48 protein-coding genes (1 of these 48 cut by a window edge) are annotated in these 56,225 nt (G+C 68.2%); 24 read left to right on the top strand and 24 right to left on the bottom strand.

Going from position 1 to position 56,225, the window contains the following annotated elements; genetic code table 11:
• The first annotated feature begins 26 nt into the window (after positions 1-26).
• The 5 genes from AC3IS2_RS12670 (at position 27) to aguB (ending at position 7,301) form a co-directional block, all read left to right on the top strand.
• Complete coding sequence (locus AC3IS2_RS12670; RefSeq protein ID WP_489198139.1) at positions 27-1,178, top strand: outer membrane beta-barrel protein; 1,152 nt, start codon at positions 27-29, stop codon at positions 1,176-1,178.
• Between the two features lie 263 nt (positions 1,179-1,441).
• The gene (locus AC3IS2_RS12665; RefSeq protein ID WP_489198138.1) at positions 1,442-2,629 is read left to right on the top strand and encodes a capsular polysaccharide export protein, LipB/KpsS family; all 1,188 of its coding nucleotides are present in this window, start codon (positions 1,442-1,444) and stop codon (positions 2,627-2,629) included.
• A gap of 193 nt (positions 2,630-2,822) precedes the next feature.
• A complete protein-coding gene (locus AC3IS2_RS12660; RefSeq protein ID WP_489198137.1) occupies positions 2,823-5,237 on the top strand; it encodes a TonB-dependent receptor domain-containing protein in 2,415 nt (804 codons plus the stop codon).
• 195 nt (positions 5,238-5,432) lie between these two features.
• Complete coding sequence (locus tag AC3IS2_RS12655; protein WP_489198136.1) at positions 5,433-6,434, top strand: agmatine deiminase family protein; 1,002 nt, start codon at positions 5,433-5,435, stop codon at positions 6,432-6,434.
• Positions 6,435-7,301: an N-carbamoylputrescine amidase gene (gene aguB, locus AC3IS2_RS12650; protein ID WP_489198135.1), complete on the top strand. Its 867-nt coding sequence runs from the start codon at positions 6,435-6,437 to the stop codon at positions 7,299-7,301.
• Positions 7,302-7,308: 7 nt separating this feature from the next.
• Here aguB and AC3IS2_RS12645 read toward each other — a convergent pair whose 3' ends face one another.
• The 6 genes from AC3IS2_RS12645 to AC3IS2_RS12620 all read right to left on the bottom strand — a co-directional run bounded on the left by AC3IS2_RS12645 (position 7,309) and on the right by AC3IS2_RS12620 (position 12,692).
• Positions 7,309-8,271, bottom strand: a complete 963-nt coding sequence (locus AC3IS2_RS12645; RefSeq protein WP_489198134.1) for a right-handed parallel beta-helix repeat-containing protein — start codon at positions 8,269-8,271, stop codon at positions 7,309-7,311.
• Entirely contained in the window at positions 8,271-9,089 is an 819-nt protein-coding gene (locus AC3IS2_RS12640) for a phosphatase PAP2 family protein (protein WP_489198133.1), read from the bottom strand. The genes AC3IS2_RS12645 and AC3IS2_RS12640 overlap by 1 nt, the downstream gene beginning before the upstream one ends.
• Positions 9,089-9,601 (bottom strand): hypothetical protein, encoded by a 513-nt coding sequence (locus AC3IS2_RS12635; RefSeq protein ID WP_489198132.1) that lies wholly within the window; start codon positions 9,599-9,601, stop codon positions 9,089-9,091. The genes AC3IS2_RS12640 and AC3IS2_RS12635 overlap by 1 nt, the downstream gene beginning before the upstream one ends.
• A 72-nt stretch (positions 9,602-9,673) precedes the next feature.
• Entirely contained in the window at positions 9,674-9,979 is a 306-nt protein-coding gene (locus AC3IS2_RS12630; protein WP_489198131.1) for a ribonuclease, read from the bottom strand.
• A gap of 281 nt (positions 9,980-10,260) precedes the next feature.
• The gene (locus AC3IS2_RS12625; RefSeq protein ID WP_489198130.1) at positions 10,261-11,313 is read right to left on the bottom strand and encodes a 1,9-bis(guanidino)-5-aza-nonane synthase; all 1,053 of its coding nucleotides are present in this window, start codon (positions 11,311-11,313) and stop codon (positions 10,261-10,263) included.
• A 116-nt stretch (positions 11,314-11,429) separates the two neighbouring features.
• Entirely contained in the window at positions 11,430-12,692 is a 1,263-nt protein-coding gene (locus AC3IS2_RS12620; protein ID WP_489198129.1) for a type III PLP-dependent enzyme, read from the bottom strand.
• A gap of 284 nt (positions 12,693-12,976) precedes the next feature.
• Here AC3IS2_RS12620 and phnC point away from each other — a divergent pair, with 284 nt between their 5' ends.
• From phnC to AC3IS2_RS12600, 4 genes are all read left to right on the top strand, one after another.
• The gene (gene phnC / locus AC3IS2_RS12615; protein WP_489198128.1) at positions 12,977-13,774 is read left to right on the top strand and encodes a phosphonate ABC transporter ATP-binding protein; all 798 of its coding nucleotides are present in this window, start codon (positions 12,977-12,979) and stop codon (positions 13,772-13,774) included.
• On the top strand, positions 13,771-14,778 hold the full coding sequence (phnD, locus tag AC3IS2_RS12610; protein ID WP_489198127.1) for a phosphate/phosphite/phosphonate ABC transporter substrate-binding protein: 1,008 nt from the start codon (positions 13,771-13,773) through the stop codon (positions 14,776-14,778). The genes phnC and phnD overlap by 4 nt, the downstream gene beginning before the upstream one ends.
• Entirely contained in the window at positions 14,775-15,584 is an 810-nt protein-coding gene (gene phnE, locus AC3IS2_RS12605; RefSeq protein WP_489198126.1) for a phosphonate ABC transporter, permease protein PhnE, read from the top strand. The genes phnD and phnE overlap by 4 nt, the downstream gene beginning before the upstream one ends.
• Positions 15,585-15,663: 79 nt before the next feature.
• On the top strand, positions 15,664-16,734 hold the full coding sequence (locus tag AC3IS2_RS12600) for a substrate-binding domain-containing protein (RefSeq protein ID WP_489198125.1): 1,071 nt from the start codon (positions 15,664-15,666) through the stop codon (positions 16,732-16,734).
• Between the two features lie 69 nt (positions 16,735-16,803).
• Here AC3IS2_RS12600 and AC3IS2_RS12595 read toward each other — a convergent pair whose 3' ends face one another.
• The 4 genes from AC3IS2_RS12595 to AC3IS2_RS12580 all read right to left on the bottom strand — a co-directional run bounded on the left by AC3IS2_RS12595 (position 16,804) and on the right by AC3IS2_RS12580 (position 20,369).
• Complete coding sequence (locus AC3IS2_RS12595; RefSeq protein WP_489198124.1) at positions 16,804-17,679, bottom strand: WcbI family polysaccharide biosynthesis putative acetyltransferase; 876 nt, start codon at positions 17,677-17,679, stop codon at positions 16,804-16,806.
• Positions 17,676-18,734: a GSCFA domain-containing protein gene (locus AC3IS2_RS12590; RefSeq protein ID WP_489198123.1), complete on the bottom strand. Its 1,059-nt coding sequence runs from the start codon at positions 18,732-18,734 to the stop codon at positions 17,676-17,678. Before AC3IS2_RS12590 ends, AC3IS2_RS12595 begins: the two co-directional genes overlap by 4 nt.
• Before the next feature lie 11 nt (positions 18,735-18,745).
• Positions 18,746-19,831: a glycosyltransferase family 4 protein gene (locus AC3IS2_RS12585; protein ID WP_489198122.1), complete on the bottom strand. Its 1,086-nt coding sequence runs from the start codon at positions 19,829-19,831 to the stop codon at positions 18,746-18,748.
• A 76-nt stretch (positions 19,832-19,907) separates the two neighbouring features.
• On the bottom strand, positions 19,908-20,369 hold the full coding sequence (locus AC3IS2_RS12580; RefSeq protein WP_489198121.1) for an Lrp/AsnC ligand binding domain-containing protein: 462 nt from the start codon (positions 20,367-20,369) through the stop codon (positions 19,908-19,910).
• Positions 20,370-20,488: 119 nt separating this feature from the next.
• On the opposite strand from AC3IS2_RS12580, the gene putA reads away from it, so the two are divergent.
• Complete coding sequence (gene putA / locus AC3IS2_RS12575) at positions 20,489-23,605, top strand: bifunctional proline dehydrogenase/L-glutamate gamma-semialdehyde dehydrogenase PutA (RefSeq protein ID WP_489198120.1); 3,117 nt, start codon at positions 20,489-20,491, stop codon at positions 23,603-23,605.
• 99 nt (positions 23,606-23,704) lie between these two features.
• Positions 23,705-24,940: a tetratricopeptide repeat protein gene (locus AC3IS2_RS12570; RefSeq protein WP_489198119.1), complete on the top strand. Its 1,236-nt coding sequence runs from the start codon at positions 23,705-23,707 to the stop codon at positions 24,938-24,940.
• Between the two features lie 20 nt (positions 24,941-24,960).
• On the opposite strand, the gene AC3IS2_RS12565 is transcribed toward AC3IS2_RS12570, so the two are convergent.
• From AC3IS2_RS12565 to AC3IS2_RS12550, 4 genes are all read right to left on the bottom strand, one after another.
• Positions 24,961-25,962 carry a class I SAM-dependent methyltransferase gene (locus AC3IS2_RS12565; RefSeq protein ID WP_489198118.1) on the bottom strand — a complete coding sequence of 334 codons (1,002 nt, stop codon included), beginning with the start codon at positions 25,960-25,962 and terminating at the stop codon, positions 24,961-24,963.
• Positions 25,963-26,071: 109 nt separating this feature from the next.
• Complete coding sequence (locus AC3IS2_RS12560) at positions 26,072-26,986, bottom strand: hydroxymethylglutaryl-CoA lyase (protein ID WP_489198117.1); 915 nt, start codon at positions 26,984-26,986, stop codon at positions 26,072-26,074.
• Positions 26,986-28,659, bottom strand: coding sequence for an ArnT family glycosyltransferase (locus tag AC3IS2_RS12555; protein WP_489198116.1), 1,674 nt, complete (start codon positions 28,657-28,659; stop codon positions 26,986-26,988). Before AC3IS2_RS12555 ends, AC3IS2_RS12560 begins: the two co-directional genes overlap by 1 nt.
• Before the next feature lie 39 nt (positions 28,660-28,698).
• Positions 28,699-28,980, bottom strand: coding sequence for a DUF2867 domain-containing protein (locus tag AC3IS2_RS12550; RefSeq protein ID WP_489198115.1), 282 nt, complete (start codon positions 28,978-28,980; stop codon positions 28,699-28,701).
• Positions 28,981-29,097: 117 nt separating this feature from the next.
• Here AC3IS2_RS12550 and AC3IS2_RS12545 point away from each other — a divergent pair, with 117 nt between their 5' ends.
• The gene (locus AC3IS2_RS12545) at positions 29,098-29,835 is read left to right on the top strand and encodes a glycosyltransferase family 2 protein (protein WP_489198114.1); all 738 of its coding nucleotides are present in this window, start codon (positions 29,098-29,100) and stop codon (positions 29,833-29,835) included.
• Positions 29,836-29,916: 81 nt separating this feature from the next.
• Positions 29,917-30,342: a hypothetical protein gene (locus AC3IS2_RS12540; RefSeq protein ID WP_489198113.1), complete on the top strand. Its 426-nt coding sequence runs from the start codon at positions 29,917-29,919 to the stop codon at positions 30,340-30,342.
• A gap of 4 nt (positions 30,343-30,346) precedes the next feature.
• Here AC3IS2_RS12540 and AC3IS2_RS12535 read toward each other — a convergent pair whose 3' ends face one another.
• Positions 30,347-30,757, bottom strand: a complete 411-nt coding sequence (locus AC3IS2_RS12535; RefSeq protein WP_489198112.1) for an AprI/Inh family metalloprotease inhibitor — start codon at positions 30,755-30,757, stop codon at positions 30,347-30,349.
• Between the two features lie 172 nt (positions 30,758-30,929).
• Here AC3IS2_RS12535 and AC3IS2_RS12530 point away from each other — a divergent pair, with 172 nt between their 5' ends.
• Positions 30,930-32,621, top strand: a complete 1,692-nt coding sequence (locus tag AC3IS2_RS12530) for a type I secretion system permease/ATPase (RefSeq protein ID WP_489198111.1) — start codon at positions 30,930-30,932, stop codon at positions 32,619-32,621.
• Entirely contained in the window at positions 32,618-33,958 is a 1,341-nt protein-coding gene (locus AC3IS2_RS12525) for an HlyD family type I secretion periplasmic adaptor subunit (RefSeq protein WP_489198110.1), read from the top strand. Before AC3IS2_RS12530 ends, AC3IS2_RS12525 begins: the two co-directional genes overlap by 4 nt.
• Positions 33,959-34,117: 159 nt before the next feature.
• Here the strand turns inward: AC3IS2_RS12525 and AC3IS2_RS12520 are convergent, their stop codons facing one another.
• The 3 genes from AC3IS2_RS12520 to trhA all read right to left on the bottom strand — a co-directional run bounded on the left by AC3IS2_RS12520 (position 34,118) and on the right by trhA (position 35,898).
• On the bottom strand, positions 34,118-34,486 hold the full coding sequence (locus AC3IS2_RS12520) for a hypothetical protein (RefSeq protein ID WP_489198109.1): 369 nt from the start codon (positions 34,484-34,486) through the stop codon (positions 34,118-34,120).
• A complete protein-coding gene (gene phaR, locus AC3IS2_RS12515) occupies positions 34,483-35,115 on the bottom strand; it encodes a polyhydroxyalkanoate synthesis repressor PhaR (protein WP_489198108.1) in 633 nt (210 codons plus the stop codon). Before phaR ends, AC3IS2_RS12520 begins: the two co-directional genes overlap by 4 nt.
• A gap of 72 nt (positions 35,116-35,187) precedes the next feature.
• Complete coding sequence (trhA, locus tag AC3IS2_RS12510; RefSeq protein WP_489200152.1) at positions 35,188-35,898, bottom strand: PAQR family membrane homeostasis protein TrhA; 711 nt, start codon at positions 35,896-35,898, stop codon at positions 35,188-35,190.
• A 148-nt stretch (positions 35,899-36,046) separates the two neighbouring features.
• On the opposite strand from trhA, the gene AC3IS2_RS12505 reads away from it, so the two are divergent.
• On the top strand, positions 36,047-37,222 hold the full coding sequence (locus tag AC3IS2_RS12505; protein ID WP_489198107.1) for an acetyl-CoA C-acetyltransferase: 1,176 nt from the start codon (positions 36,047-36,049) through the stop codon (positions 37,220-37,222).
• Positions 37,223-37,306: 84 nt separating this feature from the next.
• Here the strand turns inward: AC3IS2_RS12505 and dapD are convergent, their stop codons facing one another.
• Genes dapD through argB form a run of 3 tightly spaced genes read right to left on the bottom strand, consistent with a single transcriptional unit; the run spans position 37,307 to position 39,797 of the window.
• Positions 37,307-38,176 carry a 2,3,4,5-tetrahydropyridine-2,6-dicarboxylate N-succinyltransferase gene (dapD, locus tag AC3IS2_RS12500; protein ID WP_489198106.1) on the bottom strand — a complete coding sequence of 290 codons (870 nt, stop codon included), beginning with the start codon at positions 38,174-38,176 and terminating at the stop codon, positions 37,307-37,309.
• Complete coding sequence (locus AC3IS2_RS12495) at positions 38,173-38,871, bottom strand: pyrimidine 5'-nucleotidase (RefSeq protein WP_489198105.1); 699 nt, start codon at positions 38,869-38,871, stop codon at positions 38,173-38,175. Before AC3IS2_RS12495 ends, dapD begins: the two co-directional genes overlap by 4 nt.
• Positions 38,868-39,797: an acetylglutamate kinase gene (gene argB, locus AC3IS2_RS12490; protein ID WP_489198104.1), complete on the bottom strand. Its 930-nt coding sequence runs from the start codon at positions 39,795-39,797 to the stop codon at positions 38,868-38,870. The genes AC3IS2_RS12495 and argB overlap by 4 nt, the downstream gene beginning before the upstream one ends.
• Positions 39,798-39,871: 74 nt before the next feature.
• Here argB and AC3IS2_RS12485 point away from each other — a divergent pair, with 74 nt between their 5' ends.
• The gene (locus AC3IS2_RS12485) at positions 39,872-40,069 is read left to right on the top strand and encodes a hypothetical protein (RefSeq protein ID WP_489198103.1); all 198 of its coding nucleotides are present in this window, start codon (positions 39,872-39,874) and stop codon (positions 40,067-40,069) included.
• A 2-nt stretch (positions 40,070-40,071) separates the two neighbouring features.
• On the opposite strand, the gene AC3IS2_RS12480 is transcribed toward AC3IS2_RS12485, so the two are convergent.
• Positions 40,072-40,899 carry a sulfotransferase family protein gene (locus tag AC3IS2_RS12480; protein ID WP_489198102.1) on the bottom strand — a complete coding sequence of 276 codons (828 nt, stop codon included), beginning with the start codon at positions 40,897-40,899 and terminating at the stop codon, positions 40,072-40,074.
• Between the two features lie 64 nt (positions 40,900-40,963).
• Positions 40,964-43,636, bottom strand: a complete 2,673-nt coding sequence (locus tag AC3IS2_RS12475; RefSeq protein WP_489198101.1) for a DUF4214 domain-containing protein — start codon at positions 43,634-43,636, stop codon at positions 40,964-40,966.
• Between the two features lie 157 nt (positions 43,637-43,793).
• On the opposite strand from AC3IS2_RS12475, the gene AC3IS2_RS12470 reads away from it, so the two are divergent.
• The 3 genes from AC3IS2_RS12470 to AC3IS2_RS12460 all read left to right on the top strand — a co-directional run bounded on the left by AC3IS2_RS12470 (position 43,794) and on the right by AC3IS2_RS12460 (position 47,976).
• The gene (locus AC3IS2_RS12470) at positions 43,794-46,007 is read left to right on the top strand and encodes an AGE family epimerase/isomerase (RefSeq protein WP_489198100.1); all 2,214 of its coding nucleotides are present in this window, start codon (positions 43,794-43,796) and stop codon (positions 46,005-46,007) included.
• 105 nt (positions 46,008-46,112) lie between these two features.
• The gene (locus tag AC3IS2_RS12465; RefSeq protein ID WP_489198099.1) at positions 46,113-46,832 is read left to right on the top strand and encodes a class I SAM-dependent methyltransferase; all 720 of its coding nucleotides are present in this window, start codon (positions 46,113-46,115) and stop codon (positions 46,830-46,832) included.
• Positions 46,833-46,875: 43 nt separating this feature from the next.
• On the top strand, positions 46,876-47,976 hold the full coding sequence (locus AC3IS2_RS12460) for a methyltransferase domain-containing protein (RefSeq protein WP_489198098.1): 1,101 nt from the start codon (positions 46,876-46,878) through the stop codon (positions 47,974-47,976).
• A 53-nt stretch (positions 47,977-48,029) separates the two neighbouring features.
• Here the strand turns inward: AC3IS2_RS12460 and AC3IS2_RS12455 are convergent, their stop codons facing one another.
• Complete coding sequence (locus AC3IS2_RS12455; protein ID WP_489198097.1) at positions 48,030-50,435, bottom strand: glycosyltransferase family 4 protein; 2,406 nt, start codon at positions 50,433-50,435, stop codon at positions 48,030-48,032.
• Positions 50,436-50,587: 152 nt separating this feature from the next.
• On the opposite strand from AC3IS2_RS12455, the gene AC3IS2_RS12450 reads away from it, so the two are divergent.
• The 4 genes from AC3IS2_RS12450 to AC3IS2_RS12435 all read left to right on the top strand — a co-directional run.
• On the top strand, positions 50,588-53,086 hold the full coding sequence (locus AC3IS2_RS12450) for a glycosyltransferase family 2 protein (RefSeq protein ID WP_489198096.1): 2,499 nt from the start codon (positions 50,588-50,590) through the stop codon (positions 53,084-53,086).
• The gene (gene rfbD / locus AC3IS2_RS12445; protein ID WP_489198095.1) at positions 53,083-53,982 is read left to right on the top strand and encodes a dTDP-4-dehydrorhamnose reductase; all 900 of its coding nucleotides are present in this window, start codon (positions 53,083-53,085) and stop codon (positions 53,980-53,982) included. The genes AC3IS2_RS12450 and rfbD overlap by 4 nt, the downstream gene beginning before the upstream one ends.
• Positions 53,979-54,842, top strand: coding sequence for a glucose-1-phosphate thymidylyltransferase RfbA (rfbA, locus tag AC3IS2_RS12440; RefSeq protein ID WP_489198094.1), 864 nt, complete (start codon positions 53,979-53,981; stop codon positions 54,840-54,842). The genes rfbD and rfbA overlap by 4 nt, the downstream gene beginning before the upstream one ends.
• A gap of 675 nt (positions 54,843-55,517) precedes the next feature.
• Positions 55,518-56,225, top strand: partial view of a hypothetical protein gene (locus tag AC3IS2_RS12435; RefSeq protein ID WP_489198093.1) — the beginning only. Its footprint extends 750 nt past the window's final position; the window shows 708 of its 1,458 coding nt (coding positions 1-708); it begins with the start codon at positions 55,518-55,520; the stop codon falls past the right edge of the window.

The raw sequence follows: 56,225 nt of genomic DNA, 5'->3' as shown, positions 1-56,225 counted from the left end.
GAAATAACTGAAATTGTGAGGACACAATGAAGCTGAAACTTCTCGCCAGTGTCGCCGCAGCCGGGCTGTTCGCGGCCGGCGCGGCGTCGGCTGAGCCGGATGGCTGGTACGGCGCGATCGACGCCGGCTATCACATCATCGACGACATCAACACCGAGTCGTCGACCAACAGCTCCAACTGGAACTGGGAAGTGAACGACGGCTGGGCCGCCTTCGCCCGCCTCGGCTATCGCTTCAACCCGAACTGGCGCGTCGAGCTCGAAGGCGGCTACCGCTCGGGCGACGTCGGCACCGTGCGCGCCGTCTCGGGCGCTCAGGGCCTGTGCAACGTCACCCCGGCGACCGGCCCGTGCCACTCGCCCGACGGCGACATCACCGCGACCACCCTGATGGCCAACGTCATCTATGACTTCGGCTACTCGGCCTGGGGCTTCCGTCCCTTCGTCGGCCTCGGCGTCGGCGCCAACCACGTCAACACCGACGTCGTGGGCCGCCTGCGTCAGACCCCGGCCGTGGCCTTCGGCGCTGACGACAGCTCGACCAAGTTCGCCGCTCAGGCGATCGCCGGTCTGGCCTGGGCCGTCGGCGACCGCGCCAACATCGACCTGACCTACCGCTACCTGACGGGCGACGCCGAGTTCCAGACCTTCACGAACTCGACGACCAACACCTTCGGCGAAATGGCCGGCGACTACGACCAGAGCCACACCGTGACCCTGGGCCTGCGCTACGCCTTCGGCGCCGAGCCGGCTGCTCCCCCGCCGCCGCCGCCGCCCCCGCCGCCGCCCCCGCCGCCTCCCCCGCCGCCCCCGCCGCCGCCTCCGCCGCCTCCGGCCAAGCCGGCTGCGCGTCAGTTCGTGGTCTACTTCGACTGGGATCGCTCGGACCTGACGGCGGAAGCTCGTTCGGTGGTGACGCAAGCCGCCAACTACGCCAAGTCGGGCGCTCCGACCCGCGTCCTGATCGTCGGCTACACCGACACCTCGGGCTCGGCCGCCTATAACCTCGGCCTGTCGAACCGTCGTTCGCGCACCGTCGCCGACGCCCTGGTCGCCCAAGGCGTCAACGGCGGCGTCATCGCCCTCGACGGCAAGGGTGAGACCAACCTGGCCAAGACCACCGCTGACGGCGTGCGCGAGCCGCTCAACCGTCGCGCCACCATCGACATCAACTTCTAAGGTTCGGGACCCCGAAGCGACCGCACGGTCATGCTTCGGGGTCTGACGACCTCAGATGTCGAAAGACCCGGCCGCCGGTCTCGCTCAGAGCCGGCGGCCTTCTCTTTGGGACGAAAGCAGAACCGTATCCTTCGCCGACACGCGCCTTGTCATTGCATGGCGCTTGGCACTAGGAAGGGGCTGTTCCTTGGAAAGATACTCAGCGTTTGCTCGCGCCATTTGATCCTGATCAGCCGAACGCAATACCGCTGGTGCAGGCGGATTTGCGCGGCCGCCGCTTTTTGATCGTCACGGCCCCGTTCGGCGGGTTCGGGCGTCTGCTGGCGCAAGCCGTCGCCGCGCGCGGCGGCGAAGCCATGCGCATGATCTTCAACGCCGGCGATCTGGCGACCTGGCGTCGCCCAGGCGGCGTCCTGTTCCGCGACGACGTCCGGCGCTGGCCCGCCCGGGTGCGCGAACTGGCGCACGAGTTCACCGACATCGTCGTGTTCGGCGAGGGCGGTCCCTATAATCAGGGCGTGCTGTCCCAGGCGGACAGTCTGAACGCCCGCGTCTGGGTGCTCGAGAACGGTTACTTCCGTCCCGACTGGATCACGCTGGAGCAAAACGGCGTCAACGGCTCCAGCGGCCTGCCGCGCTCCGCCGCCGACTACGCCGTGCCGGGGCCGGAGCTGCCGGTGACGCGTCCTGTCGGCAAGATCCTGCCGCACCACGTCTTCAACATCAGCTTCTATCATGCGGTCCAGCCGCTGGGCTGGGCGGTCTTCCCGCGTTATCGCCACCCCTATACGGTTTCGCCGTGGCGGCAGTTCTTCGGCCATATCCGCCGCTATTTCGGCCTGGCGACGCGACCCAAGCGGTCCTGCGACACGGATGTGATCCGGGCGCGCGGCCCCTTCTTCATCGCCTGCCTGCAGCGCGAGGGCGACGCCCAGCTGCTGCGTTATTCCTCCTACGCCGACAACACCGCCTTCCTGGCCGAGGTGATGGGCAGCTTCGCGCGTCACGCGCCCAAGGACAGCCGTCTGGTGGTCAAGAACCATCCGCTGGATCCGGGCCTGTCGGACCTGGAGCACATGACCCGCTGCCTCGCCGTGGAGCGTGGCCTGGCCGACCGGGTCGATTTCATCGACGGCGGCAACCTGGCCCAGCTGTGCCGCGCCTCGCAGGGCATGGTGGTCAACAATTCCAGCGCGGCCCTGTCGGCGCTCGGGTTCCGCACCCCGGTCAAGGTGCTGGGCGACGCCTTCTTCGATTTCGAGGGGCTGACCGACCAGCAGCCGCTGGACGGCTTCTGGGGCGCGCCGGTCGCCGCCGATCCCAAGCTGTTCACGGCCTTCCGCGCCCATGTGATCGCGCGCAGCCAGATCAACGGCAACTATCATGAGCCGCGCGCCATGCGCCCGACGGCCGGTCTGATCGCCGACGCCTTCGCTCTTCGCGCCGACTGACCGGCGGCTTCTGGCGGGTGGCGGGAATCGTCCACAGGGGTGTGACGTTATAGTCACCCGCGGCGGCTGTCATATCACTGTCACACGACTGTCGTCCAAACTTCCTGCAGCGGCCTTAAGGCCCAGCCCATCTAGACAGGCGCCACGCCTGCCGCGCATGGCGCTACGCCTTCATCACTGGGGATACAGACAGATGACCAACCGCAAGCAGCTGTTCTGGGCGACGACCGCCCTGATGAGCGGCGTTCTCATGGCCGGCGCCGCCTCGGCCCAGTCCACCGCCAGCCAGATGGCCGACGAGCGCGCCACCAACCTCGGCGAAGTCGTCGTGACCGGCTCGCGCGGCCCGCGCGCCATTGAAGGCGTGGTTGCGGAAACCAATCCGAAGTCGCGCGCTTCCATCACCGAAGCCTTCATCGGCACCCAGGCCGCCGGCCAGACGATTCTGAACTCGATCAACCTGCTGCCGGGCGTCAACTTCACCAACAACGACGCCTTCGGCTCGGCCGGCGGCGACCTGACCATCCGGGGCTTCGACGCGGCGCGCATCTCGCTGACGCAAGACGGCATCCCGATGAATGACACGGGCAACTACGCCATCTATTCCAACCAGCAGCTGGATCCGGAACTGATCTCGCGCGCCTCGGTCAACCTCGGCACGACCGACGTCGACAGCCCCACCGCTTCGGCCACCGGCGGCACCGTCAACTACGTCACGCGTCGTCCGGCCAAGGACTTCGGCGTCATCCTGCAGCCCTCGATGGGCGAGTACGGCTACAAGCGCATCTTCGCCCTGCTGGACACGGGTGAAGTCGGCCCCTGGGGCACCTCGGCCTGGTTCTCGGCGTCGAAGACCGTGTACGACCACTTCGTGGGCGCCGGCGGCGTCGACAAGATGCAGCTGAACGGCCGCATCTATCAGCCGCTGGGCGACAACGGCGACTTCATGTCGGTCACCGCGCACTACAACGAGAACCGCAACGAGTTCATGCCGCGCGTCCGTCTGGCCGACTTTGAAAAGGGCAACGCCTACGACCGCGACGACTACAACACGATCAAGTCGCAAGCCACGGCGATCAACCCGTCGAACACGGGCAACATCCGCGGCCAGTCGCGCTTCACGCTGACCGACACGCTGAAGCTGACGGTCGACCCCTCGTTCCAGTACACCCTGGCGCACGGCGGCGGCACGCAGCTGATGAGCGAGACCGACGCCCAGCTGCGCGGCAACTCGACGGCCGCCGGCGTGGACCTGAACGGCGACGGCGTGATCAACGGCGCCACCAGCGTGACCCTGTTCCGTCCGAACATCACCAATACGCACCGCTACGCCGTCACCAGCTCGCTGATCTGGGACATCGCCGAAGATCACCAGGTCCGTGCGGCCTACACCTTCGACTGGGGTCGTCACCGCCAGACCGGCCAGTTCGGCTTCATCGACGCCAACGGCTTCCCGGAAGATCCCTTCGCCGGTCGTAACGGCCGCCCGGTCAAGCTGCCCGACGGCACCATCCTGCGTCGCCGCGACCGCCTGTCCTACGCCATGCTGAACCAGATCTCGGCCGAGTATCGCGGTTCGTTCTTCAATGACTCGGTTGACGTGACGCTGGGCGCCCGCGCTCCGTTCTTCGATCGCGAGCTGAACAACTACTGCTACCAGCGCGACACCTTCAACGCCTACTGCACCACCCAGGTCGGCACGCCGGTCCCGGGCACCGATCTGGTGACTTTCCCGACCTCTTCGATGAACCCGAATCCTCGGCCGTCGTCGGGCAACCCCAATCCGCTGCCGTTCGCGTATGGCAAGCCGCGCTCGTTCGACAAGCAGTACGACGCCTTCCTGCCGAACGCCGGTGTGACCTGGAAGTTCGCTGACAGCCAGTCGATCTACGCTTCGTACGCCGAGGGCTTGTCGGCCCCGCGCACCGACGACCTCTATGACGTCGTCGACGTGAACCCGGAACCGGAAACCACCAACTCCTACGACCTCGGCTATCGCTATCAGTCGGGTACGGTGCTGGCCTCGGTGGCCGCATGGCGGACGGACTTCTCGAACCGCATCGTGCGCACCTTCGATGAAGCGGCGGGCCTGGCTCTGACCCGCAACGTCGGCGATGTGACCCTGCAGGGCGTCGACGGTCAGATCGGCTGGTCGCCGATCGAGAACCTGAACCTGACGGGCTCGTTCACCTACACCAGCGCCGAAGTCCAGAACGACCTGCCGAACGGCCTCGACCCCATCACCGGCAAGCCGATCTTCATCCCGACCGCTGGCAAGCAACTGGTCGAGACTCCGGAATGGCAGTTCGGCGGCCGCGTGGCCTACACGATCGGTCAGTTCGATCTGGGCCTGCAGGGCAAGTATGTCGGTTCGCGCTTCTCGAACGACATCAACACCGAGGAAGCGCCTGAGTACACGACGTTCGACCTGGACGTTCGTTACAACCTGGCTTCGATCGGCGCCGGCGGCTCCTACGTCCAGCTGAACGTCATCAACCTCTTCGGCGAAGAGTATCTGGCGGACATCTCGACCTCGACCACGGGCACGGCCCAGTTCCAGCTGGGCGCCCCGCGCACGGCCATGGTCACCCTGCGCGCTTCCTTCTAAGAAGCGTCAGAACCAAGACAGGGAAGGGCGGTCCGGAAACGGACCGCCCTTTCTTTTTGGGCCTACCGCGCTTCGCGCTGCTTGAGGCCGGTTTGGGAGGCTCGGGTGCGCCGCCTTGCCCGCAAACATTGAACCGGGGGGCGTCTCGGCCTATCTGGCGCGGCTACGTCTTCTGTATCTGGATCGACTTCGCCCATGACCCACCCCATCCCCGCCGAATGGTCGCCGCACCGTGCGATGTGGGTCGGCTGGCCCAGCCATGCCGAGCTGTGGGGCGAGGACTTCGCCCAGGCCCAGGACGAAGTCGAGGCCCTGGTCCGCGCCCTGGCCGGTCCGGGCCGCGAGCAGGTCAAGCTGATGGTCGGTCATGACGACGCGCTGGCCGGCGCACGTGCGCGCCTGGACGGCGTGGCCGGCGTCGAGGTCGTGGCCGGTCGCTTCGGCGACATCTGGCTGCGTGACACCGGCCCGATCTTCAGCAAGGGGTCGGCCGTGGCCAACGCCTTCAGCTTCAACGGCTGGGGCGGCAAGTACGACTATCCCCACGACGATGAGGTGGCCGACCAGATCGCCGAGTTCTCCGGCGTCCCGGTGACGCGCCATGACTTCATTCTGGAAGGCGGCGCCCTGGACCACGACGGCGAGGGCACGGTCCTGACCACCCGCCAGTGCCTGCTGAACAAGAACCGCAACACCGGCTGGACCGCCGAGGCCGCCGAGGCCGCCCTGGCCGAGGCCGTCGGCGCCAAGGTCGTGGTCTGGCTGGGCGACGGCCTGCTGAACGACCACACCGACGGCCACGTCGACAACCTGGCCCGCTTCGTCGCGCCGGGCGTGGTGGCCTGCCCCATCGCCTTCGGCCGCAAGGACCCGAACGCCGAGGTCTATGACGAGACCGCCCGCCTGCTGTCGGAAACGACCGACGCCATGGGCCGCAGGCTGAAGGTGCTGCGCATCCCGTCGCCGGGCCTGGTGCTGGACGCCGACGAGCGCCCGATCCCGGCCAGCCACATGAACTTCCTGATCGCCGACGGCGCCATCGTCGTGCCGACCTATGGCGACGACACGGCCGCCCGTCTGGCCGGCGAGGCCCTGGCCACGGTCTTTACCGACCGCGAGATCGTGCTGTCGCCGTCGAACGCCGTCCTGACCGGCGGCGGATCCTTCCACTGCATCTCGCAACAGGAGCCCGCATAAATGGCCCGCACCGTCACGGTCGCCGCCCTGCAGACCTCGTACGGCGAGGACATGCAGGCCAATATCGACAAGACCATCGGCCTGATCCGTCAGGCGGCGGCCAAGGGCGCGCAGGTCATCCTGCCGTCGGAGCTGTTCCAGGGCCCCTACTTCTGCGTCACGCAGGAGGAGCATTGGTTCGCCACGGCCTATCCGTGGCGCGAGCATCCGGCCGTGGTCCAGCTGCAGCCGGTGGCGAAAGAACTGGGCGTGGTCATCCCCGTCTCGATCTTCGAGAAGGAGGGGCCGCACTACTTCAACTCGATGGTCATGCTGGACGCTGACGGCGAGGCCCTGGGCGTCTACCGCAAGAGCCATATCCCCGACGGCCCCGGCTATCAGGAGAAGTACTATTTCCGTCCCGGCGACACGGGCTTCAAGGTCTGGAGCACCCGCTTCGGCCGCATCGGCGTCGGCATCTGCTGGGACCAGTGGTACCCCGAGAGCGCGCGCGCGATGGCGCTACAGGGCGCCGACATCCTGATGTACCCGACCGCCATCGGCTCGGAGCCGCATGACGAGACTCTGGACACCGCCGTGCCGTGGCAACGCGCGATGCAGGGTCACGCCGTGTCCAACGCCATGCCGGTCGTGGCCGCCAACCGCATCGGCCACGAGACGGTGACGGAAGCCGGCCAGACCTTCTACGGCCACTCCTTCATCGCCGACCATCGCGGCGATCTGGTCGAGCGCCTGACGGGCGAGGAGGGCGTGCTGGTCCACACCTTCGACCTGGACTTCCTCGACAAGTATCGCGCCGCCTGGGGCTTCTTCCGCGACCGTCGCCCGGAACTGTACGGCGCCCTGGCGACAGGCCGTCCGGTCTAAGAGGCGATCAGCGACGGATGTTCCGCGCCACGACATTGCCCGTGGCGTGGTCGCCGTCGTCGGCGCTGCTGCCCCAGGGATAGCCCCTGTCCGCGCTGCAATAGGACCGACGCCCCTCGCGCGCGCCGACGACGACCAGTCGGGGGCGCAGCCGGGACGCCCCGCTGAAGACATTGTCCGTGATCGTATTGTCCGACGGCGTCTGATGCCGGATCACGCCGCGCTCGCCGCAGTTGCGATAGAGGAAGATCCCGGGACGCCCGCCCAGAGTGAAGCGGTTGCCGACGATCCGATTGCGGGCCGAGCCGTCGACGGCGATCGCCTCGCGCCCGGTCGTGACGGCGATGGTGTTGTTCTCGATCCGGTTGTGCGCGCTCTCGGCGTCCAGATAGACGGCGGTCGCGACGCTGGCGCCGGTCAGGGTCGAGTGCGTCAGGCTGAGCCGCGTCACGCCCGGCCCGACATAGAGGGGGATGGAGCCGGTCCCCATGATGGTGATCCGCTCCAGTGCGATGTGCGAGGGCGCCGCGCCCTGGGTCGTCGTCACATGGTCGGCGGTGCGCGACGAGGCGCGCAGGTCGTCGTAGCTTCCGTCCGCCCCCATGCCCCAGACCCGCACCGCGCCGTGGATCGTGCAGTTCTCGATGCGGATGTCGGTCGGTCGGCTCCAGCTTTGGGCCGAGACGCGGCGCGACCAGATGGCGATGGTCGGCTGGCGGCCCGTGACGACGACGCCCGGCCGTCCGAGCGCGCCGCCGCTGCAATCCAGCCCGGCGCCCGAGGCCTCGGCGCCTTCGATCAGCAAGGGGCGGCGGATGGCCTGGCCCGGCGCCAGCACGGCGCGGCAGGTCAGGCGGTAGGGCGCATCCGCCGCGCCCGTCAACTCGCGCAGTTCGGCGGCGGTGCAGGGGCGAGCGGCGGGCAGGGTCCAGGCGCCGTTCAGCAGCAGGAGCGCCAGCAGCGACGTCATCAGGGCAGGGGCGTGGCCAGGGCCAGACGCTCGGCGGCGCAGCCAGGGCTGGTCAGGTCGGCGGCGCGCGCGGCGGCCAGTTCGGTCCGGGCGGCGGCCAGTTCGGCGTCGAAGCCGGGCGTGGCGGCGGCGGCCTTGAACACGGCCTTGCCCAGGGTCTCTCCGGCGGCCACGTCACTGGGATAGTGCATGCCGCAGACCAGGCGGCTGAGGCCCATCTCATGGGCGATGCGGCGGGCTTCGGTCGCGCGCTGCGGCTCCAGGGCGGCGAAGGCCTCGCCATAGACGGCGGCGACCGTGGAACTGCCGGAGGGATAGGAGGCGCTTCTGCGACCGGCATCGGTCAAGCGCTGGCACGAGCGGCGAGCGGGATCGTCGCCGACGGGGCGGGGGCGGAAACTGCGCGCCTTGATCAGTTCGGCGGCGGCGTCGGAATCGTCGAACAGCCGCTGCATCAGCCGGTTCAGGTTCGGCGTCGCGGCGGACCCGAGACGGACGCCCAGGGCGCAGTCGAAATGCTGCAGGGCCAGCGGCGGGCGCAGCTCGGCGTGGGCGGTGGCCAGCAGCCAGCGGTCGCTGTCCTCCAGCGCCTTGAACTGGTTGGAGCGCGTCTTGTCGGTCAGATCGGTCGGGGAGCCGGGGGCGGGCGGCAGGGGCACGGCGTCGGCCAGGGCCTGAAGCAGCGATCCGCTCAGATAGCCCTTGGCCTCAGGGACGGCCTTCTGCGCCGTTTCGGGGCGCAGGGCGGCGGGGGTGCCCGCAGCGCAACTCGAAAGAAGCGCGGCGACGGCGATGACGACAGCCCCCCGGCGATGCATCAGGCCCCCGCGCTCCAGGTCAACTGGACCGAGGTGCGGCCGCCTTCCCCGGGGGCGGCGACGACTTGAAGCGTCGCGCCGTTCTCCCTGCGCGCGGCGGCGCCATAGGCGCGGGCCTCGCCCTGGTTCATGGCCATGACGGGGGCCAGATCGGCCGCCTCGGCGCGCTGGCGATAGAAGGCGATGACCGCCTCGGGCGCGGCCTCGGTGGTGAAGGTGATCAGGCCGCCGGGGCCGGTCGGGCCGGAGGCGACGGTGGCGGGCGCATCGACCTGGGCGCCGGGGTAGAGGGCGGCGAAGGCGGGGGCGCCGTCGATCGGCGCGGCGTCGGCGGGTGTGGCCGCGAGGTCGGCTGAGGGGGCGGCTGCGGCGACGGGCGCGCCCTCGGCGGGCGTCGCGGCTTCCGGCATGGCGGCGGGCGATTCGGTATCCGGCGCAGCCTCGCTGCGCTCGTCGCACCCGGTAAGGCCGACCGTGAGGGCCACGGCGACGGCTGCCACGCTACGCTTCATCCCGCCTACGTCCTTGAGACTGTTCAACTTGATGAACACCGTGGCCCATCCGTGCGGCGGCAGCAAGGCGGTTCAACCCGTCGGGGCATCCCCGTCGTCGTCGGACGGGACGGGGGTCTTGGCTGTTTCGGCCGTCTTCGCCCGTTCCTCGGCGAAACGCATGCCTTCGCTGGCCAGGGTCTGGTTGATGACGTCCTGATCCGGATCAATATCGGAGCCCGATGCCGAGCCGCCGCGCAGCGATCCGGCGCGGGTGTCGGACCCCATGTCGGAACCTTCCAGCGCCTTCTTCAAGGCGTCGGCGGTGTGGCCCCGGTCGGGCTTCTCGCCCATGTCGGCGGCCTCGCGGGCGTCTTCGTTGTCGTTCGGGTCGGCCATGGTCGTCTCCTTGTCAGGAGAGACAACGCGAAGGGACGTGGCGAAGGTTCCGCCACGAAAAAGGGCCGGCGGATATAGCCGCCGGCCTCATTCTTTGTGCGCCTAACGCACTTCGCGCTGCTTGAGGCGCCCAGGGCCGCGTCGGGTCGAGAAAGCGGAGCTTTCTGACCGCGGCCCAACAAGCTTTGTGCGCCTAACGTACTTCGCGCTGCTTGAGGCGCCTAAGGCCGCGTCGGGTCGAGAAGGCGGAGCCTTCTGACGGCGGCCCAACAAAAATGCTCTTACTTACCGAACAGCTTGTTCCAGCGGCGCTTCTCGCGGGTCTTCCAGGCGCCGCGGTGATAGGCGTCCGAACCGATCAGCGGCACGACGGTCGTGGCCTCGGCGAAGACCATCTGCTCGTGGGTGGTCTGGACCTTGCCCCACGACGCGGCCTCTTTCAGGGTCGAGGACGAGCAGGCGCCGTCGCGCACGTCGGCGACCGTGATCTGGACCGCATAGCGGTGCATCTCGGCTTCCACGCCCAGGATCTCGGCGCAGACGACGGTGTCCTGGGCGAAGTTCTTGGGCACGCCGCCGCCGACCATGAACAGGCCGGTCACGCCGGCGGCGATCTTGATGTCGGTCAGTTCGCGGAAGTCGGCGATGGCGTCCAGCATCAGATAGGGCAGGCCGGCGGCGGCGCGCTCCTTCTGGTGCTTGACCAGGCCGAAGCCGGCCGACGAGTCGACGAAGGCCGGGCAGAAAATCGGCACGCCTTCTTCATAGGCGGTCTGGATCAGCGAGCCGGGCTTCTTGGCGTTGCCCTCCGACAGCCACTTGCCCATCTCCCAGATGAATTCACGGCTGGAATAGCCGCGCGGCTCCAGGCGGTTGGCGATCTCCAGGATGGTGTGGTCGCAGGCCTGGAGCTCTTCCTCGTCGATATAGGTGTCGTAGATCCGGTCGATGTAGTTGTCGCGCAGGACGTTGTCGTCCACCTCGCCGGCGGCCTGATAGTGCTTGAAGCCCAGGGCCTCGAAGAAATCCATGTCCACGATCGAGGCGCCGGTGGCGACGATGGCGTCGACCATGCCGAACTTCACCATGTCGCGGTAGACGTGCATGCAGCCGCCGGCCGAGGTCGAGCCGGCCAGGATCAGCCACGGCGAGCAGTCCTTGTCCTCGATGGCCATGGAGAAGATGTCGGCGGCGCGGGCGGTGTCGCGCGAGCTGAAGGACATCTTGCGCATCGAATCGATGATCGGACGCGCGTCGAAGCTGGTCATGTCGACGTGCTCGACGGTGTTCTGCAGCAGCTGCGCCTTGGCGTTGCTCTGGACGGGAGCGTTCATTTCGGAGGGAATCCCTGGATTTGAGCGCCCGTCGTCAAGAAAAAGCAGCGGCCCGGACGGAGCGACGGGCCGCTGCAGATCATACCAACGTCCGAAGACGGTTTTGGGTCAGTCGATCAGCGCTTGCGCTTGCGCACGCCGGCCTTGCCCTTGGGGCGCGACAGGCGGACGATCTTGCGCGCGGCTTCCTCGGCCGAGGTGCGGACCGTCGGGATCGAGCGCGGCGCCAGGCCGTACATCGAACCCATGGGGGCGTCCTCGACCACGGCGATGTCGTGTTCGCCATAGCCGTTGAAGCCGGTCGTCATGGCCACGCCATAGGCGCCGAGCATGCCGATCTCGATGAAGTCGCCTTCCTGCACATCGGCCGGCAGCCAGAAGGGGCCGGGCATGTGGTCGATGCTGTCGCAGGTCGGACCATAGAAGCGGAAGGGCTTCAGCTCCGACGAGGCTTCGGCGTCCCGGACCAGCTTGGTCGGGAAGGGCCAGCGCGAGTGGGTGGCGTCGAACAGCGAGCCGTAGGACCCGTCGTTCAGATAAAGAGCGTCGCCCTTGCGCAGGTCCACGCGGCACAGCACCGACGAGGATTCGGCGACCAGCGCCCGGCCGGGTTCGCACCACAGCTCGGTCGTTTCGGACACCGGCATCTCGTTGAAGCCGCGGTGGATGGCGTCGGCGTATTCGCTCAGGTCCGGCGGGACCATGCCCGGATAGACCGAAGGGAAGCCGCCGCCGACGTCGACGATGTCGACGAAGACGCCCGCCTTCTTGATGGCGCGGCCGACCTGGGACATGGCGGCTTCATAGGCCGACGGACGCATGCACTGCGAACCGACGTGGAACGACACGCCCATCAGGCCGTCCTGAACCGCCTGGCGCACGGCCAGCAGCAGGGCGGGGGCCTGATCCGGCGAGACGCCGAACTTGCCCGACAGGGAATAGGCCGCGCCGTCCGCCGAAACGGACATGCGCACGACCAGGTTCAGGTCGTCGGCGCCGTCGGTGGCGTCGATGATCTTTTGCAGTTCGTCATGGCTGTCGAGCACGAAGGTGCGCACGCCGTGGTCGGCGTAGGCGGCACGAATCGCGCCGCGGCTCTTGACCGGGTGCATGAAGGCCAGGCGCGCGTTCGGGCTGACCGAGCGAACCAGCTCGATCTCGGCCAGAGACGCCACGTCAAAGGCGTTGACGCCCTCTTCCACCAGGGTCTCGATGACCCAGCGCGAAGGGTTCGCCTTCACTGCATAGAAGACGTCGGCTTTCAGATTATCCTGGAACCAGCGCGCCGCTACGGAAACCGAACGCGGCCGCACGAGGGCGACGGGACGTTCAGGGGACCGCTCACGGACCAGGTCCAGGGGAAGTTGGTACGTGCGCAATTCACGTAACCCCCTGCTAATTGTTAACCCAGACCGGCGTTAGCAGCGCTTAACGGTTAGACCACGGGGTCCGCCGGAACGCGCGATGTAGGGATGCCGACCCGTCATGTAAAGCGGTAATTTCGTGACCTGCCCAGGGGCGGACCTAGGGCGGACCTGGGGCGGAACCGGCGCGCCGGGGCCTCGGACTGGACGAAATCGACGCAGCCGTGCCATTAAGACTTGCCGAAACGCGCGTGGCGCGTCATGCGGCGCCCCCTGTTGCAACCGCCACCCACGGGTTCATGAGTTCTTCAACCGCCGCTGTCGCGTCCGTACGGGATGTGTCGAAGACCTACGGAGCCAGAAAGGCGCTCGACGGCGTGTCCGTCGAAGTGGCCGCCGGTGAGATGGTCGCCCTGATCGGTCCGTCCGGATCGGGCAAGTCCACGCTGCTGCGCTCCATCACCGGACTGCATCCGATCGACCCCGGCAAGGGGACGATCCAGGTGTTCGGCGAGACCGTTCAGCAGAACGGCCGCATCACCGGCTCCGTGCGCCGGGCGCGCGGCAAGCTGGGCATGATCTTCCAGCAGTTCAATCTGGTGGGGCGTCTGTCGCTGTTCTCCAACGTCATGCTGGGGGCGCTCGGGCGTCTGCCGGGCTGGCGCGGCGTCTTCGGCGTCTGGCCCAAGGCCGACCAGGATCGCGCCATGGCGGCCCTGCACCGCGTGGGCGTGTCCGAATACGCCGCCCAGCGCGCCAACACCCTGTCGGGCGGTCAGCAACAGCGCGGCGCCATCGCCCGCGCCATCGTCCAGGGCGCGAAAGCCATCCTGGCCGACGAGCCGGTCGCCTCGCTGGACCCGGTTTCGGCCCGCAAGGTCATGGAACTGCTGGTCGAGCTGAACAAGCGCGACGGCATGAGCGTGATCGTCACCCTGCACCAGGTCGACTACGCCATCCGCTACTGCGACCGCGTCGTCGCCCTGCAGAAGGGCAAGGTGGTCTACGACGGCCCCTCGACTGGCCTCGATTCCAAGCGCCTGATTGAAATTTACGGTCCCGAATACGAGGACGCGTTCTGGGAAGCCAAGGCATGACCCGCATCGCCATCACCCGCCGCCTGCTGGGCGCCGCCGCCGCTGCGACCCTGACCCTGGGCCTCGCCGCCTGCGGCAAGGGCGAAGAGACCAAGCCGGGCGCCGCCCCGACCGAGATCACCTTCTCCATCCTGTCGGCCGAGGGCCAGGCCTCGTCGGGCCCGATCTGGCAGCCGCTGCTGGACGACATGTCCAAGTCGCTGGGCGTCAAGGTCGTCCCGCGCTTTGGCTCCAACTACAACGTCCTGATCGAGGCCATGCGCTTCAACCAGTCGCAGGTCGGCTGGTTCTCGGCCAAGCCGGCGCTGGAAGCCATCGACCGCGCCAATGGCGAAGTCGTGGCCCGCATCGTCGATCCGGAAGGCCGCGATTCCTATCAGTCGACCCTGATCGTCAAGAAGGGTTCGGGCATCACGCTGGACAAGGTCCTGGCCTGCGACAAGAGCCTGACCTTCGGCATCGGCGACGCCCAGTCGACCTCGGGCACGCTGGCGCCCATGACCTTCCTGTTCAACCCGCGCAGCATCGTGCCGTCGCAGTGCTTCAAGGTCGTGAAGTCGGCCAGCCACCAGAACAACGCCTTCGGCGTCGCCGCCGGCGTCGTGGACGTGGCCACCTCGAACACCGTCAACACCATCTTCATGACGCGCGAGAGCCCCCAGACGGCCGCCCAGCTTGAGGAAATCTGGCAGTCGCCGCCGATCCCCGAGTCGGGCATCGTCATCCGCGAGGATCTGGATCCGGCGCTGAAGGAGAAGATCCGCAGCTTCTTCCTGACCTACGGCCGCGGTGAAGGCGCCGAGGCCGAGCGTCAGCGCAAGGTGCTGCTGGGCCTCAACTATTCCATGTTCCGCGCCGCCGACGACTCCTACCTGGACCCGGTGCGCGAAATGGTCGCCGACCAGAAGCTGACCGAGGCCCGCGCCAAGAACGACACGGCCGGCGTCGCCGCCGCCGAGCGTGAACTGGCCGCTCTGCGCGCCAAGCGCGAGGTCCAGCCTTGACCGCACCCGTGACTACGGCGGCCATTCCGGCCGCGCCGACCAAGCCGCTGTCCGCCTGGCTCTTCGACATCGCCCTGTGGGGCGGGATCGCCGCCGTCCTGCTGATCAGCTTCAAGGCCGTCGATCTGCCGAACCTGAAGCTTCTGGTGACGCGCTCCAGCGACATCGGCGTCTTCGCCAAGGAACTGCTGCACCCCGACTTCTCGAACTGGAGGATGCTGGTCGCCCAGATGTGGCAGACCATCCAGATCGCGCTGTGGGGCACCTTCCTGGCCGTCTTCCTGGCCGTGCCGCTCAGCCTGATGGCGGCGCGCAACATCGCCCCGGCCTGGATGGTCTGGCCGGTGCGTCGCGTCATGGACCTGCTGCGTTCGATCCCCGACCTGGTGATCGGTCTGCTGTTCATCGTCGCCGTGGGCCTGGGCCCGCTGGCCGGCGTTCTGGCCATCTCGCTGAACACCGCGGGCGTCCTGGCCAAGCTGTTCTCCGAAGCCGTCGAATCGATCGACAAGGGTCCGGTCGAGGGCGTGCGCGCGACTGGCGCGGCCAAGCTGCATGAGATCGTCTGGGGCGTCTTCCCCCAGGTGGCGCCGCTGTGGACCTCGTTCGCCCTCTACCGCTTCGAGTCGAATAGCCGTTCGGCCACCGTTCTGGGCCTGATCGGCGCCGGCGGCATCGGTCAGGTGCTGTTCGAGAGCATGGGGGCGTTCAACTACAATCAGGTCTCGGCCATCGTCATCATCGTCGTGGTCGCCGTGACCCTGATCGACGTCCTGTCCCAGGCCATGCGCAAACGTTTGCTCTGACTGTCACAAAGGTCTGGCCGGACCGTCACACTCCGCTGCTCTAAAGCGTCGCATACTGACGACTTGGAGAGGTCCGGCCATGATCCGTTCCCTGAAACTCACCGCCTGCACCGCCGCCCTGCTCGCCCTGGCGGCTTGCGGCAATAACGAGGACGGCGCCGCCCCCGGCAGCCAGAAGGCCCGCGCGGGCATCTGGGCCGCCGGCTCCTCGACCGTCTTCCCCTTCGCCACCCGCGTGGCCGAGAACTTCGCCCGCACCTCGGGCGGCGCTGCGCCGCGCGTTGAATCGCTCGGCACCGGCGGCGGCATCCAGGCCTTCTGCGCCGGCGTCGGCCCCTCGACCCCGGACATCGCCAACGCCTCGCGTCCGATGAAACAGGGCGAGTTTGATCGCTGCGTCGCCAACGGCGTCACCGACATCGTCGAGATCAAGATCGGCTTCGACGGCATCGTCATCGCCACCGCCCGCAGCGGCAACAGCTTCAACTTCGAGCTGAACGACCTCTATGAAGGTCTGGCCAAGGAAGTCCCCGGCGCGAACGGCGCCTTTGTCGCCAACCCGGCCACGACCTGGAACCAGGTCAACAAGGCCCTGCCGAACCAGCGCATCCAGGTCTACGGCCCGCCGCCGACCTCGGGCACCCGCGACGCCTTCCTGGAGCTGGGCATGGCCCCGGGCGGCAAGCTGATCCCCGCCGTCGCCGCCTTCAAGGACGACAAGACCAAGTTCGAGACCCTGACCCACACCCTGCGTGAAGACGGCGCCTGGGTCGACTCGGGCGAGAACGACAACGCCATCGTCCAGACCCTGACCCGCACCCCGGGTTCGCTGGGCGTGTTCGGCTTCTCCTTCCTGGAGCAGAACATGGACACGGTGAAGGCCGAGACCATCGACGGCGTGGCCCCCTCGGCCGAGACCATCGCCAACGGCACCTACCCGCTGGCTCGCAGCCTCTACATCTACGTCAAGAAGGCCCACATCGGCGTGACGCCGGGCCTGGAGCAGTTCGTCCAGGAGTTCATGTCCGAAGGCTCGGCCGCCCGCGGCGGCTACCTGCAGGACCGCGGCCTGGTGCCGCTGCCCGCCGACCAACTGACCGCCGAACGCGCCAAGGCCGCCGCCATGACGTCGATGGCCCGTCCGAACTAAGCGTTTCGCTTAGGCTGAAACGATGACGCCCCGGGATCGCTCCCGGGGCGTTTGTCTTTGGGGCGGCGTTCAGCGGCTACGAACGACGTGGGCGCGGATGAAGTCGCGCGCCCTCTGGATGGCCTGTTCGCCGGGCGCTTCGCCCAGGGTCTGATCCCCCAGCCCGTCGAGCGCCTCATAGGCGCGGCGAGCGGCGTCTTCCATGTCGTGCGGGTCCCAGGAGGCGGCCGCCGCCGCCCAGCCGCCGCGTTGCGCCAGTTCAGGATAGACGGGCCAGACGGGGCCTTGGGCCAGCTCATCATCCGGCAGGGGGGCGGAGGCGACGCGCGCAATGCCCGCCAGATCGAGGGCCTGGGCGGCGACCGCCTGAAGAATCTCGATCCTGGGATGATTGATCGTATGCATGAAGGGCGCGGCAGGCGCGTCCAGGAAGACGGACAGGTCGAAGCCGTGACGCCGGGCCTGGCCGTTGAGCAGGGCGGCGGCTTCGTCGAAGGCGTCGACATAGCCCAGGGCAGCGTAGGTGAAGGCGTTGAACAGCCTTGCAGCCCGTTCGGGCGGCAGGCCTTCGGCCCAGGCGGCGCACAAAAGGGCTGAATGATAGGGGCCGACGATCCCGTCCATCGCCCGACCCCCGCGCATCACATAGACGCAGTCGGGGTGGAAGCCGCGAAAGATGATCGGCGGCCAACGGCGCGCGCGCGGTCCGCTTCGATCCAACGCCGTTTCGAACAGTCCGGTCAGGCGCGGCTGCACCGCCTCCAGCGTCTGGATCAGGGCCAGATCGCAGGCGGCTATCTCGGCGGCGATCGATTCGATGACCTCGGTATTGTCGCCGTCGGCCAGGGAGACGCTGCGCGCTGTGACTTCGACCTCGGGCGCGAACAGGCGAAGGCACTGGGCCACGCCGTGCGCCTGACAATTGCCGAGGACGCCGATTCTCATGGGCGGTCGATCGCCTCTTCGTCGCAGATGACGCCTTGCAGCGCTGCGTCTTCGTCGTTTGCGGTTGTTGTCGGCGTCCGGGACGTGGGCCCCCTTGGCGGCGGTGCGTCGGCTGTCTGGCCCAGATAGTGCCGACCGAACACCTTCATCACCTGGGCCACGCCTTCGGGCAGGACGTTGCGGAGGTCCTCGGCGAAGTAGCGGCCTCGGCTCTGCGGGCCGGTGATGATCTCATAGCTGGGGAAGTAGTCGACGTCCTGATTCTGGCGCACCACGGTTTCGGCCGCCACGCGCAGCACCGACTTGCTGTAGGTCGTGGCCGCCAGCACGTGGCGGTCGCTGATGGTGGCGACCAGGGCGACCGGCGAGACGGTGAGCAGCACGCGCAGGTCGGGGTTGAGGATGCGGGCCAGCTTCAGCACGGCGTTGAGGTCGTCGACGATCTCCTGAACCGTGAAGTGGTGGGGCTGGATCAGGTCGGAGCGGTCGGCGTCGCCCGCGACGCCGGGGGCGAGGGGAAAGACCGCGCCGTCTTCCTGCGAGACCCAGCCTTCGGTCAGGCCCAGGGTGAAGACCAGGACATCCGCCTGCTCGAACATGGTCCGCACGGCGCACAGATGCTGCTCGCGGTCGGCCAGCATGGTCTCGACGCTGGCGAATCCGTCGGGTTCGATCTGCGGCCGGAAGGGATCGACGAAATGTTCGCCCAGGCGCCAGGCTGGCTCGGCCGGCGCAAACAGGCCGAAGGCCCGCTGGAACAGCTGCAGCAGTTGGCGGGCGGTGTAGATGTTGCCGAAGCGGGCGGGATAGACGCCGTAGTTCCGGTCCTCCGGTCCCGGCTCGGTGACCAGGTAGCGATAGCCCTGGGCCTGCAGCGCGCGCGACATGTGCTGGGCGAAACAGCTTCCGGCGGTGACGATCCGGTCCTCGCGGCCCAGGACGAAGCGCGGGTTCACGACCGGGTCCACGTCCTCGGCCGCCGGGCGCGCCACGGCGCGGGACCAGAAGGCGTGATCGGGTTGGCTGCGATAGGGGTTGTGGTCTGCGCTGGCCATGCGCCCTCCGGTCAGGCCGCCGCCTTGCGCCTCAGCCGGGCGATGCGGCGCAGACGGCGCCAGAAGCGGCCGCGCGCGGGCTCGGGATAGGGCTGCAGGTTCTCGACGAACTGCTCGGCGGAGGCGCGCCAGCTGAACTTCTCGGCGTAGGCGCGCACGTCCTTGCGATCCAGCTCGAGAGCCTTCAGGCAGGCGGTCGTCAGGTTGTCGTCGATGGCGCCCGCGTTCGAGCCGGGGATGATGTCGATGGGGCCGTGCGCCGGATAGGCGGCGACCGGTGTGCCCGCGCCCATGGCCTCCAGAATCACCAGGCCGAAGGTGTCGGTCCAGCTGGGGAAGACGAAGACGTCGGCGTCGGCGAAGCAGCGGGCCAGCTCCTCGCCGAAGCGGACGCCAAGGAACTTGGCCTCGGGGTATTTCACTTCCAGCTCGGCGCGGGCCGGGCCGTCGCCGACGATGATCTTGGTGCCCGGCAGGTCCAGTTCGAGGAAGGCCTCGATGTTCTTCTCGACGGCCACGCGGCCGACGTTGAGGAAGAAGGGGCGCGGCCAGTTCTCGCCGCCCATCTCCTTGTAGATCGGCTCAAGGTCGGGACGGAACAGTTCGGTGTCCACGCCGCGCGTCCACGGCGAGACGTTGCGGAAGCCGTGCTCGACCAGTTCGTCGCGCAGGGTCGGGGTCGCCACCATCAGCCGGCCTGACGGCTTGTGGAACCACTTCATGTAGGCGTAGCCGACCTGGACCGGGATCGGGAAACGAGCCGAGACGTATTCCGGGAACTTGGTGTGATAGCTGGTCGTGAAGGGCAGCTTCCATTCCACGCAGATGCGGCGCGTGGCGATGCCCAGCGGACCTTCGGTGGCGATATGGACGGCTTCGGGCTCGAAGGCGCGCAGGCGTTCGCGAATCTCTTCTTCGGCCCCCAGGGCCAGCCGGATCTCGGGATAGGTGGGGCAGGGGATGGTCTTGAACTGGCTGGGTTCGATGACCTCGACCTCATGACCCATGGCGCGGCATTCGGCCACGGTACGGGTCAGGGTTCGGACGACGCCGTTGACCTGAGGCTCCCAGGCGTCGGTGACCAGGACGATACGCATTGAAATCGAGTAGGCCCCGGGCCGTTTCGCTGAGCCGAAAGTTCTAGACGGTTAGAATGACGAAGGCGAGACAGGTTTACAGCGGCAGGACCGTGGTCGACTTCACCTCTTCGAGAACAGCATAGGTCCGCGTCTCGCGCACGCCGGGCATCCGCACCAGAATGTCGCCGAGGAAGACGCGATAGGCGTCCATGTCGGCCACCCGGGCCTTGATTAGATAGTCGAAGCCGCCGGCGACCATATGGCATTCCAGCACCTCGGGCTGGCGGCGCACGGCGTCGGCGAAGGCGTCGAAGACGTCGCCAGTGGTTCGGTCCAGCAGCACCTCGATGAAGATCAGCAGGGCGCGTCCCGCCGAGGCTGGGTCGATCAGGGCGGCGTAGCCGGTGATGACCTTCCTGTCCTTCAGCCGCTTGACCCGCTCGAAACAGGCGGCCGGCGACAGATTGCACCTTCTGGCCAGTTCCGCGTTGGAGATGCGGCCGTCGGTCTGCAGTACGCGCAGCAGGCGGCGGTCGGTGTCGTCCAGAGTTTGCATGGCAGATGGACCTGTCAGCCGAAGGATCGTTGGTTCAACCCGTCATCATACAGTGCACATTCGGTCAAGTCCGCCATATATGCCGGAAATCGAAGGGTTTGATCCCCAGGGTGAGTTTCATGACGCCGACCGACCTCAAACACTGGGACGACCTCGACCGGAACAAGTTCCGCGACGAGCGCGAGACCGTGGCCGAACTGCTGGCCCATCTGCCGATGGATCGCGACGAACGCGCCGATGTGCTGCGCGACGCCGTCGCCCTGGTCGATCACGCCCGTCTCAGCCAGAAGAAGCAGGGCGTGGTCGAGAGCTTCCTGCAGGAGTTTTCGCTGGGCACCCGCGAGGGCCTGGCCCTGATGTGCCTGGCAGAGGCCCTGCTGCGTACGCCCGACGCCGACACCCGCGACCGCCTGATCGCCGAAAAGATCGGTTCCGCCGACTGGGCCTCGCACCTGGGTCAGTCCGACAGCCTGTTCGTCAACGCCTCGACCTGGGGCCTGATGCTGACCGGCAAGCTGGTCGACGCCGACGAGGAGGCCAAGACCGACCTGCCGGGCTTCCTGATGCGCATCGCCGGGCGTCTGGGCGAGCCGGTCATCCGTCAGGCCGTCGCCACCGCCGTCAAGATCATGGGCGAGCAGTTCGTGGTCGGCCGCACCATCGAGGCGGCGCTGAAGCGCTCGGACCGCGAGGGTTGGCTGTGCAGCTTCGACATGCTGGGCGAGGGCGCCCGCACCGTCGCCGACGCCGAGCGCTATGAAAAGATCTACGCCGACGCCATCGAGGCCGTGGGCAAGACCGCCAAGGGCCAGGGTCCGGAAGCCGGTCACGGCGTTTCCGTCAAGCTGTCGGCCCTGTCGCCCCGCTATGAGGCGACGCAGGAAGACCGCGTCTGGGAGGAACTCTACCCCCGCATCCTGCGTCTGGCCCTGATCGCCGCCAAATACGACATCAACTACACCATCGACGCCGAAGAAGCCGACCGTCTGGCCCTGTCGCTGAAACTGCTGGAACGGCTGGCCCGCGAACCGGCTCTGGGCGACTGGCAGGGCCTCGGCCTGGCCGTTCAGGCCTATCAGAAGCGCACCACCGAGACGGTTCAGAAGCTAGCCGAACTGGCCAAGTCCTCGGGCCGTCGCCTGATGGTGCGCCTGGTCAAGGGCGCCTATTGGGACACCGAGATCAAGCGCGCTCAGGTCATGGGCCGCACCGACTATCCGGTCTTCACCACCAAGCCCGCGACCGACCTCAACTATCTGGTCTGCGCCAAGGCCCTGATCGAGGCCTCGCCCTACATCTACGCCCAGTTCGCCACCCACAACGCCCACACGCTGGCCGCCGTCCGCCGCATGGCCCGCGACCGGGGCGTTGTCATCGAGCATCAGCGCCTGCACGGCATGGGCGAGGCCCTCTATGACGCCGCGCACGAGGCCTGGGCCGACGAGGAGGTCATCGTCCGCGCCTACGCCCCCGTCGGCGGCCATGAAGAACTGCTGCCCTATCTGGTGCGCCGCCTGCTGGAAAACGGCGCCAACTCCTCCTTCGTCCACGCCCTGCTGGACGAGCGCGTTCCGGCGAGCGCCGTCGCCGCCGACCCCATCACCGCCGTCGAGGCCCAGCCCGACCGCCACCCCAGGATTCCGGTTCCCATGAACATCTACGGCGATCGCCAGAACTCCCTCGGCCGCGACTATTCGCAGGCCGCCGACCGTGAACGCCACGCCAAGGCCCTGGAGCGCGTTGACAGCGAGAAGCTGACCTCCGGCCCCATCATCGGCGGCAAGCTGAAGGCGGGCGTGAACCCGCAGGACGTGACCAATCCCTTCGACCGCTCGCAGGTCCTGGGTCATGTCTCGGAGGCCTCGGTCGAGGACGTGGACGCCGCCGTGACGGCCGCTGGAAACGCTCAGGTCGCCTGGGACCGCATTGGCGGCGCCGGTCGCGCGCCGATCCTGCGCGCCATGGCCGACGCCCTGGAAGCCGACCTGGACCGCCTGGTCGCCCTCTTGTCGCGTGAAGCCGGCAAGACGCTGAACGACGGCGTGGCCGAGGTGCGCGAAGCCGCCGACTTCTGCCGCTACTACGCCCTGCTGGCCGAGCGCGACTTCGGCGGTCGTCAGACCCTGAAGGGTCCGACCGGCGAGACCAATGAACTGGTCCTGCACGGCCGCGGCGTCTTCGCCGCCATCAGCCCGTGGAACTTCCCCCTGGCCATCTTCGCCGGCCAGATCGCCGCAGCCCTGGCCGCCGGCAACGCCGTGGTGGCCAAGCCCGCCGAGCAGACCCCGCTGATCGCCGCCGAGGCTGTGCGCCTCTTCTACAAGGCCGGTCTGAACCCGGACCTGCTGGCCCTGGTCCCCGGTCGCGGCGAGGTGGTCGGCGCGGCCCTGACCGCCCATCCGGGCATCGACGGCGTGGCCTTCACCGGCGGCACCGACACCGCAGCGGCCATCAACCGCGGCCTGGCCGCGCGTCCGGGCGCCATCATCCCCTTCATCGCCGAGACCGGCGGCCTGAACGCCATGTTCGTGGACACCACGGCGCTGAAGGAACAGGTCATCGACGACGTCATCCTGTCCGCTTTCGGCAGCGCCGGCCAGCGCTGTTCGGCCCTGCGCATCCTCTATGCGCCCAAGGAAGCCGCCGACGCCCTGATCGAAGGCCTGAAGGGCGCGCTGGCCGCCCAGGTCGTGGCCGACCCGACCGACCCGACCAGCGACATCGGCCCGGTCATCGACGCCGAGAGCCGCGCCAACCTGGAAGCTCACGTCGCGCGCCTGTCGAAAGAGGCCAAGATCGTCGCCCGCGCCGAACTGCCGGCCGGTTCGGACAAGGGCGACCTGTTCGCCCCGACCATCGCCGAGATCCCGACCCCGGACTTCCTGGAGCGCGAGGTCTTCGGCCCGATCCTGCACGTCTATCGCTATGACTCGAAGGATCTGAAGTCGGTCGCCGCCAAGCTGGCCGCGCGCGGCTACGGCCTGACGCTCGGCGTCCACAGCCGCATCGAAGCCTTCGCCGACGAGGTCGTGCGTCTGGTCCCGGCCGGCAACGTCTATGTGAACCGCTCGATCATCGGCGCCGTGGTCGGCGTGCAGCCGTTCGGCGGCGAAGGCCTCAGCGGCACCGGCCCCAAGGCCGGCGGCCCCAACAGCCTGATCCGCTACGCCGCCGAAAAGGCCATCAGCGTCAACATCGCGGCCCAGGGCGGCGACCCGGCGCTGCTGAACCTCTGAGCGATTTCCGACGGCGCATCGATCCGACCTTGGTCGATGCGCCGAAGGCCTTCGCGCCCTGCCCCAAATCGGTCTAAGGCGTGGGGATAAGGTGCCTGAATGATTGACCTCTTTCGCAGCGACAACGTCGTTGTCCGCAGCGTTCCAACCGACAACCCCCATCGCTGGGTCGTGACTTTCGACAACTATGGCATTGGCCATGGTTTCGATCGTCCTGGATTCGGCGAGGATTTCCTGCGTCAGTCGGGCGTGTCCGCCATCCATGTCATGGGGCGCTGCGAGGACTGGTATCAGTATCCCGAGATGGCCGAGGTCATGGCGGCGGTCCGGGCGGCCACGGCCGGCGCCGAGCGGGTGATGACCTACGGCTCCAGCATGGGCGCCTATGCCGCGCTTCGGTTCGCCGACGCGGCGGGCGCTCACGCCGTGCTGGCGATCTCGCCCCAGTATTCGATTGATCCGGCCAAGGTTCCGTTCGAGACGCGCTGGCTGCAGGACGGCAAGCGAATCGCATTTCGCCCGGAGATCGATGATCGTCTGACCAGCGCCTGCCGCCCGTTGATCGTCTATGATTCGGCCAGCGACGATGAAAAGCACGTGCGCCTGATCGCCGCCGACATCGACGCCGATCTGGTCGGCCTGCCCTATGTCCACCATCCGGCGACCACCTATCTGAACGAGATGGGGCTGCTTGGATCTCTGGTGTTTGATGTCCTCGCCGGCGATCTGGATGTGGAGAGCTTCCGGGCCGAGGCGGTCGCCCGACGCCGCAACAGCGCCGTCTATCTGAGCCGACTGGCCGAACTCCAGCCCGCTTCCCGTGTCCGCACGGGGCGAGGGATCGCGGCCCTGGCGCTGGAGCGCGCCCCGCACAACCCGATGGCCCTGACGGCGCTGGCGGCCTACCTGACCCGCGCCGGCGAGCATGATCGGGCGATCGTCCTGCACGAGCGCGCCACGGAGTTGGGCTTCCGGGCGGCCAACTATCTGGTGCCGCACGCCAATGCGCTGGTCGCCGCGGGCAAGACCGAAGAGGCGCTGCAACTGGTGGACGAGGTGCTGGGTCAGCTGCCGACGGCCGCCCACCTGCGTTACTGGCAAGGCGCCATCCTGTGGCAGACGGGATCAAGCGATGCCGCCATCGCCGCTGTCGAGCGCGCGATCGCTCTAGACCCGTTCGAGATCCGCTATCGCAACACGCTGGCTCGGTTCCGCAGCGAGCACGGCGGAGGGGTAGGACGTCTACTCTATCGGGTGCGCCGGGGGCTGGGTCTCGGCCCGTCCAGCGAGGGCGAAGCTGTTGCGCCCCTGCGCCGCGTCGCCCGGTTTCGCTGACCGGGGCGAGCCCCTGCTGATCAGCCGCGCTGCACGATGATGCCGACCGAGGTGGCGGCGTGGCCGTAAAGCGCCATGCGCAGGTGCGGCTGGTCGCGATAGGGCGGGACGTCCAGATAGCGATCAATCGGGCCGTCGCCCATTTCCAGGTCAAAGGTCGCGACCTTGTGGCCCTGTTCGGTCAGGCGTCGGGCCAGACGTTCCAGGTCCTGGCGGCGGAACAGGACGGTGTCCCTGTGATCCACGGTCTCCTCGTTGGAGGCGTAGTTGTATTCGGTGGTGTGGATGGCCCATCCGCCGGGCTTGAGGCACTGGATCGAGCGTTCGATGAAGGCCAGGCCTTTGTCGATGGAGCCGAGGTGCTCCAGCGCGCAGGCCGACCAGCAGAAGTCGAAATCGGTCAGGTCGTCCGGCACATGGTTCATGTCGCAGGTGCGGAAGGTGACGTTTTCTTCGAACAGGGCATCGGGGCAGACGGCGGGCTTGCGCAGCGCTTCCTTGCCCGTCGCGTGCTGATTGGTCAGGGTCCAGCCCATCTCCTCGGCGCGGGTCAGTTCCATGTCGGTGGCCGTGATCCGGCAGTTCTGCGAGGCGAAGAAGGCGCTGAGCGGCTCTGATCCCACGCCGAAGCCGAGGCCGCGCGCGCCAGACATGACGGCGCCCCGTTCCCACAGCGCCTGGCAGATGAAGACGAATTCCCAGAGCTTGCGATGATAGCGCAGGGGTTCGTGCAGTCGTTGGGTCCAATAGGAGAACCAGGGCGTCTCGAAGCTGTCCTGGCGGCAGACCGTCCCATGTGGGAAAACGCCGCCGCCGGGGCGGCCGTCGATCAGCGGCGGTTGACCGGCCCAGGCTTCGCGTTGGGGCAGGGTCAGGACGCTGAACAGCAGTCGGGTTTCCAGCCGATGCTCCTGCATGGCGAGAGTCAGGGCGTCGAGTTGACCCGGGGTCCTTTGCAGGCGACGCAGCAGCAGACTGGCCCTGCGGGCGTCTTTGATCCAGGACTTGAACGTATTGAGCAAGGCGATCTCGTGTGACGGGCCGTGGGGGGACCGGCGCTATGAAAGCAGTGTTTCTACCCTAGCGGAGACTGGCGCCTCTTTGGAAGCGCACGCGGCGCTGCTGGACCAGCTAGGCGCCCCAGCCGCCCGCCCGGCTGAGGGCGCTGGGACTCGGCCGACCGATCTGGTCGCCGATCCAGCGGGCGCTTTCGATCAGCTTGTCGAGGTCGTAGCCGGTCGAGAAACCGGCGCGTTCCAGCATGTAGACCAGGTCCTCGGTGGCGACGTTGCCGGTGGCGCCCGGCGCAAACGGGCAGCCGCCGATGCCGCCGGCGGAGGCGTCCAGGATGTCCACCCCGGCCTCGACGCCGGCATAGGCGTTGGCCAGGCCGGTGTTGCGGGTGTCGTGGAAATGCAGGCGCAGCGTGGCGTCAGGCGCGGCCTTGCGGGCGGCCTCGACCTTTTTCGTCACGCTCCACGGATCGCCGACGCCGATGGTGTCGGCCAGGGCGATCTCCTCGACGCCCAGGGCGGCGATGCGGGCGACCAGATCGCTGACCTGTTCGACCGAGACCTCGCCGTCGAAGGGGCAGCCCCAGACGCAGGACAGGGTGGCCGACAGCTTGGGCGTCGCGCCGTGCGCGCCCGCAGCATTGGCGCGGCCCGCCATGATGTCGGACAGCATCTGCACCTGCTGGTCGACGTTCAGCCCCTGGTTCTTCAGGCCGAAGCCGTCGGTGGCGGACATGGCGACATTGACCTCGTCCACCGCCGTGCCCAGCGCCCGGTCATAGCCCTTGCCGTTCAGGACCAGGCCGATGCGGCTGCGGCCCTCGGCGGGGGGCAGGGCGGCCATGACCTCTTCGGCGCCGGCCATCTGCGGCACGTATTTGGGGTGGACGAAGCTGACGGCCTCGATCCGTTTCGCGCCCGCGGCTTCGAGGCGGCGCACGAAGTCGGCGCGGACGGCGGGCGTCAGCACCGCCTTTTCGTTCTGCAGGCCGTCGCGCGGCCCGACCTCGACGATCTGGATGAAACGGCCCATCAGCGCGCCCTCCGTTCGCCAGCCCCGGCGGGGGCGTAGACGGTCAGGCGCACGTCGTCGCCCGAGGAATAGTTGTGGCCGCTGACCACGCCGACGGCGCGCCCGGCGGCGCCGAGGTCAGCGAGCGCGCGGCGGAAGGCCTCGTCGTCATGGGCCTCGACGATGGCGGGACGGCCCTCGGCCAGGGCGCGGGCGGCGCCGGGACCGTCGGTCAGCTGGGTGTCGCGGCCGGTCAGGAAGACGAAGCTGGGCTCATGGAAGCTGGTGATGGCCACCGGCCCTGGATAGCGGCCCTGGGCGGGGCTCAGCTCGGCCGACTCCAGCGTCTTCACCAGGCGCGGGGCGATGGACAGGGGACGCAGCTGGCGGATGGTCCCGGCCAGACCCGCATGGGCGATGACGCCGCACAGGATGGCGGCCATCACCCCGGTGATCGCCGCCCGATTGACCAGCAGGAAGCCGCCGACCGCCGCCGCCATGACGGCGAAGACGATGGTGACTGTGGCCCAGGTCTGGGCCGTCGAGCGGCCGAACTCGGTCAGGCCGTAGACGGTGATCAGGCAGATGACGACGGCGGCGAACAGGCCCAGCAGGGCGCCCGACACGCGCGACACCTTGCCGATCGGCTGGGTCAGGGCGGCCGCCGCCAGCAGGGCGATCGCGCCGAAGGTGGGCAGGGTGTAGTGCCACAGCTTGGTCGGGGCGATCTCGAACATCAGCCAGGCGGGGACCAGCCAGCAGACGGCGAAGCGGATGGCCGGCTCGGCCTGGCGGCGCCAGCCCGTCGACAGGGCGGCGGGCAGCATCAGGGTTACGGGGAAGAGCAGCAGGGGCGACAGCAGGGCGTACATGCCGATGAAGCCGCCGTGGCTTTCATGGGCGCCGGCCAGCTTCGGCGCCAGGTCGCCGCCGATGGCTTCACGCCAGAAGCCGCCGTCGGTGGCGATGGTGATGGCGATGGCCCACGGCCCGACCAGCAGGGCCACCAGAGGCAGACCCCAGCCCCAGCCGAGACGCCCCAGCCATTTGATGTTTCGGTCCCAGACCGACAGGGCGATGATCGACAGGGCCACGACCAGCAGGCCGATCGGTCCCTTGATCAGGATGGACAGGCCGACGCCCAGCCAGAACAGCAGCTTGTGCCAGCGCACCGGCCGTTCGTTGGCCCGCGTCGCCATATAGATCCGCGCCAGCGCCGCCATCGACAATGTGGTCAGGCCGCACAGCATGGCGTCGGTCTTGGCGATGCCCGCCTCGGACGACAACAGGAAGGTCGCGCCCAGCATGGCGCCGGCCAGGAAGCCCGCGCGGTGGCCGAACAGGGCCGCGCCGGCCCAGGCCACGGCCCAGGCGGCCAGCATGGCCCCGAACAGCGACGGCAGGCGATAGGGTTGGATGTTGCGGTCCTCGACGTCCGAGGTCAGGCCGACGGCGGCGGCCTGCATCCAGTAGATGCCGACCGGCTTCTTCCAGCGCGGTTCGTCCTGGAAGCGGATGTCGACATAGTCGCCGCTTTCCAGCATCTGCGCGGTCGCCTGGGCGAAGCGGCTCTCGTCGCGGTCCAGCGGCGGCAGCAGCAGCAGGCTGGGCAGACCGGCGAGCAGGGTCAGCAGGGCCGCCAGAACGGGGCCGCGCCAGCCGGCGATGAGGTGATCCAGGTTCGGGCGGTTCATGGCGCTGTCGTATCACGCCGACGACGCCCCCCGGAAGCTTCAGCTTGCAAGGCTGCGCAGCATCCGCGCCACGATGGCTTTGTGGAACGGCGTGATGACGGCGATATAGACCCGTCCGAGCGCATTGTGGCGGTGCACCAGGCCGTTGCGCAGGGCCATCAGCCGGCCGATCCAGTTCGGGGCGCTGGCGGTCATCCGCTCCAGCGCCTGCCGCGCCGTCAGCGGCCCGGCCACGCCCTCAATGCCGAAACGGTCGGCCCAGTCGGCGCGGGGCAGGGCGGGATGGGGCAGGGCGAGCGGCATTTCACAGGCAGCGGCCATGGCGGGTCCCTTGATGTTGCGGCCAAGTCGTCCTCCCGTCGGCGCGCCGACGCCATGAGGCGCAACGCCGCGCGGCGCCGTTTCACTCAGGCCTGACGATGCGCTACAGAGCGACGGATGACCGACAGCTTCGCTTCCGTTCCCGACATCTCCGTCGTCGTGCCTGTTCACGACGAGTCCGGCGCCGCCGTGCCTTTGGCGCGCGAGATCGCCGAGGCCTTCTCCGGCCGGTCCTATGAAATGATCTTCGTCGACGACGCCAGCCGCGATTCGACCCTGGCCGAGTTGAAGGCCGCCATGGCCGAACTGCCGACCCTGCGGGTGCTGGCCCATGCCACCAATGCCGGCCAGAGCCGCGCGGTGCGCACGGGCGTCCTGGCGGCGCGCGGCGGCGTCGTCGTCACCCTGGACGGCGACGGCCAGAACCCGCCCGCCGACGCCCCGCGTCTGGCCGACGCCCTGATCGCCGCCCCGGCCAATGTCGCCCTGGTCGGCGGCGTCCGCGCCAAGCGTCAGGACACCGAGGCCAAGCGTCAGGCCTCGATCTGGGCCAACCGCATCCGCAGGAAGCTGCTGGCCGACGACGCCGACGACACCGGCTGCGGGCTCAAGGCCTTCCGCCGCGACGTCTTCCTGCGCCTGCCGTACTTCGATCACATCCACCGCTATCTGCCGGCGCTGACGATCCGCGAGGGTTACGAGAACCGCTACCTGCACGTGGATCACCGCCACCGCGAGACGGGCCGGTCGAAATACACCAACTGGGGCCGGCTGCGGGCCTCCTTCTCGGACCTGCTGGGCGTGATGTGGCTGAAGTCGCGCTCGCGTCGTCCAGGCGCGATCAGCGAGTTCTGAGCCCGCCATTCTGGTCCAGGGGGGCCTGTATGGTCGTGCGTCGGAAACAGGGTTAAGCAGGGCGATCTGGAGGGGCCGCCCATGCTGATCGCCATACCGCTGCTGGTCGTTCCAGTCGTGATCTACAATCTGGTGATCCTGCTTGGCGGAGGCGGGGCGGATCCCTTGCTGGGCCCGGCGCCCGTGCTGGGCGAAGTCCTGTTCCGCGTGCCGATGACCTCGGGCGCGGTCTGGAGCGTCACCATCGGCGACCTGATCCTGTTCCTGTCGCTGATCCTGCTGTTCGTGGAACTTCTGAAGTCGACCTCCAGCCAGAGGGTCGCCATCGTCAATCACGCCCTGTCGATGGCGCTGTTCGTGATCTGTCTGGTCGAGTTTCTGCTGCTGCCGGGGTTCGCCGGATCGGTCTTCTTCCTGATCCTGACCATGGTGCTGCTGGACGTGCTGGCGGGCTTCATCGTCACCATCATCGCCTCGCGGCGCGACTTCGACCTGAACCCGCGCTAGGCGGTCAGGCCAGAGGGGCCCGTTCCATGCGATAGGCGGCGCCGCCGCTGCGGGCCTCATAGGCGTCCACCGTTCGGCGACGCAGGCTGATGATGACCGCGCCGTCCGCAGCGCGCAGCTCCAACCCGTCCGACGTCAGGCGCCAGCTTCGCGCCCTGGCCAGATCAGGCAGGCGGCAATCCTCCAGCACCACGCCGTAGCCGCCCTCCGACGCATTGAGGTTGAGCGCCAGCAGGCAGGACCGAGCCTCGCCTTCGACTGAAATCCGCCACAGACCGACGGCGTCCTGCGGCGTGGCGGGGGAAGGAGAGGGGGCGGCAAGGGTCACGGGCGGCGCCTCGGAACGACAGGCCGCGGCGGAGGCTGCGGCGGCCCAGATGAAGATCGGAACGGCGATGAAGGAGAAACGGCGCATGGTTCTGTCCGTGACGCTAACCTCGCGTTGAGGCGGTTGTCGGGCAGAACTCTATCCCGACTGCAACCGACGCGATAGGTTGTCGGTTTCCGCCCACAGGGTTTCCTCGTACGGGCGTCTGGAATGCTGCGTGTTTAAAAGCCTTCTTCCTGACGGGCCGGGGACCCGGCCATTGGCGGACGCCTTTCGGGCGTGCCGCACCCACTTTCTGTGGGCGGCGGGGTTCAGCGCCCTGGTCAACCTGCTCTACCTGACGCCGACCCTCTACATGATGCAGGTCTATGACCGCGTCGTGCCGACGGGCGGGCTGACGACGCTGGCCTTCCTGACGGTGATCGCCGTCCTGGCTCTGGCGGCGCTGTCGGGACTGGACTGGATCAGGGGGCGCTTGCTGCTGCGCGCTGGTCTGCGTCTGGACCGGCTGCTGTCCGCCCGGGTTCTGGCGCGGGTGACGGACCGCGAGGGGCCGGCCCCGGGCGCCCAGGTCCTGCGCGAGTTCGACAATGTGCGCGCCGCCGTCGCCGGTCAGGGGGCGCTGGCGCTGTTCGACGCGCCGTGGACGCCGATCTACCTGCTGTGCTGTTTCCTGCTGCACCCGGCCATCGGCGTGCTGACCCTGGTCGGGGGCGCGGTGCTGGTGGCGCTGGCCGTCGCCAATGAACGCGACAGCCGCGCCCGTCTAAGCGGGGCGATCCAGGCCGCCAACGCCGCCTACGCCGCCCAGGAGGCCATCGCCGGCCAGGCCGAGGTCGTGCGCGCCCTGGGCATGCGCGAGGCCAGCATCGCCCGGCAAGTCGACCAACGCCGCGAGGCTGTCTCCCGACAGGCCGACGCCCAACTGACGGGCGGACGATATAGCGGCGCGATCAAGTTCGTGCGCCTGACGCTGCAGTCGCTGGCGTTGGGCGTGGCCGCCCTGCTGGCCGTGCGCGGTCAGTTGTCGCCGGGCGCCATCATCGCCTCCTCGGTCCTGCTCAGCCGCGCGGTGGCCCCGGTCGAGCTTCTGGTCGGCGCCTGGCCCGGCCTGGTGCAGGCGCGCGCCAGCTGGCGCGCCCTGGTCGAGCTGTTTTCCTCCACGGCCTCTCAGGAGGCTCAGCGCACGGCGCTGCCCGATCCGAGCGGCCGCGTGACGCTGGAGGGCGTGTCCATGCGCTATGCCGGCACGGAGGCGCCGCAACTGCGGCAGGTGTCGCTGTCGGTGTCGCCGGGCGAGGTGCTCGGCGTCATCGGAGCCAGCGGCTCGGGCAAGACCACCCTGGCGCGCATCCTCGCCGGGGGCATGAAGCCGACCGCCGGGGTCATCCGTCTGGACGGCGCGGCCTATGAGGCGCGGCCCGGCGACGATCTGGCGCGGCACATCGGCTATCTGCCCCAGACGCCCAGCCTGTTCGCGGGGACCATCAAGGACAATATCGCCCGCTTCATCTCGACGCTGGAGCATGATCCGGTTCAGGTTGATCGCGATGCGGTCGCGGCGGCGCAGGCCGCGGGCGCCCATGACATGATCCTGCGCCTGCCCAAGGGCTATGACACCCTGCTGGGGCCGTTCGGCGCCGGCCTGTCGGCCGGCCAGGCCCAACGCGTCGCCCTGGCGCGGGCCATGTTCCGCGACCCGGTGCTGCTGGTGCTGGACGAACCCAATTCGAATCTGGATCAGGAAGGCGAGACCGCCCTGTTGTCCGCCGTCAAAAGCGCGGCGTCGCGCGGCGCAGCCGTCGTCGTGGTGGCGCATCGGGCGGGCGTTCTGGCCCAGGTCGACCGGCTGCTGATGCTGGCCGATGGGGCGGTGCAGATCGAAGGGCCGCGCGAGACCGTGCTGGAGCGCCTGCGCCACGCCAGCCCCAACCGGACGTCCGCCCCATGACCGCCGCGCCTTCTTCGCCGCCGCCAGCCGTGGAAATCGACGCGCCAGGCCGCGACATTTGCCTGGGCGCCGCGATCTTCATCGCCTTCTTCGTGGTTTTCCTGGGCTGGGCCGCCTTCGCGCGGCTGGACGCCGGCGCCTATGCCCAGGGCGAGGTGTCTGTTTCGGGCAACCGACAGGCGGTGCAGCACCGCGAGGGCGGCGCGGTTTCGGCGCTGAAGGTGGCCGAAGGCGACCACGTCGTGCGCGATCAGGTGCTGATCGAACTGGCGTCCGGCGAACTGATCGCCGCCGAGCGCGGGCTGGCGGGTCAGGTCTACGCCCTGTTGGCGCAGCGCGCGCGCATGACGGCCGAGCGGGATCGGCTGGGCGCGATCGTGACGCCGCCGGAACTGACCGGCCTGCCGCCCGAGGATCAGGCCCTGGCCGACGAGGCCATGCGGCTGCAGCGGCTGCAGTTCGCCGCTCGGCGGGTCGGGCGGGGCACCGAGACCGGGGTGCTGTCGCAGCGGTCCCAGCAGTTGGAGCAGCAGATCGCCGGACTGCAGCGCCAGATCGCGTCCAACCTGGAACAACGCCGCCTGATCGTCGAGGAACTGGACGGCGTGCGTTCCCTGGCGGCCCAGGGCTATGCGCCGCTGACCCGCGTCCGCGCACTGGAGCGCACCGCCGCCTCGCTGGAAGGCGAGGAGGGCTCGCTGCGCGCCCAGGTCGCCCGCGCCCGCGAAGCCATCGGCGAGACGCGGCTGGAAATGTCGGGCGTGACGACCAAGCTGAACGAGGATGTGGCCGAGCAGCTGAAGCAGGTCGAGGTCCAGTTGAACGAACTGCGTCCGCGGCTGGTCGAAGCGCGCGCCCAGATCGCCCGCAACCGGGTTCGTGCGCCGGCGACCGGCCAGGTGGTCGGGCTCAGCGTCTTCACGGTCGGCGGGGTGGTCCAACCGGGGCAGATCCTGATGGAGATCGTGCCCGACGACGCCTCTCAGGTGATCGTCGCCTCGGTCAGTCCCGGCGATATCGACAATCTGCGCCCCGGTCTGAGCACCGAGGTGAAGTTCCCGGGTCTGCGTGACCGCAACCCGCCGATCATCCACGGTCGCGTGACACGCATCTCGGCCGACCGCCTGACGTCGGAGACCGCCTCGGGGGCTCATCCCTTCTATCGCGTGGAGATCGTCGTGCCGGCCGGAGAGATGGCCCGTCTGGGACCGTCGGCCGCCAACATCCGCCCCGGGATGCCGGTCGAGGTGGTGGTGGTCACGCGCAAGCGCACGGCGCTGCAGTATCTGTTCGAACCCCTGGGCCGCAGCCTGTTCCGCTCGGGCAGCGAACGCTGAGGCGCGGGCCTAGCTGAAGGCGACGAAGACCAGGGCGACCACGGTCACGTCGAACAGGCGGGCGGCGAGGTTGAGGACGGCCATGGACGAAACTCCGGTCGAAGACGCCGGAGTCGTCGCAAACGCCGTGCCATCAGCCGGTCAGGCCCAAGGTCAGGCCTAGACCTCGGTCTGGGTCGCCTTGCCCACGCGCGGCCGCCGGTCGCGCTTGCCCGAATATTCCGCGCCCAGATAGGTGGAGCGGGCGGCGTCCAGCACCGGCGGGCCGCCCTTGAGGCCGCGCTTCTGGCCTGTCTGACCGATCACCTGGGCGGCGAACAGGGCGGGGGGCGCAAGCGGCGACACGGCAGGCTTTGCCGGGGAGGCGGCATGATCGACCCGCTCGCTGGACGGAACCAGGGCGCGGGACGCCGCTTCGGCCTTGACCTCGGCGCCTGTCCGTCGTTCGCGACCGCGACGCTCGCCCTCGCGGCGCTCCGACGCCGCCGGCCCGTCAGGCGGGCCGACCGGGCGCACGCCGTCCGTCATTGGCCCGAACCAGCCAGGCGGTCGATCTGGGCGCGCATCTCGTCCATCTGACGGCGCATCTCGTCCAGGGCCTTATCCGCCGGGGCGGTCCCAGAGGAAGGCTGCGGCGTGGGCTCCGGCGCCGATTCCGGCTCGGCTTCGGCCCGGCCATAGGCGGTCAGGCCGGGGAACATCTTCATGGCGCGCTCGAACATGGCCATGTTCTGACGCACGGCCTCCTCCATCAGGCCGCCGCCGGGCGCGCCGGCGAAGGCGCGGGTGAACTGGCTGCGCAGTTGCTCCTGCTGGCGGGTGAAGCTGTCCAGCGACATCTCCAGATAGGAGGGCAGGACCGACTGCATGGAGTTGCCGTAGAAGCCGATCAACTGGCGCAGGAACTGCACCGGCAGCAGGGCCTCGCCCCGGCTTTCCTCTTCGAAGATGATCTGCGTCAGGATCTGACGCGTCAGCTCGTCATTGGTCTTGGCGTCATAGACGACGAATTCGACCCCCTCGCGCACCATCTGCGCCAGGTCCTCCAGCGTCACATAGGCGCTGGTGGCGGTGTTATAGAGCCGCCGGTTCGCATACTTCTTGATGACGACGACGCCGTCACGGGTTTTTCCGCCCTCGGATTTCTTGTCAGCCACGCTTGTTCTCGCGTTGTTGCAACGCCGCACTATCACGCGTTGCGCGCGCGAAGGCCAGAGGCCTGAATTGTCTCAGGTCGCGCCGGGCGCCAGGACGACCCCGACCAGGATGGCCGCCCAGTGCACGCCGGCCCCCGCGACGACGAATCCGTGCCAGATGGCGCGGCGGAATTTCACCTTGCGGCTGATGAAGACGAAGACGCCCGAGGTGTAGATCAGCCCGCCCGCGACCAGCAGGCCCAAGGCCAGCGGATGCACCGTCTCGATCATCGGCTTCAGCGCAAAGATCGCCACCCAGCCGAACAGGACATAGACCCCGCTCCAGAAGGCGTCGGAGATGCGCGGGGCGAACATCTTCACCCCCACCCCCGCCAGGGCCATGGCCCAGACGGCGAGCGTGAAGCCGATGGACCAGGCACCCTCGAACCTCTGGGTGGTGAAGGGGGTGTAGCTGCCGGCGATCATTAGGAAGATGGCCGCCTCGTCCAGCCGCCGCAGCACAGGCCGGGCGGCACAGGGCTGGGTCTGGTTATAGATGGTCGAGGCCGTCAGCATGGCCAGCAGACACAGGGCGTAAACGGCGGTGGCCACCACGGCGCCGATGCCGCTGTAGAGCCCGGCCAGGATCGCCAGGACGACGCCGCCGACCGCCGCCAGCCCCAGACCCACGATGTGAACCCACAGGTCGGCCAGGCGCTCGGCGCGCGACTGATAATGCTCGATCATGTCGAGGTCGTCGGGCGTCCACACCCGTCTCGCCAAGGATTTCAGCCGCACCAGCATCACTCCTGAAAGCATTCGCCGTGGGGATCGTTCCCGTCAGATTGCGCCCGGATGATGACGAAGTGCTGAACTTCGCACTTGCGAGAGGTGACGCGGAGTGTGCAATGCGGCACAACCTCCCGCAGAATTTCTCCCCGGAGTGAATATCATGACTGACGTAGTGATCGTTTCCGCCGCCCGGACCCCGGTCGGCTCCTTCCTCGGCGCCCTGTCCAGCCTGCCGGCGTCCAAGCTGGGCGAGGTCGCCGTCAAGGCGGCGCTGGAACGCGCGGGCGTGGCTCCCGCCGACGTGGACGAGGTCATTCTGGGCCAGGTGCTGCAGGCCGGCGCGGGCCAAGGCCCGGCGCGTCAGGCCGCCATCGGCGCCGGCCTGCCGGTCGAGACCCCGGCCTGGAGCCTGAACCAGCTGTGCGGCTCGGGCCTGCGCGCCGTGGCCCTGGCCTATCAGCAGATCCGCGAGGGCGACGCCAAGATCGTCGTCGCCGGCGGTCAGGAAAGCATGAGCCAGGCGCCCCACGCCCAGCAGCTGCGCGCCGGTCAGAAGATGGGCGACCTCGCCTTCGCCGACACCATGATCAAGGACGGCCTGACCGACGCCTTCCACGGCTATCACATGGGCCAGACGGCCGAGAACATCGCGAACAAGTGGTCGATCGACCGCGCTTCGCAGGACGCCTTCGCCGTCGCCTCGCAGAACAAGGCCGAGGCCGCCCAGAAGGCCGGCAAGTTCGTCGATGAGATCGCCCCCGTCACCATCTCGGGCCGCAAGGGCGACGTGGTCGTGGATCAGGACGAATACATCCGCCACGGCGCCACCATCGAGGCGATGGAGAAGCTGCGTCCCGCCTTCGTCAAGGACGGCTCGGTGACGGCCGCCAACGCTTCGGGCCTGAACGACGGGGCCGCCGCCCTGGTGCTGATGTCGGCCGATGAGGCCAAGGCGCGTGGTCTGGAGCCGCTGGCCCGCATCGCCTCCTGGGCCACGGCGGGCGTCGACCCGTCGATCATGGGCACCGGCCCGATCCCGGCCTCGAAGAAGGCGCTGGAGAAGGCGGGCTGGACCGTCGCCGACCTGGACCTGATCGAATCCAACGAAGCCTTCGCCGCCCAGTCGCTGTGCGTGGTCAAGGAACTGGGCCTGGATGCGGCCAAGGTGAACGTCAACGGCGGCGCCATCGCCATCGGCCACCCCATCGGCGCCTCGGGCGCCCGCATCCTGACCACTCTGCTGCACGAGATGAAGCGTTCGGGCGCCAGGAAGGGTCTGGCTACGCTGTGCATCGGCGGCGGCATGGGCGTGGCCCTGTGCGTCGAGCGCGGCTGACGCCTCGTTTCACGCGCTAGAAACAGGAAAGGCCGGCGGATCGCTCCGCCGGCCTTTTTGTCTGTTCGACGGAAACTCGCCGGATCAGTCGCGCAGCAGTTCGTTCACGCCGGTCTTGGCGCGGGTCTGGGCGTCGACGCGCTTGACGATGACGGCGCAATACAGCGACGGGCCGCCCTTCGGGTCGGGCAGGGCGCCCGGCACCACGACGGAATAGGCCGGGACCTCGCCGCGGAAGATCTCGCCGGTGGCGCGGTCGACGATCTTGGTCGAGCCGGACAGGTAGACGCCCATGGCCAGGACCGCGCCTTCGCGCACGATGACGCCCTCGGCCACCTCGGCGCGGGCGCCGATGAAGCAGCCGTCTTCGATGATGGTCGGGTTGGCCTGCAGCGGCTCCAGCACGCCGCCGATGCCGGCGCCGCCCGACAGGTGGACGTTCTTGCCGATCTGGGCGCAGGAGCCGACCGTGGCCCAGGCGTCGACCATCGAGCCTTCATCGACGAAGGCGCCGATGTTCACGAACGACGGCATCAGCACCACGTTCTTGGCGATGTGCGCGCCGCGACGGACGATGGCGCCCGGCACCGAGCGGAAGCCGGCGGCCTGATAGTCGGCGGCGCTCCAGTCGCCGAACTTGTTGGGCACCTTGTCCCAGAAGGGGCCGACGGCGACGGGGTGGTCCGCCGACAGCGGCAGGGTGGGGGCGTGGCCCGCGCGCATGATCTGGTTGTCGTTCAGGCGGAAGGACAGCAGCACCGCCTTCTTCAGCCACTGGTGCGTGGTCCAGACGCCGTCCTCGCCGCGCGTGGCGACACGGGCCTGGCCGGAGTCCAGCAGGGCCAGGGCGGTGTCGACGGCGTCGCGCACCTCGCCGCGCGTGGCGGCGGAGACCTCGGCGCGGGCCTCCCAGGCGGCTTCGATCACGGCTTCCAGATGGGTCAGGTCGGTCATTGCGGATCTCCGTCCAGCATGGCGGTGGTCAGGAAGGGGCCGACGCTTGCGGCCCGGTGTTGGATGTGCGCGCCCTCGGCGCTGAAGGCCTTGGGACCGACCAGAACTGTGGTCATGCCGATGGCGTGCGCCGGCTCCAGGTTCTTGGGCGTGTCCTCGAAGAAGCAGGCGGTGGTCGGATCGACGCCGAACCGGGCCAGCATCTTGTCGAAGGTGCGCGGGTCCGGCTTGGGGATCAGGTCGGCGTCTTCCAGCGCAAACACGCCGTCGAAGAAGCGCGTCAGCTCCAGCCGTTCCATCACCCGGCGGGCGTGGCCGACCGAGCCGTTGGTGAAGATCAGGCGCGGGCCTTGCAGACGCTCCAGCGCCGCGTGCAGACCAGGATCGGGCGTCAGCACGTCCAGAGGCACGTCGTGGACCTCGGCCAGGAAGTCGTGCGGGTCGATCTCGTAGTGCAGCATCAGCCCGGCCAAGGAGGTGCCGTAGTCGTGCAGATAGCCGCGCTGAACGCTCAGCGCTTCCGCTGACTCCAGGCCCGAGGTGCGCACCACATAGTGGTTGATGCGCTGCTCGACCTGTTTCAGGAACTGGCTTTCCGGCGGGTAGAGGGTGTTGTCGAGATCGAACACCCAGGACCGGACGTGGCGCAGGTCGGCGCCGATCTCGGTAGTCGCCGCGAGCGGCTGAATGGTCACTGAGCCTTCACCAGGGTGCCGGCGCCGAACTCGGTGAACAGCTCGACCAGCATGGCGTGGGGGCGGCGCCCGTCCAGGATGACCACGGCCTCGACGCCCGCGCGGACGGCGGCCATGGCCGTCTCCAGCTTGGGGATCATGCCGCCGTTGGCGACGCCGGTGTCGATCAGGTCTTGCGCCTCTTCCAGGTTCATCTGGCGGATGATCTCGCCGTCCGCGCCCTTCACGCCCGCCACGTCGGTCAGCAGCAGCATCCGCTTGGCGCCCAGCGACCCGGCCACCGCGCCCGCCACCGTGTCGGCGTTGACGTTATAGGTCATACCGTCTTCCGCGACCCCGATGGGGGCGATGACCGGCACCCAGTCCTCGGTCTCGGAGGCGATCAGGCCCTTGATCAGCTTGGGATCGACCTTGGTCGGCTCGCCGACGAAGCCCAGGTCGACCTCGTGCTCGATCATGCTGTCGGGGTCGCGCTTGGTGCGCTTGGTCTTCTCGACCGTCAGCAGGCCGGCGTCCTTGCCCGACAGGCCGACGCCGCGCACGTCGGCTTCCTTGCCGGCGACGGTGATCCAGTGGGCGATCTCCTTGTTGACGGCGCCGGACAGGACCATTTCGGCCACCTGCATGGTGTCGCGGTCGGTGACGCGCAGGCCGTCGACGAAGGCCGACTTCACGCCTGCCTTGTCCAGCATGGCGCTGATCTGCGGGCCGCCGCCGTGGACCACCACGGGGTTCACGCCCATCAGCTTCAGCAGCACCACGTCGGCGGCGAACTGCTTGGCCACGGCGCTCTCGCCCATGGCGTGGCCGCCGTATTTGATGACCACGGTCTCGCGATCGTAAACCTGGATATAGGGCAGGGCCTCGGCGAGCGTCTTCGCCGTCTCCCAGCTGCGTTCCTCGGATTGCCGTTCAGTCTCTTGCATAATGGCCGCTCGATAGCGGCGAAGGGCGCGCGAGTCACGACGAAACCGGGACCGCGGTGGGGCGTTTGCCTGTCATGAGCCCTTCCATCGACCCCACGGACATCGACGACCGCGACCTGGGTCCGGACGATCCGACCGATCCGGCTTCGCTGCAGCACCTAGACGCGACCCTGTGTCCCGAATGTCAGGGCACGGGAACCCTGGCCTCCGGCGAGGTCTGTCCGGTGTGCGAGGGCACGGGCAAGGCTGGCGGCCGCACTGGCGGGGGCTGACCTCAGCGCGGCGCGTCGGCGAACAGGTCGCAGGCCTGATCGAACGCCTGACGGACGCCGTCCAGGTCGCGTCGCAGGTCGGGATGATCGCCGTCGCGCGCCGTCAGCAGCAGCAACTGATGGGCGCGCCGGATCGCGTTGGGGACGCTTTCGTCCGTATTCTGACGTTTCAGTTCGGCGGACAGGAAGTCATCGACGCGCGCCTCGGCGTCGGGGCTGCGGTCGAAGGCGACGCCCAGGTCGCGGCTCATTCGGTCGACCTGCGCCCGCCAGTCGGCGATGAAGTCCGACCAGGCCAGGAAGCGGCGCGGCTGGTTGCGGCTGGCGCGCTCGGCGTCGGACACGTGGCGCAGCCACAGCCGCAGCGCGTGGCTGCGCGACATGTCGTTGCGCGCCATCAGCGACGCCGCCACCTCGGCCGGGGCGCGCAGCGGGCTGACCACGACGACGCGGTAGCCGCGGTCCTCCAGCACGCTGCGCCAGAAGCCGAACAGACGGCAGATGCGCGGATCCTTGAGCACGATCAGGTCGGCGTCGCCGAACTCGGCCGTCAGCTTGTCCGCCGCCTCGGCGCGGAAGGCGGGCAGGGCCTCGGCGACGGCCGTCAGGTCGAACCGTCGCCAGTCGTGCCAGGTCGAGCCGCCCGCCTGCAGCAGACGGTCGTTCAACCCGGCCAGGACCTCGCTTTCCCAGAAACCCTTGGGATTGTCCTCGGCGGGCCGCATCAGGGTCTGCGGGGCGCGGGCGCCCAGCAGAGCCAGGGCGCCCGCCACCGACGAGGTGCCGCTGCGGTGCATCCCCAGAACCACCAGGGCTGTCTTGCCGCTCATCCGATTGACCTTGTCTGCCCGCCGGCGACGCGGCCGACCCCGCGCTTGTTAGTCGCTACCCCCCTCAGGCGGCAAGGAACCAGTCGTCGTGATGCGGTTGACTGATCAGGCCGTCGTGCGGGTGCAGGCCGTCGAGGGTCAGGGTCATGCCGACCGCCTCGATCACCGGCTGGGTCTGGGGCTGGAAGTCCAGAGCCTCGTCGGTGAACAGCGCCGGCTGGACCAGCGGTTCGTCAAACACGTCGGGCAGCACGGCCGGCAGCACGAAGGTGTCGTGGTGCGCCCACCCGTCCGCCAGATCGCCGAAGTGGTCATCGGCGAGCGGCAGGGTCTGCGGCTCACCAGTGTCTGCGGAGGCCTCGGCTTCCGGCGCGGCGAAGCGGCCGGTCTCGAGGTTGCGGACCGAGTTCTCCCAGGTCGACTGGTAGGAGATGCGGTGCTCGGGCGATTCCGAGAAGATGATCACCAGTTCGGCGCGCGTCATGCCGTTGTTCAGGGCGGTGACGTATTCGCCCAGGCCCTTGGCGTCCGGCTCGCGGTCGAGGACGAAGCGATAGATCTGCTTGACGAAGTCCGCGTTCGACAGGTCGCCGTAGCGAGCGCGGAACTCGGGCGACTGCACCATGTTGTCGGCGAACTGCTGCAGGTTGCCGCCTTGATCGAGGGCGTTGCGATAGTGTTCCAGGCCGCCGATGTCGGGCACACGGTCCAGGGTGCTGTCATACAGGCGGGCGACGGCCAGGGTGGCTTCGTCCTGAATCCAGATGCCGCGGCTTTCGATCTTGGTCGCCATCAGCTGCTTGTGCTCGGCGGATTCACTGAAGGTCGCCAGCATGTCCACGCGCGATACGCCGTTGTTGAGCGAGGCGACATGGTGCGCCAGCCCGGCGGCGTCCGGCTGTCGGTCAAGCGAGTACTGATACATCAGGCGGACATAGGTCTCGTTGTCCGTGCCGCCGTACCGCTTCTGGAACTCGGCCGAACTGGCGAAGGTCTTCAGGATGTCCGTGACGGTCGTTCCCGAGCCCAGGGCCTGGACGTAGTTGGCCAGCCCCGCCGGATCCGGCTCGCGGTCGAAGGCGGCGTCGTAGAGGCGATAGACCACGGCGTAGAGGTCGGTGGTGACATAGGACCGAACCCCGTCGAGGAACTTGATCTTCTCGATCGACGACAGCGAGTCCGTGCCGCCGTCGCGACCGCCGGCCACGGCCGTCGCACTGATGGAGGCGTAGCCTCGCGACAGGCCGCCGAACACGGCGGTGTCCACGCCGGCCCCGCCGACCAGAGTGTCGCTGCCCTTGCCGCCGATCAGGACGTCGTTGCCGTCGCCGCCGGCCAGGTAGTCGGCGCCGCCCAGGCCGATCAGGGTGTCGGCGCCGCCGCCGCCGTCGATCTGGTCGTTGCGCTCGCTTCCGGTCAGGGTTTCGGCGCCGGCGCCGCCCGTCAGCACCAAGCCGCTGTCGGTCGCCGTGGCGATGGTCTGATCGGCGAACTGAAGGAATTCGACATTGACCAGGGTGTCGGTCCCGTCGGGGCCCGTGACCACGATCTTGGGACCCGAAGTGTCGATCGTATAGGCCGAGCGATTGCCGCTGAAGACGGCGGTGTCGCTGCCGCCGCCGCCGTCGATGTCGTCGTTGCCGGCGCCCCCGACCAGCCGGTTGGCGGCCGAGTTGCCGATCAGCGTGTCGGCTCCGCCGCCGCCGATGGCGTTTTCAATCACCGCCCCCATGGCGATGGAGACGTTGCCGATCAGGCCGCCGACGTTCGAGAAATGCCCCTGACGCAGGTCGATGATCTGGTTCTGGCTGTATTTCGAGAAGTCCAGGGTGTCGACGCCGCCGGCGTCCCAGACGCTGAAGATGACGCCGGAGGTCGAACTGCTGGCGGTGAACCAGGGCTGGCCGGCGTTGGAGTTGAAGCCATAGACAGTGTCGCCTGTGCGGGTCGTCATATTGGCGCCGTAGAGGCGCTGGATCGCCGCGATGTCGTCCAGCAGGGGCGCCGAGGCGTAGTTGCGGGCGAACGACCCGCCAGTGTTGCTCTCGCTGAAGTAGCTCATCACCGAGTATTGGCGAGAGTCTTCGTAATAGGTCGCGTGCTGGTTGTAGGTGATGGTCTCGCCCGACGAGGCGTTGTAGGCGGCCGGGTGGCTGAGGCCGATGGCGTGGCCGATTTCGTGCACCAGGGCTTGAGCGCCGAAGGTCAGCTGAGCCGGCGAGGCGTTGTAGCTCAGGCTGTTGTTGACCCAGACGTCGCCGGACGCCGATCCGGTTGCGGTGGAGCCGGGCATGTAGGCGAAGGCCGCCGCGCCTTCCTTGCCGCTGGAATAGTTGCCGAACAGCATGGTGGCGGTGTCGGAGTAGCCGTTCCCGTCGTCCGAGCGGACGAAGCGGATGTTGGCCACGTCGGACCAGGCCTGCAGCGCCAGCAAGGTGGCGGCGATCTGCGCGGCCGAGAACTGGCTGAAGCCGCTGGTGTCGGACGGCATGGTGGTCGGCGCATTGCTGCGGAAGGCGAAGCTGACGGTGACGCCGGATCCCAGGGGCTGGCCGGCGAGCCAGGTGGCGCCGGTGCGGGTCAGCTGCAGGGCGGCGTCGCTGGTCGTCAGGGACGGCTTGCCGTTCGGCGCGGCGCCCGCGCCGCGGGAGTCGGCGTTGAGAAAGCTCAGAGGATCAGCCGCGACGCTGGAAAGGGGATTCGAAGCATCGGGTTGATCGTTCTGGAAAGGAGACATTCAGGGCCTACTGAAAAACTACGATCTGCAACACTAACCCGTCAGGAAGGACAGGCAAGCGAAGCCGCGACGATTGTTGAGCGTCGCCGTCGATAAATCGGATCCTCCTCGTCTCTCACGGTCTTCGCATCCTTGGCGGTGCAGTTTAGGAGAGGGCATGGTTCTCTATCCTGTGATCATGTGCGGCGGGGCCGGCACTCGTTTGTGGCCGGCGTCGAGACCGTCACGGCCCAAGCAGTTCATTCCGCTGGCGGGCAATCGCTCCCTGTTTCAGGAGACGGTGCTGCGGGTCGCGCCCCTGGCCGCCGAGGGCGGCCGGCTGATCGTGGTCGGCGGCCTCGGCCATCGTGACTGGATTCTGGATCAGCTGGAGGAGGCCGGGGTCGACGCCCAGGTGCTGCTGGAGCCCCAGGCGAGGGATTCGGCCGCGGCCATGGCGGCGGCGGCGATCTGGACCCACCAGCACGACCCTCAGGGCGTCAACGTCTTCCTGGCCTCGGACCATCATGTCACGGACAACCTGGCCTTCCGGCGGGCGGTGCGTGAGGCCGCGCAGGGCGCCGAGGGCGGGCGGATCGTCACGCTCGGGGTCAAGCCGACGGCCCCGTCGTCGGCCTATGGCTATATCAAGCCGTCGGGCCGAGGCCTGTCGGACGTCGAGGCCTTCCGGGAGAAGCCCGACGGCGAAATCGCCGCCGCCTACATCCAGTCGGGCTATCTCTGGAACAGCGGCAATTTCATCGTTCGCGCGGACGCCCTGGTGCGCGAACTGGCCCAGTATGCGCCTGCGGTCGAAGTCGCCGCGCGCCAGGCGGTCGGCGTCGCCCAATCCGTGCCTGTCCTGACGTTGGGGGAAGCCTTCAGCCAGTCGCCCAAGATCTCCATCGACTATGCGGTGATGGAGCGCACGGAGCTGGCCTCGGTGCTGGAAGTCGATTTCGACTGGTCCGACCTGGGGGCCTGGGATTCGATCGCGGCCACGGGCGAGGGCGATTTCGGCCAGCATATTCTTGAGGATTCGGACGGCTGCCTGGTGCGCGCCCCGGAGGGGACCATCGTCGCCGCCCTCGGGGTCAAGAACGTCGCCATCGTCGCCGAGGCCGACGCCATCCTGGTTTGCGACCTGTCGCGCGCCCAGGACGTCAAGCGCGTCGTCGCCCGGGTCGGCGCGGCCTTCCCCCAACATCTGGACTTCCACCGTCCCACGCCCGAGACCCTGGGCGAGGGGGCGACGCGGTTCGCCGAGTGGCTGCGGCTGCGCGCCCTGCCGCTGTGGAGCGCCATGGGCCAGCAGTCGGACGGCGGCTTCGCCGAGGCGCTGACGCTGGATGGGCGCCCCCTGGCGGCCAATCGCCGGACACGGGTCCAGGCGCGCCAGATCTGGAGCTACGCCGAAGCGGGGCGGCTGGGGTGGCAGGGGGCATGGCGCCGCGCGGCGGCCTCGGGCGTCGAGGCGCTGCAGACGGCCTATCTTCGGCCGGACGGCCTTTACCGCGCCCTGTTGACGCCGGACGGCGCGCCGCTGGATGAGGCCGCCCGGGTCTATGATCAGGCCTTCATCATGTTCGCCCTGCAGGCCGCTCGCAGCGTCGAGACGACGCCGGGAGACCTGGAGGCCGTCGCCGTGGGCGTCCGGGAGCGGCTCGTCGCGGCCCGCATGGGCAACGGCGCCTTCGTCGAGGACGGCGAGGCGCCGTTCCAGGCCAACGCCCACATGCATCTGCTCGAGGCCTGTCTGGCCTGGGAAGAGGGCGGCGGCGACCAGGGCTGGGCTGATCTGGCCGATGAACTGGTCGTGCTGGCGCGCGACGTCTTCGTCGATCCGCAAGGCGGCTTCCTGCGCGAGTTCTTCACGGCGCAATGGACGCCGGCGGCCGGCGAGCGCGGCCGGCTGGTGGAACCGGGGCACCAGTTCGAGTGGGCCTGGCTGCTGGCGCGCTATGCTCGCCGTCGGGGCGATCCCGCCAGTCGGGCCCTGGCCTGTCAGCTCTATGACTGGGGGGCGCGAGGCGTCGCCGGGCGGACGCCGGTGGCGCTGGACGCCATCGACGACCAGGGACGTCCCATGGGCGGCCGGGCCAGGCTCTGGCCGCAGACCGAATGGCTGAAGGCCGCCCTGCTTCTGGCTGAAGAGGCGCATGACGGGCAGCGCCGTCGTCTGCTGGCGGACGCCGCCGACGCCATGCGGGCGCTGTGGTCCTATCTGACGCCGGAAGGCGCCTGGCGCGACAAGCGGCTGGCCAAGGGCGACTTCATCAACGAGGCGGCGCCGGCCAGTTCCCTTTACCATATCATGTCCGCCTTCGCGCAGCTGGAGGCGACGGGTCGCAGCGAGGAGCTCGCGGGCATGCACCAGCTGTCGCTGCGATAGGGGAGAAGGGCGTGGCCGATCATGTCCGGATCCTGCGTCGTCTGCTGGCGGGCGGCGCCGCAGGCTGGCATGGTCGCGCCGAGCAGCTTAACGCGAGGAGCCTTCATGAAGGACACCGACACTGACTGGGCCATGCTGGGGGAAGGTGAGCCCTTCTTTGGCGTTCTCAGCGAGCCGCGCTTCTTGCGAGCCAACATCACGCCCGAGACGCTGGAGGAATTCTGGGCCACCGGGCGCGATGACATGCATGGCTATCGCCAGTTGATCCGCACCCATTTCGGTGATTTCTCGGACGCCTCGGCGCTGGACTTCGGCTGCGGTGTCGGTCGTCTGACGCGCGCCATGGGTGAGATGTGCCAGAAGGCGACCGGCCTGGACGTCTCTCCGGGTATGCTCGCCGAGGCGCGCCGCCATGCGCCGGCCAATGTGAACTACGTCTCGGAACTGGGCGACGAGACTTTCGACTGGCTAAACTCGATCATCGTTTTCCAGCACATTCCGCCCCAGCGCGGTTATCGGCTGCTGGACGATTTGCTGGGCCGGGTGAACCCTGGCGGGGCGCTGAGCCTGCACATCACCCTGTTCAAGGACGAGAGCTTCCTGGCGCACCTGTTGCCGTCGTTGCGTCGCGGCCAGTGGGACGGCGAGCGGTTCGTCTCTTTCGATCACGTCCAGGGCGATGTGGGCGGCATGGAGATGTATGATTACGACATGTCCCGCGTGATCGAGATGACCTCGCGCCACGGCTTCCAGAACCTCATCATCCAGCACACCAACCACGGCGGCTGTCACGGCGTGATCATGTTCGGCCGCAAGGGTCGTTAGGGCGCCTGGCGTCAAGCTTCATAAGGGGTCGGTGGACGATCAGATGATCAAGTTTGAAACAACCTCGCCCCAGGGCGCACGGGAAAACGTCGAGCGCGCCTATCGTCAGATCCTGGGGCGGGACCCCGACGACGGCGGCCTGCAGCATTGGGTGAGAGAAGTCGAAGCCGGCATGACGGTTGATGTTCTCAACGGTCACATGATCGCCAGCCAGGAGTTTCATGGCCGTCCTGACGATGAAAAGCTGGCCGCGCTCTCGGGGTTGGGCGAGGGGGAGCCTCGGCGTTTCTCGCTGGATCAGATCGAAACCGTGACAGCGGCGCTGAACGTGGAGGTGTTTCGGAGCATCGCCCAGGCCGGCGCCTTCGCCCTGCCGGACGGGTTCGATCTTGGGATGGACCCTTACAGCGACGACTACCGGCGTCAGCAACTGGCTCTGTGGTCGGCCATCACCCAGCGTCCCGTCTATGATCCCGCAGCCGACGAAGACACGCCTGAGATCGCCCACGCCGACGCGATTCATCGTCCGGCGTTCTATTCCACCGGCAGCACCTTCGTAGCCGGGGATCATCTGATGGCGCTAGGGCATCTGTTGCGCCAAAGCGGTTTGAAGGCGGGGGATCGCGCGCTGGAATACGGCGCCGGGTTCGGTCAGATCGCTCTCGCCTTCGCGCGCACCGGCGTCCAGGTGGATACAGTCGATATCAATCCGGCCTTCAGCGCTGCGGTCAGCAGGCTCGGCGAGCGCTATGATGCGCCTCTGACGGCGCATGTCGGTGCGTTCGGCGCCAATCCGGCGGGCGAGGACGGCGCCTATGACCTGATCTATTTCTACGAGAGCTTCCATCACTGCTTCGACTTCTTCGATGTCATCCCGAAGCTGCATCGGATGCTGAAACCTGGCGGCAAGGTGATGATGGCGGGCGAGCCGATCGTCGAAGGGCCAGTTCCCCTTCTGCCCTATCCGTGGGGCATCCGCCTGGACAGCGAGAATATTTCCATCATGCGCCAGCGGGGGTGGATGGAGCTTGGTTTCCGTGAAGATTTTCTAGTGTCGATCTTTCAGAGGGAAGGTTTCTCGTTCAAGAAACACCCTATGAATGGTTATCACTACTGTACGATCTATTCATTCGAGCGCGCGTAAATCAGGCCGTGCGGGCGGCGCGGGATCAACCCGGCGCCCGCCAGCCTGTCGCGTTAGAGCGTGTCGAGTTGGTCCAGCGTCAACGCTTCCATGAAATCGGCGCGTGACAGAAGATCGCTCTCCTCGCAGATCATGAAGCCGACGACGCCCAGACCGCCCTTGCGGGTGTCGACCCCCTTGGTGCCGATGGCGAAGTCGTCGAACGCCCCGCCTTTCAGGCTGACGGTCAGTTCGCCCGTGGCGAAGACGTCCGGCTGGATCCTGACCGACGCCCAGCGGGTCTCCTGAGGCTCCAGCGTGTCGGACTGGGCGATCATCCCGCCCAGCGAGATCTGATAGGGCTGATCAATCTCCGCGAGTCCGCGCAGGCCGATGTAAAGCCGCAGCGGCGTGTCGCCCGGCTGCAGACGCAGGGTGAGTTGTCCGCCTTGCGGTTTGGTCCAGTTGCCCCAGTCGTCGGGGAACCACCAGCCCTGGCCGCTGCGGAATCGTTCTGACGACTCCATCGAGCGATGGATGGCCAGGGCGTCGACGCGCCGGAGCGAATAGTAACGTCCCATCGTCGGGGCATGGGCGGCGGGCAGGGCGTCGGCCTGACCGGCGGGGAACCAGGCCAGCATCTGATCGCCGATCTCGACGCCCAGTTCGCGCCAGGGGCGGGGCTGGAAATGCTCGAGGATGTTTTGCTCGCGCGACCGCCGATAGGGCAGATCCAGCATCAGCCGTTCCAGACGGGCGACGAGTTCGGCCTGGTCGCCGACGCGGAAGTAGTCGGCGAATTCGCCGCCTGCTTCGGGCAGGGACGAGGCGTCGGACAGCAGGGCCGCCTTGCCGTAGCAGAAGGACTCCGTGACCGGCAGGCCCCAGCCCTCATAGGTGCTGGGATAGAGGGTGAAGGCGCTGGCGCGATACAGGTTGGCCAGGTCGGGGTCGGACACGCCCGAGACGATCATCACCTTGGCGCGCAGGTCGCGGTTCGACTCCTGCTTGGAGAAGACCGCGTCGTTCAGCCAGCCGCGATTGCCGACGCAGACCAGCCGGGGGACCTTGTCGGCGCCGTGGCGCTGGATCAGCTCCTGCCAGGCCTTGAAGGCGTTCAGGTGGTTCTTGCGCGACTCGATGGTCGAGACGAACAGGACGTAGCCGCCTTCGGTCAGGCCGTAGCGGGCGAGGGTCTGCGACAGGGGGACGGTGATCGACGGCTTGCGGAAGTCGGCGTCCAGCCGGACCACGTGCACGTTCGTCGGGTCCACCGTCTGGCCCAGCTGGTCGGCGACCGCCAGCAGGTCGCGCTTGGAAGCCTCGGAGTTGGTCAGGAAGTGGTCGGCGTGGGCGAAGACGCCCAAGGCCCAGCTGATGAAGTCCTGGGTCAGCTCCTTGACGCAGTGTTCGGGCGTCATGATCGGGATCATGTCGTGGACGAACGGCACATAGTGGATGCCGTAGAGGGCCTTGGCCTTGCGGACGTGCAGGAAGTAGTTCTGCAGCCACCAAGACGTGCCCAGATTGACCAGACAGGCGCCTTGGCGGAAGGCGAATTCCGGCGACAGGTCGGTGACGACCCTCAGGCCCTTGACGGCGCTCTTCCACGTGACGTCCTGCACGTCTCCGCTTTCCAGCGAGAGGGCGCACAGGCGAAGGAAGAGATCGCCCGGCACCTCGACCCACAGGTCGCGTTCCTTGGAGAAGGTGCAGACCGCGACGTCGAGACCCGCTCGCGGGCTTTGCAGCAGGCTGGAGATCACTTCGATCTGCACGCGCTGGATGCCGGTGGGCAGGCGCGCGACGTTGAAGTAGCCGGCCAGGTCCGAGATGTCGAAAACCAGATGCAGCCCGGTGTTCCGATCCGCCTCGGCGCTCATCTGCGGCGCCAGCTTCTCGGCGGCGGCGACGCCGCCCATCAGGGCCTGGATCAGGGCGGCGTTTTCCTCGCGGATCGTCGGCGTCAGTCGGGCCAGGGCGGCGTCCAACTGCTGGGCCACCATCTCGATGGTGACGTCCTGGGGGGGCGCGAAGGCCGTCTGACCCGCGCGCGCCGCCACGGCCCGGGCGCGCGCCATGTCCATCGCCACGCCCTGGGCCGACAACTGCATCAGGGCGTCGACCGGATACTGCAGGGCCGGGTCCAGCTCCGCGGCGTCGAGGAAATGCGCCGCGGCGTCCTCAAGACGCTTTTGCAGGCGGCGCAGATGGCCCAGCTGCAGGTGGGTGTCGGCCACCTTGGGCGCCAAGGTCAGCGATTGCAGATAGGCCGCTTCGGCGCCCGTCAGGTCGCCGGACTCCTTTCTGGCGTGGCCCAGCTGGACCCAGACGTCGGCGCGTTCCGGCTTGATCTTCAGCGCCCGGTCATAGGCGTCGGCGGCGGCGAGCCAGTTGCGCGCGTCGCGGGCCTGATCGCCCGCCTTGATCAGGGGTTGAGCCTTGGGCTTGCGGAAAAGGGCCTTGGGCGACAGGCTCATATAAGGTCCAGTTTAGACTAGCGATGCTCTGGGACGACAGGCAGGCCCGCCGCGCGATCCGGCATGATCATTCGGGAAGCGGCAGAAGGAGGTTCCCGCTGAAGCCAAGCCGATGCTAAGCGGGGCGCTTCGTGGGAACAAGGCGTCAGGCGATGGAGAACGAGATTCAGCAGGATCAATCCAGCGCGGTGTCGCGTGAGGATGTCGAAGGCCTCTACGGGCTGGCCCTGGGCCGCCCTGCTGACAAGGCCGCCATCGACGGGTTTTTGGCGCATGAGCTGCCCTTCCTGCTGACTGTCTTTTTCGAGGGCCCCGAGTTCCGCGAGCGCGTGCTGACGCCGCTTTCGGAACGGCGTCCGCCTGACAGCGACTTCTACGCCGGCGACGTACCGGAGCCCGTCCGGCGCTGGGCCCGGGCGCGTATGCCGGTTTCGGCCGACGCCGCCATGGCGCTGGAGGAGTTGGACTACTGGCCGGCCTTCTACCTCGCGCTGTTCACAGACCCGGTGTTCCAGCAGGATGTCGGCCTGAGCTCGACCCGGCCGTTCTGGCCCGAGGCCTGGGACGGGCTGACCTATCTGGTCGAGAACGCCTCGCTGTTCCGGCGTCAGGCACAGATTGAGAACATCGGCTGGGATTCGGTCGAGGGCTGGGCGCTGGATCGCGGCGCGCCGGATCAGCCGCTGAGGATCGAAGCCTGGATCGACGGGCGCTTCGTGTGTGCGGGCCGGGCCGATCTGGTCCGTCGTGATCTTCAGGACCGTTTCGGCGGCGAAGGGCGGGCGGGATTCCATCTGCCGCTGGGCGATCGCCTGGCTGGCGGCGGACGATTCATCGAAATCCGCGACGCCGAGACGGGGCGTCGCCTGACTGCGGGCGAGCATGCCGCGCCGCCGTCCAGCCCGGAGTCCTACGAGGCCCTGACGCTCGAACTGCGCAATCTGCGCGAGGCCTTGGACCGGATTCAGACCGCCTTGCCGCAGGCCGTGACCCGGCTGAGCTATCCGCTGCAGGACTACGCCCGCTACGCCGAAACCTATGGCCGGACGACGGACGCCGGTTTGTTGGCGGGGGATGGGCGACCGCGCTTCCTCGTTCGGCTCCATGCCGAGGGCGCGGAGGCCTTCGAGGTCGAGGACGCCGTCATGGCCATCCTGGCCCAGACCTACGACGACTGGACGCTGGAGGTGCGCGGGCTGGATGAGCACGGCCGTCAGCACCTGCAATCGTTGCGCACGCGGCTGGCCTGGACGGGGCGGGCCGTCGAACGGATCGCCGTCCTTGATCCCGAAGCGCCCGCCGCGGCCTTCGATCTCTGCCTGAGCCTGCCGGCCGGCGGCGTGCTGGCGCCCGAAGCCCTGTCGGTCTTCGCCGGCGTCTTCGCCGATCCCGAGGTGGCGGCGGCCTATGCGGACGGCGACCATCTGGAGCCTGGAGGGGAGGCCGCGACGGCGCGCCGTCACACGCCCCTGCTGCGGCCGGCCTTTGATCTCGATCTGCTGTGCCAGACGCCCTACGTCGGCACCTGCATCGCCTTCCGCGGCGGCAGGGATGCGCCGCTGAGCCTCGACGCCGAGGCTCCCGCCGCCGCCGTCCTGCGACTGGCGCTCGAGGGCCGGCGCATCGCCCACGCGCCCGCGATCCTGTTCTCGGCGCGCCAGGCGGCGACGACCGAAGCCGGCGCCTGGGTGGAGCGCGTCGGCGCCGCGCTCGCATCTGAACCGTCGGTGTCGGTGGTCTCGGCCGAAGACCCCCTCGGCGCGACCGTCGCCGGGGCCGCGCGGGTCAAGCGCCGCCCGATCAGCAAGACCGTCAGCGTCATCGTGCCGACCCGCAACGCGCTGGACCTGCTCAAGCCCTGCCTGGACAGCGTCCTGGCCGCCGCCGCCGACAACCAGACCGAGCTGGACCTGATCGTCATCGACCATGAGAGCGACGATCCGGCGACGCAGGCCTATCTGGCCGACCTGAGCGCCGAGGGCCTGGCGCGGATCGTTCGCTACGAAGGCCGCTTCAACTTCGCCCTGATGAACAATCTGGCCGTCGAGCAGGCGCGCGGCGAGGTCCTGGTCTTCCTCAACAACGACACGGTGGTGATCAGCCGCGACTGGCAGGACGAGATGGCCAGCCAGGCCGAGCGGCCGGACGTGGCCTGCGTCGGCGCGCGTCTGCTCTACGCCGACGGCACGATCCAGCACGCCGGCTTCGTGGCGCGCGAGCGCGAGGCCAACTTCCTGATCCACGACGGGGTCGGGGCCGCGTCCAGTGATCCGGGCTATCTGGGCCGTCACGCCCTGCTGCACCGGACGGTGGCCGTGACCGGCGCCTGCCTGGCGATGGAGACGAAGAAGTTCAAGGCGCTGGGCGGGTTCGACGCCGCGCACTTCCCCGTCGAGGGCAATGACGTGGACCTGTGCATGCGCGCCCAGAGCCAGGGGCTGAAGGTGCTCTACGACCCCTACGTCGCCTTCTATCATCTCGAGTCCAAGACGCGGGGCTTCAGCCGCGAGGGCGAGAAGCTGAAGGTGGCCGAGGCCTCGGGCCGTCTGCTGTGGAGCCGTTGGGGTCAGAAGTTCGGCGCCGATCCCTTCTATAACCGGCGCTTCGATCGCGAGGCGCGACCCTTCACCCGGCTCAGGCCCCTGCCGTGACCCCAGGGGAACGGCGGATTCTGATCACCGGGGGGCGAGGCCGTCTGGCGCGCGCTCTGGCGACGACGGTCTGGCCGCAGGGCTGGCGTCCGATCGCGGTCGGACGCGCCGAGCTGGACGTCACGCGCCCGGATCAGGTCATGGACTGGGTTCGGGATCATCAGCCTGCGCTGATCGTCAACGCCGCCGCCTTCACCGGCGTCGATCTGGCCGAGAGCGAGCGGGAGGCCGCCTTCGCCGTCAACGCCGCGGGGGCGGGCCATCTGGCCGAGGCCGCCTCCGCCGTGGGGGCCGGACTGATCCACGTCTCGACGGACTTCGTCTTCGACGGTCGGCTGGGCCGTCCCTATGTCGAGACCGACGCGACCGCGCCGCTGAACACCTATGGGGCCAGCAAGCTGGCGGGCGAGGAGTTGGTTCTGGCGCGGCATCCTGAGGCCCTGGTGCTGCGGACTGCCTGGCTGCTGGGCGGGCAGGGCGCCTCCTTCATCGACGCCATCCTGAAACGCGCTGCGCGAGGCGAGGCGCTGCGGGTCGTGTCCGACCAGAGCGGCAGCCCGACCGACGTGAACGACCTGGCGCGGGCCGTCGTGGTCGCGGCGGAACGCCTGGCGCAAGGGCCGACGCCGCAGCAGGTCTATCATGTGGCGGGGTCGGAGGCCGCGACCTGGCATCAGATCGCCGAGGCGGCGGTGGAGGCCTGGGCCAGCCTGAGCGGCGTCGAGGCCCCTCGGGTAGCGGCCATCGCGACGGCCGACTGGCCCTGCCCGGCGCGCCGTCCTTCGGATTCCCGGCTTGATAGCTCAGCCTTTGCGCGCGACTTTGGAATGGTGCTGCCGGGCTGGCGGGACAGGATCGCCGACTGGGCGGCCGAGAGCGCGGGGGCGAAGCGATGAAGGGGATCATCCTGGCGGGCGGCACCGGGTCGCGGCTGCACCCGATGACGATCGCGGTCTCGAAGCAGCTGATGCCGGTCTATGACAAGCCGCTGATCTATTATCCGCTGACCACCCTGATGCTGGCGGGGGTGCGCGACATCCTGCTGATCACCACGCCGCACGACCGACCTGCGTTCGAGACCCTGCTGGGCGACGGCGGCCAGTGGGGTGTCTCGATCACCTATGCCGAGCAGCCGCGGCCCGAGGGCCTGGCTCAGGCCTATGTCATCGGCGCCGACTTCGTGGCGGGCGGACCGTCGGCCCTGATCCTGGGCGACAACATCTTCTACGGCCACGGGGCGACCGACCTGTTCGCCGCCGCCTTCGCCCGGCCCTCGGGCGCGACCGTCTTCGCCTATCACGTCAATGATCCGGGCCGTTACGGCGTGGTCGAGTTCGACGCCGAGGGCCGGGCGCGCTCGCTGGAGGAAAAGCCGGCGCAGCCGCGGTCCAACTGGGCGGTGACGGGCCTCTATGTCTATGACGAACAGGTGGTCGACATCGCGGCGAACCTGGGGCCGTCGGCGCGCGGCGAGTTGGAGATCACCGACGTCAACCGCGCCTATCTGCAGCGCGGCCAGTTGTCGGTCGAGCGCATGGGCCGGGGCTACGCCTGGCTGGACACGGGCACGCCCGACAGCCTGATCGACGCGGCCCAGTTCGTGCGCACCCTGGAGCAGCGCCAGGGCGTCAAGATCGCCTGCCCCGAAGAGATCGCCTGGCGTCAGGGCTTCATCGACGCGGGTCAGCTGGAGCGGCTGGCGGCGGCGATGGGCGACAACGCCTACGGCCGCTATCTGCGGGGCCTGTTTGCATAGGTCTCAGCGACCGCAGCGCCGCCGGGTCCGAGACGCCCGACGCGCCGCCCTCTCCTGCGATGCCCTCCTTTTCGAGCCGAGGCGAGCCAGTGATTCGGCTGTTTGACGTTCGGCGACGTCGAGCCTTCTGCAGCCCCGTCATGAAGTCAGCGGGGACTCTCTGACGTGACGGCAGTGGTGCCGCTGCAACAGGTTCGTTGGAGTTCGTGTTCGGGCGGCGGATTCGGCTAGGGTCAAGCGCAAGAAATACGAAGGTGTATTCGGAGGAAATTTTCGGCGATTTTCTATCATTGTTTAGGATGTGGCGTCATTTCTTATAAATACGTCATCGACGGTGCGGCATAGTTCGGATTTATTTGATTATTCATGGTGAGCCGATGAGGCGTAAACGGAAGCTTTGCTGTAGATCTTAGGTCGGACTGTGACGCTGACTTCTTTTCGTCACGAATGGTGTCTGGGTGCTGGTGTTCGTAACCCTTCGTCAACACTTGGTTTTCGCGCCCTAGATGAGCGATGTTTGCCTGAAATGCCGCTTGACCGCCCTGATTGCGGCGAGATAGAGAGGGTCTGCCGTGGGCGCAGCCTCGTCAGAGAGATCTGGCTTGATCTGTGGCCGAAAGGCGTTTCAACGTTGGCTACGTCCACACAACAGGTTTCTTTGGGGTACCAGACCAGATGACTAAGAATATCCTTCTCGCTGCGACCGCTGTGTCGGTCATGGCCTTCGCTGGCGCCGCCAGCGCTCACACCCTGACCTTCCGCGCTGCTGCCGCTCCGGCCACGGACATCGATGCTGGCGACACCGGCGGCGCCACCACGCCGTACAAGCTGGCCGTCGAAGCTTCGACCGTCACGCCGCCGTCGGCCGTTTTCGCTCTGGTCAGCTCGCTGTCGGCCGGCGCGACCTTCCCGTCGGGCAACAACTTCATCCAGATCGACCTGAACGGCGGCACCTTCGCCTCGGGCCTGACGGCTTCGACCGTCGTCGCTCCGGGCTGCACCTCCGTGCTGTCGTCGGGCGGCGCTGCTGGCGGCACCACCGCCAAGTTCCTGATCTCCAGCGCCGGCGGCGCCTGCAACCTGGCCAACCTGGACCTGCCGATCGCGCCGAACGCCGGCGCTGAAGTTTCGGTGACGAGCACCATCTCGACCGAAGCCGGCGCTCCGATCGACCCGCCGTCGGCCGCTACCCTGAAGGTCCTGTCGCGCGTTAACGCCTTCGCTGTTGTCATCGACGGCGCGGTCGGCGGCGGCGCCCTGGCTGACACCTTCGCCACCCTGACGGCCACTCCGGTGTACACCCTGTTCGCCACGACGGGCGGCCACAACGCTGCTGGTGAGTCGGCCACGGTCGGCCAACTGGGCACGATGCGCATCACCGTC

Source organism: Brevundimonas sp. KH_025 (assembly GCF_057839885.1).
The sequence above is the reverse complement of the archived record's forward strand: the minus strand, read 5'-3'. Positions and strand labels throughout refer to the sequence as shown.

What these genes read in the sequence shown, in the direction of transcription:
- AC3IS2_RS12670 (WP_489198139.1), top strand. Translation starts at nt 27, where the DNA reads ATGAAGCTGAAACTTCTCGCCAGTGTCGCCGCAGCCGGGCTGTTCGCG.
- AC3IS2_RS12660 (WP_489198137.1), top strand. Translation starts at nt 2,823, where the DNA reads ATGACCAACCGCAAGCAGCTGTTCTGGGCGACGACCGCCCTGATGAGC.
- AC3IS2_RS12655 (WP_489198136.1), top strand. Translation starts at nt 5,433, where the DNA reads ATGACCCACCCCATCCCCGCCGAATGGTCGCCGCACCGTGCGATGTGG.
- aguB (WP_489198135.1), top strand. Translation starts at nt 6,435, where the DNA reads ATGGCCCGCACCGTCACGGTCGCCGCCCTGCAGACCTCGTACGGCGAG.
- AC3IS2_RS12645 (WP_489198134.1), bottom strand. Translation starts at nt 8,271, where the DNA reads ATGACGTCGCTGCTGGCGCTCCTGCTGCTGAACGGCGCCTGGACCCTG.
- AC3IS2_RS12640 (WP_489198133.1), bottom strand. Translation starts at nt 9,089, where the DNA reads ATGCATCGCCGGGGGGCTGTCGTCATCGCCGTCGCCGCGCTTCTTTCG.
- AC3IS2_RS12635 (WP_489198132.1), bottom strand. Translation starts at nt 9,601, where the DNA reads ATGAAGCGTAGCGTGGCAGCCGTCGCCGTGGCCCTCACGGTCGGCCTT.
- AC3IS2_RS12630 (WP_489198131.1), bottom strand. Translation starts at nt 9,979, where the DNA reads ATGGCCGACCCGAACGACAACGAAGACGCCCGCGAGGCCGCCGACATG.
- AC3IS2_RS12625 (WP_489198130.1), bottom strand. Translation starts at nt 11,313, where the DNA reads ATGAACGCTCCCGTCCAGAGCAACGCCAAGGCGCAGCTGCTGCAGAAC.
- phnC (WP_489198128.1), top strand. Translation starts at nt 12,977, where the DNA reads ATGAGTTCTTCAACCGCCGCTGTCGCGTCCGTACGGGATGTGTCGAAG.
- phnD (WP_489198127.1), top strand. Translation starts at nt 13,771, where the DNA reads ATGACCCGCATCGCCATCACCCGCCGCCTGCTGGGCGCCGCCGCCGCT.
- AC3IS2_RS12600 (WP_489198125.1), top strand. Translation starts at nt 15,664, where the DNA reads ATGATCCGTTCCCTGAAACTCACCGCCTGCACCGCCGCCCTGCTCGCC.
- AC3IS2_RS12595 (WP_489198124.1), bottom strand. Translation starts at nt 17,679, where the DNA reads ATGAGAATCGGCGTCCTCGGCAATTGTCAGGCGCACGGCGTGGCCCAG.
- AC3IS2_RS12590 (WP_489198123.1), bottom strand. Translation starts at nt 18,734, where the DNA reads ATGGCCAGCGCAGACCACAACCCCTATCGCAGCCAACCCGATCACGCC.
- AC3IS2_RS12585 (WP_489198122.1), bottom strand. Translation starts at nt 19,831, where the DNA reads ATGCGTATCGTCCTGGTCACCGACGCCTGGGAGCCTCAGGTCAACGGC.
- AC3IS2_RS12580 (WP_489198121.1), bottom strand. Translation starts at nt 20,369, where the DNA reads ATGCAAACTCTGGACGACACCGACCGCCGCCTGCTGCGCGTACTGCAG.
- putA (WP_489198120.1), top strand. Translation starts at nt 20,489, where the DNA reads ATGACGCCGACCGACCTCAAACACTGGGACGACCTCGACCGGAACAAG.
- AC3IS2_RS12570 (WP_489198119.1), top strand. Translation starts at nt 23,705, where the DNA reads ATGATTGACCTCTTTCGCAGCGACAACGTCGTTGTCCGCAGCGTTCCA.
- AC3IS2_RS12560 (WP_489198117.1), bottom strand. Translation starts at nt 26,986, where the DNA reads ATGGGCCGTTTCATCCAGATCGTCGAGGTCGGGCCGCGCGACGGCCTG.
- AC3IS2_RS12555 (WP_489198116.1), bottom strand. Translation starts at nt 28,659, where the DNA reads ATGAACCGCCCGAACCTGGATCACCTCATCGCCGGCTGGCGCGGCCCC.
- AC3IS2_RS12550 (WP_489198115.1), bottom strand. Translation starts at nt 28,980, where the DNA reads ATGGCCGCTGCCTGTGAAATGCCGCTCGCCCTGCCCCATCCCGCCCTG.
- AC3IS2_RS12545 (WP_489198114.1), top strand. Translation starts at nt 29,098, where the DNA reads ATGACCGACAGCTTCGCTTCCGTTCCCGACATCTCCGTCGTCGTGCCT.
- AC3IS2_RS12540 (WP_489198113.1), top strand. Translation starts at nt 29,917, where the DNA reads ATGCTGATCGCCATACCGCTGCTGGTCGTTCCAGTCGTGATCTACAAT.
- AC3IS2_RS12535 (WP_489198112.1), bottom strand. Translation starts at nt 30,757, where the DNA reads ATGCGCCGTTTCTCCTTCATCGCCGTTCCGATCTTCATCTGGGCCGCC.
- AC3IS2_RS12525 (WP_489198110.1), top strand. Translation starts at nt 32,618, where the DNA reads ATGACCGCCGCGCCTTCTTCGCCGCCGCCAGCCGTGGAAATCGACGCG.
- AC3IS2_RS12520 (WP_489198109.1), bottom strand. Translation starts at nt 34,486, where the DNA reads ATGACGGACGGCGTGCGCCCGGTCGGCCCGCCTGACGGGCCGGCGGCG.
- trhA (WP_489200152.1), bottom strand. Translation starts at nt 35,898, where the DNA reads ATGCTGGTGCGGCTGAAATCCTTGGCGAGACGGGTGTGGACGCCCGAC.
- AC3IS2_RS12505 (WP_489198107.1), top strand. Translation starts at nt 36,047, where the DNA reads ATGACTGACGTAGTGATCGTTTCCGCCGCCCGGACCCCGGTCGGCTCC.
- dapD (WP_489198106.1), bottom strand. Translation starts at nt 38,176, where the DNA reads ATGACCGACCTGACCCATCTGGAAGCCGTGATCGAAGCCGCCTGGGAG.
- argB (WP_489198104.1), bottom strand. Translation starts at nt 39,797, where the DNA reads ATGCAAGAGACTGAACGGCAATCCGAGGAACGCAGCTGGGAGACGGCG.
- AC3IS2_RS12485 (WP_489198103.1), top strand. Translation starts at nt 39,872, where the DNA reads ATGAGCCCTTCCATCGACCCCACGGACATCGACGACCGCGACCTGGGT.
- AC3IS2_RS12480 (WP_489198102.1), bottom strand. Translation starts at nt 40,899, where the DNA reads ATGAGCGGCAAGACAGCCCTGGTGGTTCTGGGGATGCACCGCAGCGGC.
- AC3IS2_RS12475 (WP_489198101.1), bottom strand. Translation starts at nt 43,636, where the DNA reads ATGTCTCCTTTCCAGAACGATCAACCCGATGCTTCGAATCCCCTTTCC.
- AC3IS2_RS12470 (WP_489198100.1), top strand. Translation starts at nt 43,794, where the DNA reads ATGGTTCTCTATCCTGTGATCATGTGCGGCGGGGCCGGCACTCGTTTG.
- AC3IS2_RS12465 (WP_489198099.1), top strand. Translation starts at nt 46,113, where the DNA reads ATGAAGGACACCGACACTGACTGGGCCATGCTGGGGGAAGGTGAGCCC.
- AC3IS2_RS12460 (WP_489198098.1), top strand. Translation starts at nt 46,876, where the DNA reads ATGATCAAGTTTGAAACAACCTCGCCCCAGGGCGCACGGGAAAACGTC.
- AC3IS2_RS12455 (WP_489198097.1), bottom strand. Translation starts at nt 50,435, where the DNA reads ATGAGCCTGTCGCCCAAGGCCCTTTTCCGCAAGCCCAAGGCTCAACCC.
- AC3IS2_RS12450 (WP_489198096.1), top strand. Translation starts at nt 50,588, where the DNA reads ATGGAGAACGAGATTCAGCAGGATCAATCCAGCGCGGTGTCGCGTGAG.
- rfbA (WP_489198094.1), top strand. Translation starts at nt 53,979, where the DNA reads ATGAAGGGGATCATCCTGGCGGGCGGCACCGGGTCGCGGCTGCACCCG.